The following is a 50,523-nucleotide window of genomic DNA, read 5'->3' on the forward strand; positions in this document are numbered from 1 at the left end:
ATCCAACCGGCCCAGCCACCACGAGCGCCAACCGCAACCCGGCGAACCTATGCGGTCACAGCACTAGTGCCGCAGACCTCGGGCCAATGCCCGAGGCGCGGCGGGGGCCGAACGGCTAGCGTCGCGATCATGACCGACAACACTACGGCCGCTCCCCCGGCCCGCAGCCGGGAGCAGCGCAAGCAGGACGTCATGGCACGGCTGGAAGGCGACGAGGACGTGTGGGTGGCCACCGCGTCCGGGGCGGGCGAGCCGCTCCTGGCACCGCTTTCGTTCGTGTGGCACGAGGGCGCCCTCCTGATGTGCACCCGCCGCACCAACCGCACGGCCCGCAATCTCACCCCCCGCGGGCGGGTCCGGCTGAGCCTCGGCCACACCCGCGACGTCGTGCTGCTCGACGGCGACGCGGAGGCCGTCGAGGGCCACGCCCTCGACCCCGCGGCGGCGGACGCCTTCGCGGGCAAACTGAACTGGGACCCCCGCGCCGGGAACGCGTGGCTCTACCTCCGTGTGACCATCCGTTCGGTCCGGGCTTGGCGTGAGGAGAACGAACTCGCCGACCGTCTGCTGATGCGCGAGGGCACCTGGCTGATCTGAGTCCCGGAACGGTCCGTCGCGGGGGTGGCACTGCGTGACCGGCGTCAGCCACGGCGGGCACCGCGGGCCCCGGGCGCTCCGGACCCGGTGCGGCCGCCGCCGTACGGCTCTCAGCCGTACGGCACACGGCACCCGGTCCGGGCCCCCACAAATCACAGCACCGCGCGCGCCCCGCCCGGCACGTCGCGCCCGGCACGGCCTGCCGTCGCGGGCACGGCCGGCACGCGGCCCAGCGCGGTCGGGCCGTCCCGGGACGCGGCCCGCATCCACGGACCACGACAACGGGCCCGTGCGGGTCACGGCGACCAGGCCGTCCCGGTCCGGTGCGGCCCTGGCCGTCGCCGACCCCCTGCCGCGGAGCGCGGCCCGGCCCCGGCAGCCCGACGCAGGCGGCGCCTGCGGGTCACCGCTCGCAGATCCGGGCCCGCGCCGGTCACGGCGATGGCTCCGTCCCGGTCCGTGCGCAGTACCGCGGCACCCGAGTCCTCCAGTGCGGCGAGCGTGCGGGGGGAGGGATGTCCGTACGGGTTGTCCCGGCCCGCTGACACCACGGCGAGCCGTGGCCGGACCCGGTGCAGCAGTCCGGGGTCCTGGTGGGCGGACCCGTGATGGGCGACCTTCAGGACGTCCACGGGCGGCAGATCCGGGTGAGCCCTCGTCAGGCCGCGCTGTGCCGGGGGCTCCAGGTCCCCGAGGAGCAGCAGGCTCACGCCGGACCGGGTGCGTACGAGGAGCGTGACGCTGGCGTCGTTCGGTTCGTCCGGGGCGGTGACCAGAGCGCCGGAGTCCGTCGTCCCCGCCGGATCGGGGGGCCACAGCACCTCCCAGTCGAGCGTGCCCGCCCTGCGCCGCTCCCCCGGCACCGCGCGAACCACCGGGACTTCCACCGCCGCCGCGGTCCGGTGCACGAACGCCACCCGGCCGGGCGGAGCCAGCAGCCCGGTGGTCTGGACGACCCCGACATCCCGCCCGCGCAACACCCCCGGCAACCCGGCCACATGGTCGGCGTGGAAGTGCGTGAGCAGCACCATCGGCACCCGGTGGACCCCCAGTTCGCGCAGACATCGGTCCGCCGACTCCGGGTCCGGCCCCGCGTCCACCACGACAGCCGCGCCCTCTCCGGCCGCCAGCGCCATGGCGTCGCCCTGACCCACGTCGCACAGGGCGAACACCCATCCGGGCGGCGGCCACCCGACGACGAGCCGGGTCAGCGGCACCGGCCTCACGACGGCGACCAGGAGCAGGACGGCGCAGCCCAGCAGCACCCAGGGCCGGCCGGCGAGCCGCCGTCCGGCCGCCAGGAGCACCACCGTCACAGCGGCCAGCAGCAGCCCTCCCCACCAGCCGTCGGGCCAGTCCACCCGTGCCCCGGGCAGCGCCGCCCCCGTCCGGGCGACGGCGGCCACCCAACCGGTCGGCCAGGCGGCGCACTCGGCCACGAGCCGGGCGGCCTGCATCGCCACCGGCGCCAGGGCGAGCGTGACGAACCCGAGGACCGTCGCAGGCGCCACCGCGAACTCCGCGAACAGGTTGCACGGCACCGCGACCAGGCTGACCCGCGCCGCAAACACCGCCACCACCGGCGCGCACACCGCCTGTGCGGCAGCAGCCGCGGCCAGCGCCTCCGCGACCCGAGCCGGCACCCGGCGGGCCCTCAGCGCGGCGCTCCAGCGCGGGGCGATGGCCAGCAGCGCTCCCGTCGCCAGCACCGACAGCAGGAATCCGTAACTCCGCGCCAGCCACGGCTCGTACAGCACCAGCAGGAGAACCGCCGCCGCCAGCGCCGGGATCAGTGACCTGCGACGCCCGGTTCCGATGGCCAGCAGCGTGACCAGCCCGCATGCCGCGGCCCGCAGCACGCTCGGGTCCGGGCGGCACACCAGCACGAACGCGAGCGTCAACGCGCCGCCCGCCACCGCCGTCACCCGCAGCGACAGCCCCAGCCGCGGAGCCATCCCACGCCGCTCCGCGTGCAGCGCCATCCCGGCCGGCCCGATGAGCAGGATCAGCACGATGCTCAGGTTGCTGCCGGACACGGCCGTCAGGTGCGTCAGGTCCGTCGTCTCGAAAGCGGCGCGCAGGTCCTGGGTCATCCGCGTCGTGTCCCCGACGACCAGCCCCGGGAGCAGCGCCCGCGGATCCGGCGGCAGCCCGTCGGTCGCCGTACGCAGCCCCTCGCGCAGGCTCCCCGCGGCGCGCTGCACCGCGTTCGGCGGTGTGGTGATCCTCGGCGGCCCCCCGTCGACGTACAGCGCCGCCCCGTACGGATCGCCCGGCCGTCGCGGTGGGGCCAGCCGCCCGCTCAGCCGGAGCCCGGTGGACGGCAGCAACCGCATCCATGCGGACGTCACCTCCTCGTCTGTGTCTGCTGTCCTGCGTGCCTCGGCGTTCGGCTCCCACCCGCCGCTCCCGCCCCGCTCCCCGGACGGGAGCCGGGTGATCAGCAGGACGGGTGTGCGCACCCGGGTGACCGCGCCGTCGGGTGCCGTCACCTCCGTCACCTCGGCGTTCGTGAGAACGGAGGCATCGGCGGTGCGGTTGCCGTGCACCCTGGGCGCGGAGCGGCGCGGGTCGGACGTGACCGTCACGTCCGCGACGACACGCGCGTGTTCCTCCGCGAGCCCGGGCACCGGCCCCCTTCTCAGGTCGGCGCCGTGCAGCCCCGCCGAGGCCGCGCCCGCCGCCGCGCCCAGCAGCACCCCCGCCGCGGCGACCGCGGTCCCCCGCCACCGGCCGCGCCGTCTCGGCCTCAGGAGCAGAACACCGGCCACCACCCCGCACAGCCCCACGGCCAGGGCGGTCCCGCCCCCCGGGGCGCCCAGGGTGAGCGCCGCAGCGGCCCACGCGGCCAGTGCAGGTCCCACGAGCCTCAGGTCGACGGGTCCCTCCCGGCGGGCACCGGCCACACCGCGCCGGCCCCCCGAAGCCGCCCGCACGGTCCCCCGCACCGTCTCCGTCCCGGCCATCCCCGCCCGGGCTGCCGCCGTCCCGGGCGCCCGTACGAGTCCGCCCCCTGACGGCGCCGGCCCCGGCCTCGTCGCGCCAGCCGCCGTTGCCTCTGGCGCGCCGCCCCCGGCCGCCTCGGCTCCAAGTCCCGTCACCTCAACAGGCTCCACGTCAGGCCCTGTAACCCCAGGTGCTCCTCCCGCAGGCACCCTCGCCCCGGGCGGCCCCGCCCCGGGCCCGGGTGCACCAGGCGCCGCCGCCCCGGGCGTCCAGGTGCCATGCGCCCCCGTCTCCGCCTCCGGTGCCCGCGTCCCCGGCGCCGGTGCGTCACGTGCCGCCCAGGGCCCCTCCGCCGGTGCGCCGCGCACTCCGGCCGCATGCACCCCGCCCTCCGCCGTCGTCATGGCCGGACGAGAGGGCGCAGGTCCGCGAGTCGTCGGTCACCGATGCCGCGTACCTCGCGCAGTTCGTCCACCGACCGGAAACCGCCGTGGCGTGTGCGGTGGTCGACGATATGCCGGGCCAGAACCGGACCGACACCGGGCAGTGTGTCGAGCTGTTCCACAGTCGCCGTGCTGAGGCTGACCCATCCGGACGGAACTCCCCCTGTCGGAGCGGAGACCGCGGCGGCCACGGGTCCCGGGGCCGCCCCGGGGACGCCCACCACCACGTGCTCACCGTCCAGCAGCACCCGGGCCCTGTTGAGCGCGGTCACATCGGCTCCCGGCCGGACGCCGCCCGCCGCCCGCAGCGCGTCGACCACTCGTGAGCCGGGCGGCAGACGCAGCACGCCCGGCTTCCGCACCTTGCCGCTCACATCGACCACGACCATGTCCGGCGACGCCCCGGCAGCCGGGACTGGCCGGGGAGGGCCGTCCGCCGCCGCGGGTGCTGCGGCGCTCGTCGGCGCCGCGGGCGCGGGCACGGCGTGACCGACCGTGTCCGGGGCCCGCACGGCCTCCGGGCGCCCGGCCCAGAAGTACCGCCCCGCGAGGACCACGGCCACCAGGAGGACGACGGACAGCGCGGCCAGCGTCCTGCGTTCCATGCCGCACCTGCTGCCCAGCCACACCGGCAGCCGCTCACGCGCCGCCAGCCGCCACCTCTCGCGGCGTCCCAGCGGCGCCCCCGCTTCTCCGGCCCCCGCCTCTGGTCCTCCGCTCTTCTCCGGCTCCGGGGTCCGACCCGGTGCCCGGGCCCGTTCCCACTGCCGAGCCGGTCTGGGCTCCCGCCCCGGCGGCTCACCGCCCGCCTTGGCGTCGGCCGGGCGGTCGTTGCCGGGTGGCGGCGGATCGGTCCCCGCGAGCAGCGCCTCGGCCCGGAGCCGTAATCCCGCAGGAGCCGCCGCCTGCGGGGTGGAGGCCCGTACCCGCCCCCGCGTCGGAGCACGGTGCCGACCGCGGGTACGGCCGTCGCTTCCCCGGGCCCGGCCGGGGCCGCTCGTGGCGCCTGAACGCCGGGGGCGCGCCGACGCCGAAGCATCTGAGGCCCCGCCCACCACGATTACAGAGTGTGATTCATTCGTCATGCACAGCACGGTAGGTGAAGGCGGCGGAACCCGCGGAAAGCAATGTCGAATCCGTGGAAAACCTGATGGCTGTGAATAACCCGGTCACCCACACGCATGAGATCAGTGTGGGGAGACGACCACCCCGAGGAGCCCGGGTCCTGTGTGCGCGCCGATCACGGCACCGACCTCGCTGACATGAAGGTCCGTCAGTCCGCTGACTCTCTCACGCAGTCGTGCCGCGAGGGCTTCGGCCCGCTCGGCCGCCGCCAGATGGTGCACCGCGATGTCCACGGGGGCGGCGCCCGCCCGTTCCACGGCGATCTCCTCCAGCCGGGCGATGGCCTTCGACGCGGTCCGCACCTTCTCGCACGGTTCGATACGCCCCCCCGTCAGTTCCAGCAGCGGTTTCACGGCCAGCGCGGAGCCGAGCAGGGCGCGGGCGGCTCCGATGCGTCCGCCGCGCCGCAGGAAGTCCAGGGTGTCGACATAGAAGTACGCCGAGGTTCCGGCGGCCCGCTTCTCCGCCGCCGCGACGGCCTCGTCCGGTGTGGCGCCGGCGCGGACCGCCTCGGCCGCCGCCAGGGCGCAGAAGCCCAGCGCCATCGCGACCATCCCGGTGTCCACGACCCTTACGGGCACAGGCGCCTGCCGTGCGGCCAGGAGCGCCGCCTCGTATGTGCCCGACAGTTCGCCCGACAGATGGAGCGAGACGATCCCGGTGGCACCGGACTCCGCGAGGGTCCGGTAATGGGACGCGAAGGTCTCGGGGCTCGGGCGGGAGGTGGTGACGGGGTGTCGCTTCTGCAGGGCGTCCGCGAGCGAGAGAGCGGAGATCTGGGTGCCTTCTTCGAGCGCGCGGTCACCGAGGACGACGGTCAGCGGAACCGCGGTGATACCGTGCCGCTCCATCGTCTGCGGCGGGAGATAGGCCGTGGAATCGGTGACGATAGCGACATGGCGGGACATGAGCGGGAGATTACCCGCAGGCGGCCCTCAAAGGCAGCCAGGTCCGCTCGACGCCCTCGATACCGTCTTCCGCCATGCCGCCCGGCACACGCGGACCGTCACCGCACGCGGTCGGGTGAACGCTCAGTCGGACGTCTCGCGCCGCGGCGCCTTCTCCCAGGGGTGGCCCAGGTCCAGCCGCGGATCCCGCCCGGTGATCGCGGGCCGGTCTCCCCCGCTCGCCTGCCCGTCACGGGCGGCCCCGCCGTCACGCCGGTCGGCTCCGGACTCCGTCACGGCATGGTCCGCGTCCGGTCCGGCGGGCCAGACCTGGCCGGACGCCTCGTCGGCCGGGGCCTGCGGCCACGACACACGTGTCCGGTCCCGGCCGTCCGCACCCACCGGCCCCGCCGTCCCGTCAGAGCCGACGGCGGGCTCGGACCAGTGGCGCAGCGCCCCGGCCTCCATGCCGATCTGCTCGCTGAGCGTCTCCAGGTCGTCCTGGGCGAACCTGCGGGCCCGGTCGTGGGCCGCCCAGCGCAGCGAGTCGGCGGACTCGGTGACCCTGCGGGTGCGTTCCCGCAGTTCCGGCAACTGCTGCGCGACCCGCGTCCGGTCCGGGTCCCGCTCCAGGCGGCGCAGCTCGTCGTCGAGTTCGTGACCGTGGGCGCTCAGCCGCCGGAACAGCTCCAGGGACTCCTGGAGCGAGACGTCCTCCTTGGCACCGGCCTCCAGGGCGTCCTGGGTCGACCGCATCGACGTGCGCAGGGACAGGCGCAGCTGGGCGAGCTCGCCCACGACGCCGCCCTGTCCGTAGCTCTTCGCCTTCAGGGTGGTGTCCTCGACGGCGCGCCTGGCCTGGCCGATGGTCCGGTCGACACCCCGTTTCGCGGCTCCGATCACCTTCACGCACGCATACACACCGAGTGCGACCAAGGCGAGGAACAGCAGCGCCAGGATGACGAACACGGTCTCCATGAAGTCCCCTCGGTGTTGTTGTTCCCCTCCACCGTAAACGGAACGGGCAGGCCGGCGGTTCCGTGGGAACCCCCAACCTGCCCGTAGGGGGAAACCCGGGAGCCCGGGCCGAGCGGCCCGGACGCGGGCCGCGGGTGTCAGGACCGGTTACGCCGGGACGATGTTGACCAGCTTCGGCGCCCGCACGATGACCTTGCGGATTCCGGCTCCGTCCAGCGCGGCGACGACGGCGGGCGCAGCCAGGGCCTGCGCCTCCAGGTCGGCGTCGCCGATGGACGGGGAGACCTCCAGGCGGGCCTTGACCTTGCCCTTGACCTGCACGACACAGGTCACGGTCTCGTCGACGACGTACGCCGGATCGGCCACCGGGAAGTCCTGGTGGACGACGGAGTCGGTGTGGCCCAGCTTGTGCCACAGCTCCTCCGCGGCGTGCGGCGCCAGCGGGGCGACCAGCAGCACCAGCCGCTCCGCCACGGACCGGGCAACCGGGCCGCCGGTCTTGGTCAGGTGGTTGTTCAGCTCGGTGATCTTGGCGATGGCCGTGTTGAAGCGCATCGCGGACATGTCCTGGGCGACACCGTCGATGGCCTTGTGCAGGGCCCGCAGGGTGTCCTCGTCCGGCTCGGCGTCGACCACGGTCGGCTCGCCGGTGGCCTCGTCGACGATGTTGCGCCACAGCCGCTGCAGCAGCCGGAACTGGCCCACCACCGCGCGCGTGTCCCAGGGGCGGGACACGTCCAGGGGACCCATGGCCATCTCGTACAGGCGCAGGGTGTCGGCGCCGTACTCGGCGCAGATCTCGTCCGGGGTGACGGCGTTCTTCAGGGACTTGCCCATCTTGCCCAGGACGCGGCTGACCTTCTCCCCCTGATACCAGAAGGCGCCGTCGCGCTCCTCGACCTCGGCGGCGGGGACCGCGATACCCCGGGCGTCGCGGTAGACGTACGCCTGGATCATGCCCTGGTTGAACAGCTTGTGGAACGGCTCGGCGGACGAGACGTGCCCCAGGTCGAACAGGACCTTGGACCAGAACCGGGCGTAGAGCAGGTGCAGTACCGCGTGTTCGGCACCGCCCACGTACAGGTCCACGCCGCCGTGGGGCATGCCCTCGCGGGGGCCCATCCAGTAGCGCTCGATGTCCGGGTCGACCAGCTTCTCGCTGTTGTGGGGGTCCAGGTAGCGCAGCTCGTACCAGCAGGAACCGGCCCAGTTGGGCATGGTGTTGGTCTCGCGGCGGTAGCGCCTGGGGCCGTCGCCCAGGTCCAGGGTGACGTTGACCCAGTCCTCGTTGCGGGACAGCGGCGTCTCGGGCTGGGTGTCGGCGTCGTCGGGGTCGAAGGTGCGCGGCGCGTAGTCGTCGACCTCGGGCAGCTCCAGCGGCAGCATGGACTCGGGCAGCGGGTGCGCGACGCCGTCCTCGTCGTACACGATCGGGAAGGGCTCGCCCCAGTACCGCTGGCGGCTGAACAGCCAGTCGCGCAGCCGGAAGTTGACGGTGCCCTCGCCGATGCCCCGCTCGGTCAGCCACTCGGTGATCCGGGCCTTGGCCTCGACGACACCCAGGCCGTCCAGGGACAGGGCCCCGGACCCGGACGACTGGCCGCCCGCCGAGTTGACGATCTTCGCGTCGTACGAGTCGAACGCGTCGTCCCAGGTGGCCGGGTCGGTGCCGCGGCCGTCGGTGGGCTCGACGACACAGCGCATCGGCAGGTCGAAGGCGCGCGCGAACGCGAAGTCACGGGTGTCGTGGGCGGGGACGGCCATGATGGCGCCGGTGCCGTAGCCCATCAGCACGTAGTCGGCGATGAAGACCGGCACCCGGGCACCGCTGACCGGGTTGGTCGCGTACGCGCCGGTGAAGACGCCGGTCTTCTCCTTGGCCTCGGCCTGGCGCTCGACGTCGGACTTGGCGGCGGCCTGCTTGCGGTAGGCGTCCACGGCCAGCGCCGGGGTGGCGTGCCCGCCGGTCCACAGCGGCCGGGTGCCGGCCGGCCACGCGTCCGGGACGATCTCGTCGACCAGGTCGTGCTCGGGCGCCAGGACCATGTAGGTGGCGCCGAACAGCGTGTCCGGGCGGGTGGTGAAGACGGTGATCGCGTCGGAGCCGACCGTGAAGTCGACACGGGCGCCCTCGGAGCGGCCGATCCAGTTGCGCTGCTGGAGCTTGATGGCCTCCGGCCAGTCCAGCGCGTCCAGGTCCTCCAGCAGGCGGTCGGCGTAGGCGGTGATGCGCATGTTCCACTGGCGCAGCTTCGCCTTGAAGACCGGGAAGTTGCCGCGCTCGGAGCGGCCGTCGGCGGTGACCTCCTCGTTGGCCAGGACGGTGCCCAGGCCGGGGCACCAGTTGACCGGGGCGTCGGAGGCGTACGCCAGACGGAACTCGCCCAGGACGGCGGCACGCTCGGCGGCGCTCAGCTCGCTCCACGCGCGCGTGGTGCCGGGTACGGGACGCTCGCCGCTCTCGAACAGGGCGACCAGTTCAGCGATCGGCCGGGCCCTCTTCGCGTCCGTGTCGTACCAGGAGTTGAAGATCTGCAGGAAGATCCACTGCGTCCACTTGTAGTAGTCCGGGTCGATCGTGGCGAACGACCGGCGCCTGTCGTGGCCCAGGCCCAGCCGCCGCAGCTGGACCTTCATGTTCTCCATGTTGGCCTCGGTCGACACCCGCGGGTGCGTGCCGGTCTGCACGGCGTACTGCTCGGCGGGCAGGCCGAACGCGTCGAAGCCCAGGGTGTGCAGGACGTTGTGGCCGGTCATCCGCTGGTGGCGGGCGTAGACATCGGTGGCGATGTAGCCCAGCGGGTGGCCGACGTGCAGGCCCGCACCCGAGGGGTACGGGAACATGTCCATGATGAACTTCTTCGGCTTGGCCGCATCGGCCGGGTCGCCTGCCAGGTCGCCGCTCGGGTTCGCCGCCTCGTACGTGCCGTCGACGTCCCAGAAGTCCTGCCAGCGCGCCTCGATCTCGGCCGCCATGGCCGCCGTGTAACGATGCGGGGCCGCCGTCTCGGCAGCCTGATTCGTCTCGCTCATGATCCTCTGAAGCTCCATCGATCGTCTCTGCCCACTGCCGGCCGCCGCCTGGGTCACACCGAGCACCGAGTCCAGCGGCGGCGAAATGAAAAAGCCCCTCGCACAGGAGGGGAAGCCGCGCCGATTCCGAACGGGTTTTCCTCACCCGTCGGCACTGATCAGCGCGGCTCGGTAAGCAGAAGGCGTACGGCACGCATGGCGTCAGGGTACCGCAGGCCCCTTCCCGGGCGCACCGGACATCCCAAGGGCCGGACACACGCCGTCGCGTAACCGTCGCGCTACGCGGAGCGTACCCGTTACTCGGCGTATCGACCCGTTCCCGGGCAACCTCCGAGTCAGTTGTCGGCCAGTCTCAACGGTAAACGCACAAACTCCGTACTCACCGGTATGCGTCGCCCTAGCATGCGCGAACGGGACCCCATCCGCACCACTCGGAGTCGCCCATGACCCCTCATCGCAAGATCCGATCCTCGCCCGCCGAGAAGGAGGGCCTGAGCAGGCCGGTCCAGGGCGGGCTGTACGCGGCCGCCCTGGTTCTCCTTCCTCTGCTGGCCGTCGTCGGAGGCGACGGTTTCCGCGAGTTCCTCGACTTCGGCACGGGTGTCCTGGCTCTCGTGTCCCTGACGGCGTCGGTCGCCTGGGCGATCGTCGCCACCGACCGCCTCTTCCTCACGCCCCGGCAGCGACTGCTCGCCCAGGGCATCCACCGGGGTACCGCCGTCGCGTCGCTCGGGTTCCTGCTCCTGCACGGCACCGTCAAGGTCTCCCTCGGCCATGTCGAGCTGATCGGCGCCCTCATACCCTTCGGCCTGGGCGTCACCGGTTCGGCAGGCCTCATCGGCTTCGGCTCGCTCGCCGGGCTGCTGATGGTGGTCGCCGCGTCGACCGGGGCCCTGCGCAGCACACTGGCCGGACGGGGCGCCATCGCGGCCCGCTGGCGGCCCTTGCACATGCTCGCCTACCCGGCCTGGTGCGCGGCTCTGGTCCACGGCCTGTACGCGGGCCGCCCGGCGGACGGGTGGGTGACCGGCCTGTACTGCCTCGCGCTGCTCGGGGTCGCCGTGGCCGTCTCCGTGCGGCTCCTTCCCGAGCCGCTCCGGCAGCGGCTGGCCGACCAGGTGCTCACCCTGGCCGGGAACGGCCCCGACGGCGCCCCGGCCTCGCCGCGCGCGCGTGGCCGGGGGCGTGCCCGGCGGGACCTCGCGACGGAGCCGCTGCCGGGGGCGACGGGTGTGGCCTACGCGGCGGCCGAGTCCCCGCGCCCGCACCCGTACGAGCCCGAGCCTCGCGTGTTCGACGGCGTGTCCCGCCCCCTCCAGGCCGAGGCCCGCGCCTTCGCCGCCCCCGGCGCCGAGGCCCGCACGGCGAAGGCCCCGTACGACGGCGGTTCCCGCGCCGACAGCCGTACCGTCGGCGGAGGCATCTCCGCCGGCTACCGGGCCGTGTCACGCGGCGGCGGGGCCGGACCGGACGTCCCGGCCGCCGCTCCGGCGGGCTCGGACGACCGGACGCAGCCGATCCCGTTCGCGGAGCGCGTGCCCATGACGGAAGAGCTGCCCGTCATCGACGACGAACCCTCCGTACGGCCCGGTTACTGGCCCACCCCGTCACCGCCGCCGCCGGCTCAGTCCCCTTCCGCTTCCACTCGCGCGTACACCCCGTTCGGGGACCCCGCGTCCGGGCCGACTGGTCCCGTGGCTGAACAGAGCCCCGCCTCGGCCACGTACAACATCACTGAGCCGCCCGCCGGGCCGGACTCCGGTCCCTTCCTCCGCCCGGCGACCGGTGAGCCGTGGACCGCACCCGCAGGAGACCGCCCGTGAACGCCCCGCTGCCCGACGTCCCCGAAGTCCGTGTGGTGGGCCTTCCCCAGCTCACCCAGGGATTCGACCTGGTCGAGAGACTCGACCTGCCGATGCACCTCAAGGTGCACGGCCCGCTCGAACCGATCGGCGGGGAGCGGCTCGCCAAGCTCGCCGAGGACATCTCCCTGAAGGGACGCGGTGGTGCGGGCTTCCCGTTCGCGAGGAAGCTGCGGGCGGTGGCGGAGGCCGCGATCCGCCGCGGGGTGCGGCCGGCCGTCGTGGTCAACGGCAGTGAGGGCGAACCGGCCTGCCGCAAGGACACCGTGCTGCTCAACCGTGCGCCGCATCTGATTCTCGACGGGGCGCTGCTGGCGGCCGAGGCGCTGGGCGCGCGCACCCTGGTGGTGGCGGTGACCCGTAACTCGACGGAGGTGTCCATCCGGGCGGCGCTGGCCGAACGGGGGCTCTCGGACCGACGCGGGCAGCCGCTGCGCGCGCGTGTCGTCCGTACGCCGGAGCGGATGGTGTCCGGGGAGGCGTCGGCGGTGATCCGTGCCGTGGGCGGGGGGCCCGCCCTGCCCCCGGGGCGGCGTGAGCGGGCCTCGGAGTCCGGGGTGGGCGGGGCGCCGACGCTGCTGTCGAATGCGGAGACCTTCGCCCAGCTGGCCGTGGCGGCGCGGACCGGCGCCTCCCGGTACGGCCTCGCGGGTGTGGACGGCGAGCCGGGGACGGTCCTGCTGACCCTGTCCGGCGCGGTGGCGCGGCCCATGGTGGTGGAGGTCCCGACGGGGGTACCGCTGTCGTACGTCCTCCAGCTCGCCGGGGCCCCCGCGATGCCTCAGGGAGTGCTGACGGGCGGCTACCACGGCAACTGGATCGACGCGATGGCCGTGCAGGGCGCCGTCGTGTCCAAGGCGTCGCTGGCGGCCGTGGGCGGTTCTCTGGGCGCGGGCGCGATCCTGCCGATAGGCCCGGAGACCTGCCCTCTGGGGGAGGCGCTGCGGGTGGCGAACTGGCTGGCCGCGGAGACGGCGGGGCAGTGCGGGCCGTGCCGACTGGGCCTGCCGGCGGCTGCGGGCGGGCTGTCCGATGTGCTGAACGGGGGCGGTGCCGCCGCGCTGGAGGCGCTGCGGGAGGTCGTCCAGGCCGTGAAGGGGCGGGGCGCGTGCAAGCATCCGGACGGTTCGGCCCGCTTCTTCGCGTCGACGCTGTCGGCGTTCACGGACGATCTGGCCACGCATGTGCTGAACGGGGGTTGCGGGCGGCCGACGACGGGCGTGCTGCCGCTGCCCGAGCCCGGCTACCAGGAGGCGGAGGAGTCCATTCCGAGCGGGGAGCGGCTGGCCGTGGACTGGACGCTGTGCCAGGGGCACGGGCTGTGCGCGGATCTCGCGCCCGAACTCATCCGGATGGGCGCTGACGGTTTCCCGGTGCTCGCGGACACGTCGGTGCCCACCCACCTGCAGGGAAGGGCACAGCGCGCCGTACGGCGGTGCCCGGCGCTGGCGCTGCGGCTGGAGCAGGCGTCCGGCGGCGGCGCGGCGCGCCCGGCGGAGCGGCCCGCGCTGCCCCCGGTGAGCCGCAAGGCTCTGGGCACCGGCCGGAGTTGACGACGACATGAAGGAGGCGGGCCACCCGATCCGGGTGGCCCGCCTCTTCCGCTGTGGAGCTAAGGAGAATTGAACTCCTGACCTCTTGCATGCCATGCAAGCGCTCTACCAACTGAGCTATAGCCCCTTGTTGTGTTGTCTGCCGCCCTGCTCGGCTTCCCTCTCGGTTCCCCTCGCGGCGACACAGAGAACATTACGGGGTTCCCGGGAGAATCTCCAAATCGATTGTCCGACCGCCGCCCGGCGGGCGCCCCGCCCCGTTGACCTGCGGCGGTCCGTGCCGCGCGGCGGGCGCGGTAGCGTCGCCCCACGTGACCACGACCGTGACTGTGCGGACGCGCGTGAAGGGCCTGCCCTGGGCGGCCCTGTCGGCCTGTCTGCTCTCCTTCGCCGCCTTCTGGATAGCGCAGCGCGCCTCGCACGCGAACATGCTCGACCTGTCCGTGTACCGGGCCGAGGGCGAGACCGTCCTGGCGGGCGGCGACCTGTACGCGATGCGGGTCACGTCCGCGAACCTGCCGACGACGTATCCGCCGTTCGCGGCCCTCCTCTTCACCCCGCTGACGCTGTTCGGGGTGCAGGAGATGCGGGAGCTGGCGACGCTGGGGAACCTGTTGCTGCTGGTGGCGCTGGCCCACCTGTCCGTACGGCTGGTCCGCTCCGGCCCGCTGCGGCGGGGCCGGGCGGCGGCGCTGCTGGAGCGGCCGGGGGCGGCGCTGTGGGTGGCGGCGGTCGTGGTGTGGTGCGAGCCGGTGTGGCAGACGTTCCGGTACGGGCAGATCAATCTGCTGATCGCGGTGGCCGTGCTGTGGGACCTGACACGCAGGGACCGGAGCCCCTGGGCGGGGGTCGGCATCGGCCTGGCCACGGCGGTGAAGCTGACGCCCGGGCTCTTCGTGGTGATGCTGGTCCTCACCGGGGTGGCACGCGCACGACGGGAGGGCCGGCCGGGCCGGTGGAACCCGTGGCTGCGGCGGGCGGTGCGGGCGGCAGGGGCGTTCCTGTCGGTGACGGTGGCCGCGGCGGTCGTCCTGCCGTACGACTCGCGCCGGTTCTGGACCGAGATGATCTTCGAGACGAGCCGGGTGGGCCGGACGGAGGAGACGGCCAACCAGTCGTTGAGCGGAGTGCTGGCACGGCTGGCGCACACCACGGACCCGGGGGTGTGGTGGCTGGTCGTGGCGGTTCCGGTGGCCGTACTGGGACTGGCGGTCGCGGTACGGGCGGCGCTGCGCGAGGACCGGCCGGTGGCGGTGGTGGCGTGCGCGGTGACCGGGCTGCTGGTCAGCCCGATCTCTTGGTCACACCACTGGGTGTGGTGTGTGCCGCTGCTGGTGCTGCTCGCGGTGCGGGCGAGGCCGGTGTGGACGGCGGGAGCGGCGCTGGTGTTCGCGTCGAACGCGCTGTGGTGGGTGCCGCACGCACCTGCTCCGGTGCGGCTCGAACTGCACCAGAACGCCTGGCAGATGCTGCTGTCGGGGCTCTACACACTGCTGGGGGTCGGCCTGTTGGCCGCGCTCGCCGTCCCGGTGCTTCGCGCGCGGGCCGCGGGAGGCCCGCGGGGCTCACGGGGTGTGGACGTTCAGGCCGTGGCGAAGGAGTAGAAGCGCTTGAGGGTGCAGTGCTCGTCCAGGAGCCGCCCATAGATGGGTTCGCCCTCGAGTTCCCGATATGTCTCGATCGGGTCGCCCTTTATGATCAGCGCCCGCGCGCATTCCTCACACCAGTACTGGTAGTCGGGGTTGACCGGGTCCATGTCACGGACGATCGGCGTACCGCTGCCGCACCAGTCGCACTTCCTCCTGTGTGCACCCATCACTCAGCTCCAGCTGTCGCCCCCTCCGGCCGTCCGATTCTGCCATGGCGGCGGGCCGTACCGGACGGGCGGCAAACAGAAATCCCGCCCCCTGCTGGGGACGGGATTCCGGACTGTGGAGCTAAGGAGAATTGAACTCCTGACCTCTTGCATGCCATGCAAGCGCTCTACCAACTGAGCTATAGCCCCTTGTGTTCTTCGCGCTCCGCGCTGCGAACAAGAAGAACTTTAGCCTGTCCCCCGCCCGAAAGCGAAATCCGGGCCGGGCGGTCCGTGGGGCTCAGCCGTCGTGGGCGGTCGTCCGTCGCGCCGGCGGCCGTGCGCGCAGGCCGGCCGCTCGACTCAGTCGTCGTCGCCGAGGACCGGTTCCGGCAGCGTGCCGGCGTTGTGCTCCAGCAGACGCCAGCCACGGGCGCCTTCGCCCAGGACGGACCAGCAGCAGTTGGTCAGCCCCCCGAGGCTCTCCCAGCTGTGCGGTTCCAGCGCGAGGAGGCGGCCGATGGTGGTGCGGATGGTGCCACCGTGACTGACCACGACGAGCGTGCCTTCCCCGGCGAGCTTCTCCGCGTGCCGGAGGACCACGGGCGCGGCGCGGTCGGCGACCTCGGTCTCCAGCTCGCCGCCGCCACGGCGGACCGGTTCGCCGCGCTTCCACGCCCGGTACTCGTCCCCGTACCGGGCGAGGATCTCCTCGTGGGTCAGCCCCTGCCACTCGCCCGCGTACGTCTCGCGGAGCCCGGAGTCGTGGCTGACCCGCAGTCCGGTGACCGCGGCGAGCTCCGCGGCGGTGGCCGAGGCACGTTTCAGGTCGGAGGCGATGATCGCGTCCGGCTTGAGGGCCGCGAGGAGCCGGGCGGCCCGGCGCGCCTGGGCGAGGCCGGTCTCGGTGAGCTCGATGTCCGTACTGCCCTGGAAGCGGCGCTCCAGGTTCCAGGCGGTCTGGCCGTGGCGCCAGAGGACGATACGGCGGCCTCTGCCGCCCTTGTGGCCGCTCAGCGCAGCTCACCACCGTCCGGGCCGGAACCGTCGGCACCGGTGAGGCGGGCGTGCTCGGCGGCCTTGCCGCGGGTCTTGACGGCGTCCTCGGGGAGCGGCAGCTCGGGGCAGTCCTTCCAGAGCCGCTCAAGCGCGTAGAAGACCCGCTCCTCGCTGTGCTGCACGTGAACGACGATGTCCACGTAGTCCAGCAGCACCCAGCGGGCCTCGCGGTCGCCCTCGCGGCGGACGGGCTTGGCGCCGAGCTCCTTCTGGAGCCGCTCCTCGATCTCGTCGACGATCGACTTGACCTGGCGGTCGCTGGGCGCGGAAGCCAGCAGGAAGGCGTCGGTGATCGACAGGACGTCACTGACGTCGTAGGCGATGATGTCGTGCGCGAGGCGGTCGGCGGCCGCCTGGGCGGCGGCGTTCACAAGCGCGATGGATCGGTCGGTGGCGGTCACAAGCAGGCTTTCGTCGGCGGTCAAGAACACTTCAAGGGTCTCACGTACCACCGGAGCCACCGCACACCATTACGGCGCACCACGGGTACGCGCGCGTGCCCGTGGTGCGCCGTGGCGGCTACCGGGCCTTGTAGTCGTCACCGAGGACGACGGTGACATCCGCGTTCGCCGCGCCCTCGCCCTTCTTCACCGCCCCCGCCGGCAGGCCGAGGGTCTTGGCGACCTCCTGGGCCATGGGCTTGCGCGCGTCGTCGCCGTACAGGACCTCGGAGGCGGGCGCCGATCCGCCCTTGCCGCTGTCGATGACGGCGTAGCCGCCGTTGACCAGGACGATGCGGGCGGATTCCGTGGCCTCGTCGCCGGTGGCGTCGCGGACCGCGACCCGGACGACGGAGCCCTGCTCGGGCGCGGTGACGGAGCCGCCGAGGATGTCCTTGACGACGCTGCGGCTGTCGTCCCCGCTGAGCCGCCCGTCACCCTGGACGGGCAGCAGCGCCGTCTTGTGGTCGCCCGCCTTGGCGTACTCGGCGAGTTTGGCCAGTGACGCGCCGAGGTCCTTCTCCGGCAGCGACGGGTCCAGGATCTGCGCCAGCGACTCGACGGTCATGGTCGCGTTCCTGGGGTCGTCCGACAGCTTGCGCAGCACACCGTGCACGACCTGCCCGAACCGCTGGAGCTGCCGGTTCTCGGACTCGTCGGGACCCCTGTACGTGGCGTACGCGACGGCTCCGCGCCCGTCGAGGGTCGTGTTCTCACCCTTCTCCACCAGCGGATCCTCGTCCTTCTTGGCGCCGGGCACCGCGGTGTCGGTGTCCACCTCGATGCCGCCGACCAGTTCGACGAGGTTCTCCAGGTACGGGGTGTCCAGCCGCCACGTGCCGGTGATCTCGGTGCCGAGGAGGGTGCCGATCGCCTCACGCGTGCCGGAGGAGCCGTCGTCCTCGACGGACTTGGCGAGGGTGGTGGTCGTCCCGTCGTCGTTGGCCACGGCCAGGGCGTTGGGCAGCAGGACGGTCGTACCCTGCTTGGTCGTCTCGTTGCTGACCAGGAGGGCCGTGGAGGTGGCCTCGTCCTTGGTGTTGTGCAGGTGCAGCACGATCACCGCCCGCTTCTGAGGCCCGGTGGCGGCGGTTCCGCCCGTGCGGGAGTCCTCCTCGGAGAAGCCGGGGAGGAGGCCGGCGGTCCAGAGGTAGCCGGTCCCTCCGATGAGGGCGACGGCGAGGACGACGACGAGCGCGATGACCCGGTTCCGGCCGCGGCGCTTGGCCTCCTCCCGGCGCTCCGAGCGGCTCTCGGTGAACTTCAGCCAGTCGATGACGTCTTCGGAGTCCTCGTCGGGCTCCTCGACGAAGGAGAACTGCTCGGTCCGGTAGTCGTCGGTCCCGTCCGGGCCGCCTGGCCCGGGGGCCGGGGACGTCTGGCGGGGGATGTCCGCACCGGGGGCGGGCCGGCGCTGCTCCGGAACCGCCCCGGGAACGGAGCCCGGGGCGGGCGGTGCTGCCGCGGGTGTGACGGTGGTCTGCTGGGGGCCGCCGGGCTGATGCCCGGGCGGCTCGGAGGCCTGGGGCTGGTGCGGGGCGGGCTCCTGCCACGGCCGGGCACCGTAGCCGTCGGCGTACCCGTCCTGGCCGTAGCCCGGGGTCTGGCCGTAGTCGTAGGCGTGGGGCTGGGGCTGGGGATAGGCCTGGCCCTGACCGTACGGGTCGTAGCCCTGCCCGTACGGCTGCTGGGGCGGGGGCTGCTGCGCCGCGTAGGGGTCGTAGTGCGCGGACTGCTGCGGTGGCTGCTGTGACCCCTCAGCCTGCTGGTACACCGGCTGCCCGTACTCGTCGTAGCCGATGAGCTGCGGCTGCGACGGGTGGTACGGGTCGTACGGGTTGTTCTGGTCGTTCACCGGTGCCCCTCTCCGTGGCTCACTCGCCGCGGTACAACTGGCGCTTGGCGATGTAGCGCACCACACCGTCCGGCACCAGATACCAGACGGGATCGCCGTGCGCGACCCTCGTGCGGCAATCCGACGACGAGATGGCGAGCGCGGGCACCTCGACGAGGGAGACCCCGCCCTTGGGCAGACCGTCGTCCGACAGGTCGTGGCCGGGCCGGGTGACTCCGATGAAGTGGGCCAGGGAGAACAGCTCTTCGGCGTTGCGCCAGCCCGGCATGATCTGGGAGAGCGCGTCGGCGCCGGTGATGAAGAACAGATCGGCGTCGGGATTGAGTGCGTGCAGCTCACGCAGCGTGTCGATCGTGTACGTCGGACCGGCCCGGTCGACGTCGATGCGGCTGACCGAGAACTGGGGGTTCGACGCCGTGGCGATGACCGTCATCAGATAGCGGTCCTCGGCGGGCGAAACCGTCTTGTGGGTCTTCTGCCACGGCTGCCCGGTCGGTACGAAGACGACCTCGTCGAGATGGAACAAGGCGGCCACCTCGCTGGCGGCCACCAGGTGTCCGTGGTGGATCGGGTCGAATGTCCCGCCCATGACGCCCAGTCGGCGTTTGCCGGGACTCCTCGGCACTTCCTGCTCTCCCATGCGTGCAGAGCCTAACGGCACCGCGCTCCGGCCCGTCCCGGCGCTCACCGCCTCAGCGGTCGCGGTTGAAGCGCGTGGTGATCCACAGCATCAGCAGCAGGGCGAGCAGGGCACCGCCGCCGACGACGTAGGGGTTGAGGCTCTCGTGGTTGCCGCCGTGCTCGGAGCCCTCGGCGAGCGTGACCAGGGTGGCGGCGGCGGAGTGGAGGCTGCTCATCTTCTGGGGACCTATCCATCGGGGTCGGAGCGGAGACTTCGCGCACATCGTATGCGGGCGGTGCGGGCACGCTCACGTCGACTCAGTCGTTGTCCCTCTTGATCCGGTCTTGATCCGGTCTCGGCCGGTCCGGGCCCCGGGTCGTCCACAGGCTCGTCGTCCACAGGTCCGGGCGGCCGTCGGCGCCAGCGCCTACTCTTGGGGCATCAGGGGGACGAGACACAACCGGGATACCGCTACATCTCTCGCATCTCGTATGAATCAGGGGGCATCGATGACCGCGAACGACCGCGAGAACGATCACGAGAAGGTGCCGAGCCGTCGGCGCGCACGTTTCCCCGGGATCTCCTCCCGCGCCTACGAACATCCGGCCGACCGCTCCGCGCTGGTCGCTCTGCGCAAGCTCAGCGGCTTCGACACCGTGTTCAAGGCCTTGAGCGGCCTGCTGCCCGAGCGCAGCCTGCGCCTGCTGTACCTGTCCGACTCCGTGCGGGTGAGCGACGCGCAGTTCGCCCACCTCAACGACATGCTGCGGGACGCCTGCTACATCCTGGACCTGGAGAAGGTCCCACCGATGTACGTCACGCAGGACCCGAAGCCCAACGCCATGTGTATCGGCCTGGACGAACCGATCATCGTGGTGACCACGGGGCTGGTGGAGCTGCTGGACGAGGAGGAGATGCGGGCCGTCGTCGGGCATGAGGTGGGCCACGCCCTGTCCGGCCACGCCGTGTACCGCACGGTCCTGCTGTTCCTCACCAATCTGGCGCTGAAGGTGGCGTGGATTCCGCTCGGCAACATGGCGATCATGGCGATCGTCACTGCGCTGCGCGAGTGGTTCAGGAAGTCGGAGCTGTCGGCCGACCGGGCGGGCCTGCTGGTCGGCCAGGACCTCCAGGCGTCGATGCGCGGCCTCATGAAACTGGCGGGCGGCCACCACCTGCACGAGATGAACGTGGACGCGTTCCTGGCGCAGGCCGAGGAGTACGAGGCGGGCGGCGACCTGCGGGACTCGGTCCTCAAGATCCTCAATGTGCTGCCGCGCTCGCACCCGTTCACGGCGGTGCGGGCGGCGGAACTGAAGCGGTGGTCGGAGAGCCGCGACTACCAGCGGATCATGGACGGTCACTACGCGCGGCGGTCGGAGGACAAGGACACATCCGTGTCGGGCTCCTTCAAGGAGTCCGCGAGCCACTACGCCGACACGGTACGGACCAGCAAGGATCCGCTCATGAAGCTCGTCGGCGACATAGCCGGCGGCGCGGGTGACCTCGGCGGCAAGCTGTTCGAGAAGTTCACGGGCAACGGCTCGCCCCGGCCGGGCGGCGGAAGCGCCGACGGCAAGGGTGGCACCCAGGCCGACGGCACCGGCACGGTCTGATCCCTCACGCGCTCCGGGCGGAGGCTCCGGCCGGAGCGCCGCCGGACCGCCGCGCCCGCGGGGTGCGGTGCGGGAAGCAGACCGGTCGGCTCCGCACCCGCAGGGTGAGGGGCTGCACGCTTCGGCCCGTGACGTGTGGAGCCGCGGGCCGGGTGTCCCGGGTGCCCTCCCGGGGCGCGTGTCTGCGGCTGCGCGCCCGCGGGGAGCCCTGTCCCTGAGGACCCGGCCACGGGCTGCGGGGCTGCGGTTACCCGGGCTTCGGCGGGCCTGCGGGCCGTGAGCCACTTGACTGCTGGGGTGCGGGCGGAGGGACACCCGGCTGCGGGAGTGCGGAGTTCTGGGCGCGTTGCCGCAGCAGGGATGCCGACCTCGGGACCCCCGGCCGTGACGTTGTGGACTGCGGGGCGCTCGGCTGCGGTACTGCCGGCCGGGCGCCGGTGGCCAGGGGGGCGCACAGCGGGGCCGACGCGACGGGGCCCGGGGCGTACGGGTCGGTGGACGGAGCCGTGGTAGTGGTGGCCCTCCGGCCGGCCAGGAGGGGGCGCAGGGCACCCGCCAGGTCGGCCGCGCAGTCCATGGGGCCCGCCCACAGATGGCTGGTGACAAGTTCGGCGCGGTGCAGGCGCAGGTCGTCGCGGTCGAATCGGAACCGCAGCTCCCGCCGGACGGTGAACAGTGAGGCGTCTGCGGACCCGGCTCCGGACCGGGCCTCAGCACTCGCTCCGGCATCGGTCGCCGGGCCAGGACTGGAGCCGGGACCGTGACCGGGAGCAGGGCCGGAGCCTGAACCGGGACCCCCCGAGGCGGGCTCCGAAGCGGGACCGGGACCTGCGCCCGGGGCCGCGACCGGTCCGGGAGCAGGGCTGCCGCCGGAATCAGGGCCGGAGCCCGGGACCGAAACCGTGCCGGGGCCGGCATCTGAGGCTGGGACAGAGCCCGAGTCCGTACCTGAGACCGCGATCGGGATGGAGCCGGGGCCGGGGGCCGGGGAGGAACCTGGGCCGGGAGCGGGCCCGGACTTCGGAGCGGGGGCGGGGTTGGCGGGGCGTAGGGCATAGGTGAAGGTGTGGTCGGAGGTGACCTCCAGGGCGCCGGGGGAGGTTTCGGTCACCCGGAGGGCGCCGTTCACGCGGATCGCCGGATCCGCGAGGGCGGCATGGGCCGGGTCCAGGCGGATGAGCCAGCCGCCCGTCGCGTGGCGGCCGTCGGCGGCCGGAGAGTCGGCACTCCGGTCGAACTGGGCCAGCAGATCGGGGTCCAGCAGCAGGCGTACGCGTCGGACGGTGGCGCCGCGGAGGACGTCGGGGTCCAGGGAGGACTGCACCAGGTAGTCCTTGGCGATGCTCAGGGCGGCCAGGACCTGGCTGCTGGTGAAATGAGCGGTGCGCCGGGCGGGTGGGGGGCTGATGCCGGCGGCGCCGGTGCGGTGCCGGGCGGCGGGGCTACGGGCGTACAGGTCAGCGGGGGTACCGCCGGGAACGGGCCCCAGGGGGGCGAGCGCGACGAGGGTGACCCGGGCCGGTTCGGCGCGGCGCGTCGGGGGCGGGCCGTCGGGAGCCCGGGAGGCGAGGTGGACGGTGACGGCGAAGACCATGGCGACCACGAGTACGAGGGCCAGGGCGCCGGTTCGGGATGCGTGGCGCGGTCTGTGGCGCTCGGGAGCGGGTCCGGGATCGGCTGCGCTCTGCCCGCCGGGGGTGAGACGAGGGCGGACGGGCTGGTGGGTCTGGTCGTCCAGGCGTTCCTGGGCGGAGAGTTCCCGAAGACGGGCAGCACGGATGAACGACTCGTCGAAGACGACGGACCGGTACTCGTCCTCGCCGCCGCCGGGACGTCCCTCAGGTGTGCCGTCGGGTGTCCCGTCGGGCGGGTCGACACTCCCTGCCATACCTTATGGGTAGGTCCGGGGGCTCTCCGGTAAACGCCCTGCCGGGCGTCAACCACCCAGGACGGATGAGCGGTTGGTCCATCTGCGGTAAGCAGGACGGCCGTGGCGTCAGTTGCGGGCGGGACGGTCGGGAGGGGACGGGAGGGGGCGGCCGAGAACGCCGCGCAGATGCCCGCCGAGCGTGTCGCGCGCGGTTTCGGGAGTGAGGTGGCCGATGAGCACATGGGTGGTCAGCCCGTCCGCGAGAGCCAGGAGGGCCTGGGCCTCGGACTCTGGGTCGGGGGCTCCCGCGTCGGCGAGGAGGCGGCTGAACAGGGCGTGCAACTCCCGGTAGCTGTCACGGAGAATGTCGGCCAGTGACGGCGTGACGGCGGCCTGGGCGACGAACGCGAGCCAGACGCGGGCTTCGGCACGGCGCTCCGGGGACAGGAGGGAGATCTCGGCGGCAGCCTGCTCCAGGCCGGCCCGGGGGTCCGCGGCCGGGCGGGTGCGGATCCGGGCGGTGACCGCTTCCCCGACGTGGGTGAGGGCGAAGACGAGCATCTGCTCCTTGGTGCGGAAGCAGCGCTGCACGGCTCCCATCGAGACCTCGGCACGGGCGGCCACGTCGCGCAGCGTGACGCCCTCCAGGCCGCGCTCGTCGGCCAGTCGGCAGACGGCCTCCGCGATCCGGCGACGCCGGCCGGCGTGGTCAACCTGGCGTGGCATGGACTGCTCTCCCCTACCTCTCGGCCCGAGCCCCCGACTCCGCACTCGGCCCGGCGGCCGACCGGTCCTCAGTCCGGCGACCCGCCGGTCGGCCGGTCCCGCCGTCAGCCAGGCCTTCGTCCCGTCGAATATTCCGATGCATCCGCATCGCTAAGCGTTAGCCTAGCGGCTACATAAACCGATGCAGGTGCATCGGTTAAGGATGGCGGTGACCGACGCCGGATGGAGGACGTGAGACGGATGAGCGTGACGTGGGAGGGGAAACCCCGCCCGGAGGACCGGGCCTGGTGGACCCGGACTGCCGGGGAGCAGGCGGCAGCCGTGCACGACGGGCGGGTCTCGGCGGCGGAGCTGGTGGAGAGCCACCTGGCGCGGATCACCGAGGTGAACCCCGAGGTGAACGCGGTCACGCGGCTGCTGGCCGGCGAGGCGAGGGAGGCCGCGGCCGGGCTGGACCGGCGGCGGGAGCGGGGCGAGGCGCTGCCTCCGCTCGTCGGCGTGTGCTTCACGGTCAAGGAGAGCCTCGCGATACGGGGCGTGCCCACGACCCATGGAGCGATCCGCTTCAAGGAGGCCGTGGCACCGGCGGACGCACCACCCGTGGCCAGGCTGCGGGCCGCGGGGGCCATACCGGTCGGACACAGCAACATGCCGACGCTCACGCTGGCCGGTATGCACACACGCAGTCAGCTGTCCGGGGACACGGTCAACCCGTGGGACGCAGGGCGCACGCCCGGCGGATCCAGTGGCGGCGACGGGGTGGCCGTGGCCTGCGGAATGGCTGGGCTGGGGCTCGGCAACGACGCGGGGGGCTCGGTGCGTATCCCCGCCGCGTTCTGCGGGACGGCCGCGCTCAAGCCCACATACGGGAGGTGCGCTGCGGACCACCGCATGGGCCCGGACGACCCACCGCTGGGGGCTCAGCTGTGCGTGGTGGACGGGCCGCTCGCCCGTACGGTCGCGGACCTGCGGCTCGCGTTCGACGTCCTGGCGGGCGCCGATCCGGGGGACCCGCGCGCCGTGCCGGTGCCGTTGCGTGGAGCACCCCTGAAGGGGCCGGTCCGGGTCGCCGTCGTCAGCGACCCCGGCGGGCTGGGCACACACCCCTCGGTGCGGGACGCGGTGGGACGGGCGGCGGATGTGCTGGCCGACGCCGGGTACGCGGTCGAGGAGGTCCCCGATGTGCCTCGGCTGGAGGAGGCCCTGGAGGTGTACGACCGGCTGCTGATGGCCGAGTTCGCGCAGACCTGGCCCGTTGTGCGGGAGGTGCTGGCCCCGGAGGAGCGGCGGTTCGTCGAACTGCGGCTGCCTGAGGTGGAGGCGGTGGACCTGTCCGGGTACATCGGCCTGACGGGCCGGGTGCTGGGCCTGCGGCGGAGCTGGGCGCGGTTCCTGGAGCGGTACCCGCTGGTGCTGGGCCCGGTGTTCACCGAGCCGCCCGTCGAGCCGGGCCTGGAGTCCCGCGACGGGGCGGGCAATCTGCGGGTGCGGGCGGGGATGCGGCTCTGCACGGCGAGCAGCCTCGTCGGCGTACCGGCCGTGGCCGTGCCGGCCGGCCTGGACGCGGGCCTGCCCACAGGCGTGCAGCTCATCGGGCGCGCGTACCGGGAGGACCTGTGCCTGGACGCGGCGGCCGAGGTGGAGGCGCGTCTGGGGGTGCCGACGCCTGTGGACCCGGCTGTGCGCGCCGGGTGAGGAAGGAGGGCCGCGCGGGCGGGGTGGCACGGCACACCGTCGAATACGGCTGGGACACCGGCGTGACCCCGCCCGGCCAGGCAGGCCGCCGGGGGACGACACCGTCGGCGGGGCGGCGGCGGGAAAGGGCGGGCAGAGCAGGCTCAGGAGGTGGAGCGGGGGCCGGCGGGGAGGAGCGGCGGGGCGGGGGCGGGGGTGATCTGCGGGGTCTCCCCCCGTGGCGCGTCCGTCGTCGTCGGGGCCGGGATCTGGTCCTCGCGGTCGGCGGCGGACGAGCCGCGGTACACCGCTGTGAAGGCGAGGGCGACCATACCGAGCCCCATCAGGAGCGCCACGATCCAGGCGACCGGCCGGCACCAGCGGCCGCCCGGGCGATAGGGGCGCAGGGAGCCGCCGTAGGGACCGTACGGATCGGGGGCGGGGCCGCAGGGGTCGTCGCCGTACGCGGGGCCGTGCCCGGCGGAGTGGTACGGGGCGTGGGGGCCGCCGTACGGGTCGTCCTCGTGGGCGGTGCCCCGGCCGCCTCGTCCACCCGCCGCGGAGTCCGCGTCGGCGCGGGCCTGGGCGGCGGCGACGAGTCTCTCCACGGCTGTCGGCTCGTGGAATCTCGCCGCTCGTACGAAGTCCTCGTCGAACACCACGGAGGCGAGTTCCTCGTCGGCGCCTCCGCGGTCGTCGTCGGGCTCCCGGCCGTCCGGAAACGGCCTGCCCCCCACGTCGTCCGGCACGTGTCCAGACTAGACCGGGGGCAGGGGTCACGGCAGGGGGAAGCGTGAAAGCCGCCCCCTGCCCCCGACTCGGTCCGGTTACCGGATGTGGCCGTCGCCCGTGACGATGTACTTGGTGGACGTGAGTTCCGGCAGGCCCATCGGGCCCCGGGCGTGCAGCTTCTGCGTGGAGATGCCGATCTCCGCACCGAAGCCGAACTGACCACCGTCCGTGAACCGCGTCGAGGCGTTCACGGCCACCGTCGTCGAGTCGACCAACTGGGTGAAGCGCCGGGCGGCGGCCTGGGAGGTGGTGACGATCGCCTCGGTGTGGCCGGAGGTCCACAGCCGGATGTGGGCGACGGCGGCGTCCAGCGAGTCGACGACGGCCGCGGCGATGTCGTACGACAGGTACTCGGTCTCCCAGTCCTCGGCGGTCGCCGGAACCACCATGGCCTTCGATCCTCCGGCAAGCCCCACGACCCGCTCGTCGCCGTGGACGGTGACGCCCGCCTCGGCCAGCGCGTCCAGGGCGCGCGGCAGGAACTCCTCCGCGATGTCCTGGTGGACGAGCAGGGTCTCGGCGGCGTTGCAGACGCTCACCCGCTGGGCCTTGGAGTTGACCAGGATGTCGACCGCCATGTCGAGATCGGCCTCGGCGTCCACGTACACATGGCAGTTGCCGGTGCCGGTCTCGATGACGGGGACCGTGGACTCCTCGACGACCGTGCGGATCAGGGAGGCGCCGCCGCGCGGGATCAGGACGTCGACCAGGCCGCGGGCCCGCATCAGCTCCCGCACCGAGTCGCGGGACTCGCCGGGCACCAGCTGCACGGCGTCGGCGGGAAGCCCGGCGCCGCCGACGGCGTCCCGCAGGACCCGCACCAGCGCCGTGTTGGAGGCGTACGCGGAGGACGAGCCGCGCAGCAGCACGGCGTTGCCGGCCTTCAGGCACAGCGCCGCCGCGTCGACCGTCACATTCGGCCGGGCCTCGTAGATGATGCCGACGACGCCCAGCGGGACGCGGACCTGACGCAGGTCGAGACCGTTGGGGAGGGTCGAGCCGCGGACGACCTCCCCGACCGGGTCGGGCAGCGCGGCGACATGGCGGACGTCGGCGGCGATGGCGCGGACCCGCTCGGGGGTGAGCGTCAGCCGGTCGATGACCGACTCGGGGGTGCCCGCCTCCCGGGCCTTCGCCACGTCCTCGGCGTTGGCCTGGACGATCTCGGCCGTACGGACTTCCAGGGCGTCGGCCACGGCGAGCAGGGCGTCGTCCTTGGCCGCGCGCGGCAGTGGCGCGATCTCGGCGGCGGCTGCCCGGGCCCGGTAGGCGGCCTGGGTGACCGGCGTCATGTTGTCGTACGGGTTGATCGGCGGAGAGGCGGAGTGCGAGCTCATATCCGCAGGGTAATGCGCCCGCGCCGGGCGCCCCTCATGCCTCCTGCCCCGTCCCGCCCTGCGAGACGGCAGGAGACCGGCGCAAGACGGTACGGGAGAGCCCGGTCCGGCCGGCACCCGCCCGTCGGCCTCCTCAGTAAGGGTGGACGCCCACCGGTGAGGCGGGCGGCGGGCCGTAACCCTCGGCCACGCGCTGGTGATAGGTCTCGCGGTCGATGACCTCCAGCCCGACGATCTCCCACGGCGGCAGCTTCGCGGTGTGCCGGTGCTCACCCCACAGCCGGAGCGCCACGGCCGCGGCGTCGTGCAGGTCGCGGGCCTCCTCCCAGTAGCGGATCTCGGCGTGATCGGCGGCGTACCTGCTGGTCAGCAGGAAGGGGTGGTCGTGGGCGAGCTGTTCGAGAGCCCGCCGGACCTCGTTCAGCGGGGCCTCCCGGCCCGACACGCTGAGCGTGATGTGCCACAGACGGGACACCGACCGGTCCCGCGCGGACTCACCCGCGCCGGTGGCCGAGACGGCTCCGGCGCCGCCGTCCGTACCGCCGGCACCGGCCAGCCGCCGGCCCTCGCCGAAATCGGCCCCCGCCTCGACACTCGTCAAGGCGCGTTCGGTCGTCCCGCGGGGCCCGGCCCCTGGGCGCGGTCGTCTCACCGGCGGCCTCCTGTTGATGCGTTCTCCTGCTGTCACCCCGCCTTACCCCCCAGACAAAGTTGACCAGCCCCGGACGGGGCATGGGGCCGTTTTGGGGAAGGTCTCGACGGGTTGACCGTACTTTCAGCCGTTCCAGGGGTGCAGTACGACCAGATCGTCCCTGTGTACGACTTCTCTCTCGTATGCCGGACCCAGTTCCTTCGCCAGGTCTCGGGTGGAACGTCCCAGCAGCTGCGGGAGCTCCTTCGCGTCGAAGCTGACCAGCCCCCGGGCGACGAGCCGCCCGTCGGTGTCGCGCATCTCGACCGGGTCGCCCGCCCCGAACTCGCCCTCCACCGCGGCGATTCCGGCGGGCAGCAGCGACTTCTTGCCGTGCACGACGGCGCGTACGGCTCCGTCGTCGAGCGTGAGGGTGCCGGTCGGGGCCGAGGCATGGGCGAGCCACAGCAGACGGCCCGCCGAGCGGCGCCCGGTGGGGTGGAAGTACGTGCCGGTGTCGCGCCCCGCGAGAGCGTCGGCGGCGCGGCTGGCGGAGGTGAGCACCACGGGGATCCCGGCGCCCGCGGCGATCCGGGAGGCCTCGACCTTGGTGACCATGCCGCCGGTGCCGACCCCGGCCTTTCCGACGGAGCCGATCTCCACCCCGGCGAGGTCCTCCGGGCCGCGGACCTCCTCGATCCGGGACGTGCCGGGCCTGCTGGGGTCGCCGTCGTACAGCCCGTCGACGTCGGAGAGCAGCACCAGCAGGTCGGCGCGGACGAGGTGGGCGACGAGCGCGGCGAGCCGGTCGTTGTCCCCGAACCGGATCTCGTCCGTGGCGACGGTGTCGTTCTCGTTGACGATCGGGAAGGCGCCCATGGACAGCAGCTGGTCCAGGGTGCGGTAGGCGTTGCGGTAGTGGGCGCGGCGGCTCATGTCGTCGCCGGTGAGCAGCACCTGGCCGACGCGGACGCCGTAGCGGGCGAAGGAGGCGGTGTAGCGGGCGACGAGGAGGCCCTGCCCGACGCTGGCCGCGGCCTGCTGGCCGGCGAGGTCGTGGGGGCGGCGGGTGAGGCCGAGCGGGGCGAGACCTGCAGCGATGGCGCCGGAGGAGACGAGGACTATCTCCCGGGAGGCGGCCGGGCCGCCGCCCGGGCCGGTGCCCCTGACCTTCGCCATCACGTCGACGAGCGCGTCGACGCGGTCGGCGTCGAGTCCGCCGGAGGCGGTGGTCAGCGAGGAGGATCCCACCTTGACGACGATCCTGCGGGCTTCCGTCACCTGCTGCCGGGCCACTGCCTGTGCCACTGTCTGCCTTGCCGTTGTCACGTGCTGAATCTACGCGAACCAGGGCGGCCGACGCGCCTTCGTTTCATCGGATGGACAGCTTTCCGGACAGCTTTCCGGCCCGGTTCCACAACGGAACCGGGCCGGTCTCCCCACACCGCGCCGTCCCGTGAGCCGCCGGCCGCGGCCTCAGCCCACCGGCGTCGTCTCGGCGTCACCGGCCGCGTCCTGCGCGGCCTTCACGATCTCGGCGTCGCCCTCGGGGTCCGCGCCCGCGCGGGGAGCGGATGCCGGAGCCGCCCCGGTCCCGTCCGTGTCGTCGTCCGTCGCGGAGACGGGGGCGGACGCGGCCGGCGCGCCGTCCTCGCGGTCCAGTTCCCCGAGCCGCTGCCCGGCCAGCCGCCGCGCGACGCCTTCGTTGCGGGCCTCCGCCTTGGCGGCCAGTGCGCGCACCGCCGCGTTGAACTGCTCCATGGACGTGGGTTCGTCCGGGCCCAGCAGGTAGCGCTTGAGGTCGCGCCGGTCCTGCGCCAGCCTGTCGGCGGCCGGGTCGGCCACCGCGGCCAGCAGCTCGTCCAGCCCGGCGGCGCCGTTGTCCAGGATGACGGCGGCGCGCACCGCGGTGTTCTGCTGCTTGAACTCCTCGGCGCCGACCGCCGCGGAGTCGGTCACCGCGTACGGCTTGCCGCTCGCGATGAAGTCGGAGACGACACTCGAGATGTCGGAGACCATCGCGTCGGACTCGTTGAAGCAGTCGTACAGTTTCGGCTCGGCGCCGGTGACCACCCGGTGCTCCCACCAGCCGAAGGACCGCCAGTAGGCGTCGTTCCATTCGGCGCGCAGCCGCTTGATCTCCGCGAGGCGGTGCGGGTCGGCGAGGGAGGTGCGGGAGGTCTCGGCCTCGTCGGCGCCGTCGCGGCCGGTGTGGGCGAGCGCTTCGAGGCGGGCCTCGATACGGACCAGGTCGGCGCGGGCGGCGGCCTGACCGGCCTCCGCGGCGGCGCTCTCCTTCGCCCAGCGCGGCTCGGCGGCGCGGCGGGTGTTGGCCTCCGCGATCATCGCCTTGATGCGCCTGTCGGCCGCCGCGGCCTTCTTGTCGACGATGCCGGTGAAGGGGTGCGGCTTGTAGACGACCCGGACCGGGGCGGCGGCGTCGAGCAGCCGCCGGACGATGTTCTCCCCGGCCGACATCAGTGAGGTGTTGCCCGGATTGCCGTCCCAGCCCTCCCAGGTGGGGGCGTACAGCACGGTGGGGACGGCGTTCTTCGGAGTGCCGGTCCACGACTGGATGGGAGCGAGCTGCGGGCGCCCGACCTCGACGATGTCCTCGTCCCGGACACCGACGTCCGCGAGGGCGTAGCGGTCGCGCCCCGCCCGGCCTGCGGTCCAGACCTCGTCGTACACCTTGGAGTACGGGTTGACGCTGGCGAGCTTGTCGCTGTCGCCGTGGCCGATGAAGACGTGCTTCATGTTCGGCTCGCGCAGCATGTGGATGTTCTTGCCGACGTTGGCGGCGTACAGCGCGACGCGGATCGTCGACAGGTCCATGGCCATCAGGTGCTGGGCGCCGGGGACGCACAGCACTGGCACGTTCGTGTCACCGAGCTTCTGGACGAGCTTCCGCTCACGCATGATGATGATCGGCCGCCCGTCGATCTCCTCCATGGTCTCCAGCCACATGTTGACCTGGTACGCGGAGTCGGCGGAGCCGGAGAAGTAGAGCGCGACGGTCGGCTGGTACTCGCCCAGCCAGGCGTCGACGGCCTTGAACACCGCGGCAGCCGAGGGCGCGCGCCGCTTGCGGCGCAGGTACGGGGCCAGGATCAGCGTGTTGAGGACGGCGAGGCCCAGGGTGGCGGCGACACCGGCGTACGCGAGGACGTCCTGGCCGGTGGCGACGGCGGCGATGACACCGACCACGGCGAACACGTCGAGGTGCAGCATCTTCTCGCCGGCGCGGTGCAGCAGGACGCGCGGCGGCGCGTCGGGGATGCGCACGGCGTGCAGGTCGATGTTGCGGGTGGCGATCGGCAGGGTGCGGCGCAGCTGGATCAGCTGGGTGAGGGCGCCGTGCGGAGCCTGGAGCGCGTAGAAGAGCAGGAACCCGGCAACCGCGGCGTAGAACACGGGCTGCTCGGCCAGGCCCTCACGGGCCAGGAGCAGGACGAGCAGCAGCTGGCGCAGCAGGAAGCGGATGGACACACCGGCCCGCACCCGGCCGAGGCGGTTGATCAGGTAGCTGCGCCTCTGGTGGAGGTACCAGTCCGCGAGGTAGGTCACGGCACCAGCGGCCGTGAACAGCCAGAGGTTCGGGATCAGCGCGGCGAGCATGACTGCCGGGTAGCCGACTCCCAGAAGGAGGACAGCCGCGGTCAGCTCCGCCCCACTGCCCACGCGGGCCAGGCGAATGGCGGTCGAAATCACGTAGAACCTGCTCCAGATCCAGAGGGGACGCCGATTTTGCTGACAAGGCTTCGCACAGGGATGCTCACAAAGCCTTCACAAGGTCTTTCACAAGGCGTCGGTTCCGTGAAGGTGGGGCTTCACTGACGGGGCCCCCGCACACGCCGTTCACTTCGGCGCTGAGACGGGGGCCCCGGGAATTCACGACCAGCGAGTATTACACATCGCCCTGGCGGTCAAGGACCGCGGCCAGGGCCTGCTCGAAGCCGGATGCCTCGCCCGCGGCACGCGTGGGGTCCTGCTGCCGTACGTCGATCACGTGGCCGGTCAGCTCGGACAGCAGCACGTCCAGGGAGGTGCGGGCCACCGCCTCGGAGGACAGCAGCGAACCGGCCGGCTCCTGGCCGAACGCCTTCGTCCGCATGGGAGTCGCGGTGCGCTCCGGGTTGACGCAGTTCACGCGGATGCCGTCCCCTGCCCACTCGTCGGCGAGGGCCTGGGTGAGGTTCACCATGGCGGCCTTGGTGGACGAGTAGAGGCTGTACTCGGCACGGCCCCGGGTGTAGCTGGAGGAGGTGTAGAGCAGCAGCTGGCCCTTGCTCTCCACCAGGTACTTGTAGGAGGTCCGGGCGATCTGCACGGGCGCCAGGTAGTTGACGTTCAGCGCTTCCTGGATGGTGGCGTTGTCGGTCTCCGCGAGCTTGCCGATGCGCAGGACGCCGGCGGTGTTGATGACGTAGTCGATACGGCCGGTGTCGGCGTAGGCCTTGGACAGGGCCTCGTCGATGTGCTCGGGGTTCTCGACGTGGGTGCCGGTGGTGGAGCGGCCCAGCGCGTACACGGCTGCGCCGTAGCGTTCGGCGAGGGCGGCGATGTCGGCGCCGATGCCGTACGAGCCGCCGAAGACGACGACCGTCTTACCGGTGAGCTGCTCGCGGTAGGCGTCCTCGCCGGCCTGTTCGGGGGCGGCGGTGGAGGCCAGCTGGAACAGCTTGTCCGCGATGAAGACGTCGACGGGCTGGGTGACCTTCATGTTGTACTCGTCGCCGGGCACGACGTGGATCGGCACGTCCGGCAGGTACTTGAGGACCACGGAGCAGTCGTCCGTCGCCTGGAAGTTGGGGTCGCCCGCGGCGACCTCGTACGCCCTGCGGATCGTGGAGAGCTTGAAGGCCTGCGGGGTCTGGCCGCGGCGCAGCCGGGAGCGGTCCGGGACGTCGGTGATGAACTCGCCGTCCTCACCGTGCGTACGCGTCACGATGATGGTGTCGGCGGACGGGATGGCCACGTCCACGGCCTGGTAGCGGTCCAGGGCGTCCACACAGTCCTGGATGACGCGCTGCGACAGCAGGGGGCGCACGGCGTCGTGGAAGAGGACGTTCAGGTCCTCGCCCTCGGCCAGGCCCTCACCGAGGGCGGCGATGGCGCGCTCGGTGGTCTCGTTGCGGGTGGAGCCGCCCTCGACGACCTTGGTGACCTTGGTGAGCCCGGCCTTGGCGACGATCTTCTCGACGTCCTCGACGAAGCCCGGTGCCATCAGCACGATCACGTCGTCGACACTGTCGGCCTGCTGGAAGATCGTGAGGGTGTGCTCGATGACGGCCTTGCCTGCGATCTTCAGGAGCTGCTTGGGGATCGCGAGGCCCACACGCTGACCGGTACCCCCGGCGAGCACGACTGCGGTGGTGCGGGTCTTGGCTTCATGCGGCACGGACACAGAAACGACCTACCTTGGTATGACTGGGGGAACGGGGCGATAGTCGCACTCTCCGTGACCGCCTCGCAAGGTGGACGGCAGGTGTGCACAACCTGGCCAACACCGGCTGTTCACCGGTGGGACCAGGGTCGTTGGCGGGGCTGGGGCGAGCCGGGGGCCGGGGCCGGGTGAGCTAGAGCACACGGGCCGGGCACCCTCCGGGCCGGGGCCCCGGGGGCTACTGGTCGGTCACCTGGATGTTCAGGGCGTTGCCTCCGTCGTACAGGGGCGTGATCGCCACCAGGAGCTGCTTCCGGCCACGCAGCTTACGCAGGACGCGGCGGAGGAGGAGCAGCGGCCTCGGCCGGTGCCGGAGCACGGTCCGGTAGGTGAAGACGTCACCCTTCGCGATCACGTCGTCCAGGACCCGGCCGATCCGCACCGGCTCGCGCCCGGGCGAGGCCCGCATCCACAGCTCCCAGACGTCGGGCCGCGCGCGGTCACGGCCCTCCCGCCGCTGCAGCTCGTGCAGCGGCACCACCAGCCGGAACCGGCCGTCGGGCAGCCACGCACCGGGCGCAACAGACTCCCGCCCGCCCTCCGGCCCGCCGCCCTGGAGCCGCATCAGCAGCTCGGGCCGCCCGTCGGCAGGCCCGCCCGTGCCCTGCCCGTACAGCCGCCCCGTGACGGCGACCCCGTCGTGCCCGGCGACCTGGACGTCCCCGGCCTCGGCGTGCACATCCCGCGACCAGGCGCGCAGCTCCAGCAGCCCCTCGGGCGGGCTGCGGTGGGGCACCAGGTGACGCACCGGCTCCCCCGCCCGCTGCCGCCGGGCGGCGTCCAGCGAACCGCGCTGGTCGGCCGCGCGCACGGCGAGCGCCACGCGCGAGCCGCCCTCCACCCCCTCGACGTGACACCGCCAGGTGCCCTCCGCGAACACGTCACCCGCCGGAATCGTCGCCGTGCCGTCGTTCCCGAAGGGATACGTCCGCTCCCCGGCGCCCCGCTTCTTCGCCGGCCCCGCGTGCGGTACGCACACCAGGCGCAGCCCGTCCCGCCGGGCGGCTCCCACCGGGACCAGGGTCACCGACACGGACCCGTCGCCCTCCGCGACGGCGTCCACGACGGGTGCGGCACCGCCCCGGCCCGAGCGCCCGTCCCGTACGGCACCGTGTCCGGCAGCAGCCGGGACCCCGGCCGCCGCACCTTCAGCGGCCCCGCCGGAAGCCGGCGCGCCCCCGGCCGGCTCCCCCGCACCCAGCTCGGCGAAGAGGTCGACGTACCGCCTGGCGATGGCGCTGGGGTCGAACCGGCGGGCGTTCCGTACGGCGGTCCGCCCCATGGTCTGCCGCAGGTCCTCGTCGTCGATCAGCCGGAGCAGGGCCGCCGCCACCGCGTCGACGTCACCGACCGGCACCAGCAGTCCGTCCTCGCCGTCCCGGATGATCTCACGGGGTCCGTAGTCGCAGTCGGTGCTCACCATGGGGACGCCGCAGCGCATCGCCTCGACGAGAGTCATCCCGAACGACTCGTGGCGGGAGGTGGAGGCGGCGATGGCTCCCTTGGCCCACTCGGGCTCGATGGGCGAGCGGGGGCCCATCAGGTACACGCTGTTGTTCAGCCCCAGGCGGTCGATGTGGCGGCGCAGCCGGGCCTTCTCGGGGCCCCAGCCGCAGATCCGCAGCGTCCACTCCGGCCGCACCTTCACGACCTGGGCGAACGCGCTGATCAGCACGTCGTACCGCTTCTCCTTGGAGAGCCGTCCGGCCGCGACGACGGTGGTGCCCGACCGGTCGGAGGGTACGACCATCGGCTCGGGCACGCTGTTGGGGATGCACACTATCCGCGTGCCGGACAGCCTCATCTGCTCGCGCCAGACCGCCGCGTCGCCCTCGGAGACGGTGACGAACGCGTCGATCCGCTCCAGGTGAGGGCGCATCTCCTCGCGCAGCACCGCCCGGTGGTGATGGTGCGTCATGTGCTCCTGTCCGATGAGCACGGCGCCCTCGGGGGCGAACTGCGCGGTGTAGGCCACGAGTCCGGGCCGGGTGCCGACGACGACATCGGCGTCGGACCGGGCGTAGTGGGCGCGCACCCGCTCGTCGGTCAGCCTGCTGTACTCCTGGTAGCGGGCCTCGTTGCGCGGGAAGTGCTCGGCGGACCTCAGCTGGTCGGGATGCGCCTTCTCGCAGGTGGGCGACTTGGGGCGGGTGTCGACCAGCGGGACGACGGTGATGCGCGGGTCGATGGTGAAGAGCGGGATGTCGCGGTGGCGGAACACCGAGACGATCTCGACCTCGTGCCGCGCGGCCAGCTCCTCCGCGAGGTTCAGCGTGGTACGGATGGTGCCACCGATCCCGTAGACCGTGTGGATGAGGAAAGAGATCTTCATCAGCCCTGCCATCTGAGACAACCGGGGCGCTGCACACCGCCCCCGAAGGTAGAGGGCACAAAGGGCCGAAAGGCTGTCCGGGCCATGCGAACATCTACGAATTGGCCAAAAACCGTCTGAACGGCGGAACGGCCCGCACAGGCGTGCGGGCCGTTCCCTCGACGCGGCGTCAGAAGCCGGGCGTCACTTGTTCACTTCCGGAACAGCGGACCGCCGGAACAGCCGGACCGCCGGAACAGCGGCCTGTCAGATCCGATGACCGTCAGAACAGGGAGCTGTCAGACCTGAGGACCGTCAGAACGGGTCGAACTCGTCGTACTCCCGCTCCGCCTCGTCCCGCTCGGCCTGCTTGTCCTTGCGGCGCTGCGCCGCCGGGCGCGGCGCCTCGAAGCGGTGGTCCTCGCCTCGGCGGCCGAGCATCTCGGCGCCGGCCATCATCGTCGGCTCCCAGTCGAAGACGACCGCGTCCTCCTCGGGGCCGATGGCGACGCCGTCACCGGCGTGGGCACCGGCCTTCATCAGCTGCTCCTCGACACCGAGGCGGTTCAGCCGGTCCGCGAGGTAGCCGACGGCCTCGTCGTTGTTGAAGTCGGTCTGCCGCACCCAGCGCTCCGGCTTCTCGCCGCGCACCCGGAACAGTCCCTCACCCTCGCGGGTGACGGTGAAGCCCGCGTCGTCGACCGCCTTCGGACGGATGACGATCCGGGTCGCCTCCTCCTTCGGCCTGGCGGCGCGGGCGGCGGCGACGATCTCCGCGAGGGCGTACGAGAGCTCCTTCAGGCCCTGGCGGGCGACGGCCGACACCTCGAAGACCCGGAACCCGCGTTCCTCCAGGTCGGAGCGGACCAGGTCCGCGAGGTCCTGGCCGTCCGGGATGTCGATCTTGTTGAGGACGACCACGCGGGGCCGGTCGTCCAGACCGCCGTACTGCTGCAGCTCCTCCTCGATCGCGTCGAGGTCGGACAGCGGGTCGCGGTGGGACTCCAGGGTCGCGGTGTCCAGGACGTGCACGAGCACGGAGCAGCGCTCGACGTGCCGCAGGAACTCCAGACCGAGGCCCTTGCCCTGGCTGGCACCGGGGATGAGGCCGGGGACGTCCGCGATGGTGTAGACGGTGGAGCCGGCGGTCACCACACCGAGGTTCGGCACCAGCGTGGTGAAGGGGTAGTCCGCGACCTTGGGCTTGGCGGCGGACAGCACGGAGATCAGTGAGGACTTGCCCGCGCTGGGGTAGCCGACCAGGGCCACGTCCGCGACGGTCTTCAGCTCCAGGACGATGTCCTGGACGTCCCCGGGCTCACCGAGCAGCGCGAAGCCGGGCGCCTTGCGGCGGGCCGAGGCCAGCGCCGCGTTGCCGAGGCCGCCACGGCCGCCCTGGGCGGCGACGTAACGGGTGCCGTGCCCGACCAGGTCGGCCAGCACCTCGCCGTTGCGGTCCTGGATGACGGTGCCGTCCGGCACGGGCAGGATCAGGTCCTGGCCGTCCTTGCCCGAGCGGTTGCCGCCCTCGCCGGGCTTGCCGTTGGTGGCCTTGCGGTGCGGCGAGTGGTGGTAGTCGAGCAGCGTGGTGACGGACTGGTCGACGACGAGGATGACGTCGCCGCCGCGACCGCCGTTGCCTCCGTCGGGGCCTCCGAGCGGTTTGAACTTCTCCCGGTGGACGGAGGCGCAGCCGTGGCCTCCGTTACCCGCGGCGACATGCAGCTCGACGCGGTCTACGAAGGTGGTCATGGTGGGTGCCTCCGGCGGTGGGGAAACGTACGGCTCCGTCACGGAACGTACGGGTTCGGTACGGGGTGTCCTAGCTGTAACACGCGAAGGGCGGACCCGCTTCCCGCACGGCTTGCGCCATTACGAGAAGAGAGGCCCGCCCTCGCGAAGCGTTCGGTCAGCCGACTACTCAGGCGACCGGAACGATGTTCACGACCTTGCGGCCACGGTGGGTGCCGAACTGCACCGCGCCGGCCTGCAGGGCGAACAGCGTGTCGTCGCCACCGCGACCGACACCCGCGCCCGGGTGGAAGTGGGTGCCACGCTGGCGGACCAGGATCTCACCGGCGTTGACGACCTGACCGCCGAAGCGCTTCACGCCGAGCCGCTGAGCGTTGGAGTCGCGACCGTTCCGGGTGGACGATGCGCCCTTCTTGTGTGCCATGTCTCCTCAGTCCCTTACTTCGCGGCCGACGGGATCTCGGTGACCTTCAGCGCGGTGTACTGCTGACGGTGACCCTGACGACGGCGGTAGCCGGTCTTGTTCTTGTAGCGCAGGATGTCGATCTTGGCGCCCTTGTGGTGGTCCACGACCTCGGCCTGGACCTTGATGCCGGCCAGGACCCAGGGGTCGCTGGTCACAGCGTCGCCGTCGACCAGGAGCAGGGTCGAGAGCTCGACCGTGTCGCCAACCTTGGCAGTGGAAATCTTGTCAACCTCAACGATGTCACCGACAGCAACCTTGTGCTGGCGGCCACCGCTGCGCACGATGGCGTACACGCGGATCTCTCTTTCCTCGCTCGTGGAAACCCCTGACGCCAGCCGCCCGCACGGGTGGGAGCCCGCGAGTGGACCGGATGGTCTGGAACGGCCTCTCCCGACCCGGGGCCGGGAGGGAGGTGCTCAGGAGCTGGCATGCATGCAGACACGCCGACGGTCAAGGGTACGAGCCGCCCCCCGAAGAATCAAACCGGGGCCCCGGCGCTGTGCCCTCCCCTCATCCACGTCGCGCCGCCGTGCGGACACGTATGCTCCCTGCGCCAGGACGCAGCACGGACGTGGAAGGCAAGGCGCACAGTGAACTACAGGGTCCAGCCCACCGCCCAGGTCGACGAGACCGCCGAGATCGGCGCTGGGAGCAGCGTCTGGGAGCTCGCCCAGATCCGGGAGGACGCCCGCCTCGGCGAGGGATGCGTCATCGGCCGCGGCGCGTACGTCGGCAGCGGTGTGCGGATCGGCGACAACGTGAAGCTGCAGAACTACGCCTTGGTGTACGAGCCCGCCGAGCTCGGCGACGGTGTCTTCGTCGGGCCCGCCGTGGTACTCACCAACGACCACAACCCGCGCTCCGTCGACCCGGAGGGCAAGCAGAAGCGCGGCGGCGACTGGGAGGCCGTCGGCGTCAAGGTCGCCGAGGGGGCGTCGCTGGGGGCACGTTCGGTGTGCGTGGCGCCCGTGCGGATCGGGCGGTGGGCGATGGTCGCCGCGGGCGCCGTCGTGACCAAGGACGTCCCGGACTTCGCGCTGGTCGTCGGTGTACCCGCCCGGCAGACCGGCTGGGTCGGCAAGGCCGGCGTCCGGCTGGTCGAGCGCGCGGACGAGCCGGGCACGTGGGAGTGCCCGCAGACGGGCGTGGTGTACGACGAGACGGACGGGACGCTCACCGAGCGCGCTGAGGCCTAGCCGGTGAACGTCCGGTAGCCGTGCCGCACCGGAGGGATACGGCTGCCGGTCGTCACCCGCAGGCGGGTGACGAGATTCCGGGTCGCCCGGCGCAGATACGTGTCGGCGTCCTCGGGGTCGTCGAGGGCGAGCGGCCGGTAGAAGGTCCTGGCGACGAAGACACGGGTGCCCTGGTTGTCCCGGCACAGGCTTGCGTTCCGGACCGTTCGGCCCCGCCCCCCCTTCGCATGACGGGGACACGGAAAGCAGCGCCTAATCGGCATCCTCAGGGCGCGGCAAGGTGGGGGTTGAAACCGTCGGCCTCGGCAGCGATCAGGCCTGGCATCTCGTCGCCGCCCCGCAGCCCGGCACCTGACCAGAGCCGGCGGCCGCTTTCACGGACGACAGTCGGCACGGGATCCGTTCGCACTGTGCGCGACGCGTGCCACCCGTCAAGGACTGATCATCGCATCGGGGACCGGGATCATCGACCGGGCGGAGCCCGCCGACCTCACTGCCCCAGACCCGCACGCCCGGAGCCCGCCGTACCGGTCAGCAGTCACCAGTCCCTTCCAGCCGGGCCGTCATCGACGGTTTCACGCCATTTTCTTCCCGCCGACAGCTGCAGGATCGACTGACGGTTAGCATGATCCACTGCATTGCATGGCCACTTCGGCGAGGAGCAGGAGAAAACACGTGAGTTGGAAGATGAAAGCCGCAGCCTCCGCTTCGATGCTCACCCTGACGATGAGCGGCACACTGATGGCGGCACCGACCGCCGCGGCGGCCGGGAACTGCCCGTCGGGGTATCTCTGCGTCTACGACGCGACCAAGTTTTCGGGCAACAGGATAGTCAGCGCGAGCACCAACTCTTGTTTTGACCCGCATGCGGTGGTCGCCAACTGGAACTACATACGGTCGTACACCAACAACAATTCGGTCGACGCCGCGGTCTGGCACTACAGTTATGCGGATTTCACGTACAAGAAGGTTCGCACGCTTCCAGCCGGTGGATTCAGCAGCAACATCGGAATCGACGGCCTGGGCGGCCAGTACGGGGACAAGGTGTGCATGGGCAATGCACGGCCCTGAGGCAGGCGATCACCAGCACACGGCGACGCGTACCACTCTTGAGGGCGTCAACGCGCTTCTCCGCACGCTCGTCACGCTGAAGGTCTCCCCAACCCAACCGTGAAGAGGCGTTGTCGAGGGCGGCCATCGGCTGCGGGAGAGGGGATGGAGCCCCTGTCCCGGCCACAGCCATCAAGATCACCCCCTCCCCACGCCCAGCTCGGCGCCGACCGACCACTGCTGCCTGCCAAAGCAGGACGAGCTCGTCGCCTGAACAAGTCGAAGGGCTGTTCCGGCAGACGATCGCTGACCGAACCTTGAGAACCGCTGCGTACGCCCCGGAATTCTCCTGCCGAAATCCACAGAACCGCACCGCGACCACTCTTGCACTACGCAAGATCACATCGCGGCAGCAGCGGTGAGCAGCTCAGGGTCTACACGCTTCCGACCGGCGGTTTCAGCAGTGGTATCGGGATCCGCAGCCCGGACCCGGGAGCACGCACGTTTCGGATCTGTTCGCGTGCCACAAAAATTCTCCTACTCCTGGGCATTCCTCTGGGTGGGCCGACAGAATCTCCTGCGTCTTCATGCCGACAGTCATCCGAAAGATACTCACAGCCGCTCTGACCATAATGCTGCTGCCACTCTGGTCGAGCACGGCGCAGGCCGAGAGCGCCCAGAAAGCTCGCATCACGCTCGACAGAGATGTGGAAATACTTCGTAGCACGACCTCCGAGTTGCTCAGAAAGACGCTGGCGCTGACCGCCGGCGCGAAGCGACATCTGCGCGGCCGCCTGGAGACCACCAGCTCCACCACCGGAATCATCGGTATGACCAGCCGGATCAAATGTGTGGGCCCGACCGGCACTCCCGTCGGCGTGATCGCGGCGTCAGCACGCAACCATGAGGGCCATGACACCAACACGTACGCCACACCGGGGCATCTGCCCATTTACGCGGACCTGCTCCTCACCGCCCCGGTGACAGGCGCCTACACCTGCTATCTCTACGGTTCGGCCTATTCAACCCTGACGGGCGAACACCATCTGACGGCAGTTGCGGGGAACACCTGGTTGGAAGTCAGCGACACCGACCAGGCCGGTGCATCGTGGTGGCAGAACCCTTCGTGCGAGAGCGCCGACCCCGATGGCCGGTGCACGTATGTCGGCGACGGTACGGCGGCTCAGGATGCCTGGGTCTTCTATCGCGACGGGACGCCCGTACAGAAGTGGCAGGCTCACCCGGCAGCGGCCACGGTCTCCGCCCAGGCCAATCTGGAGCTGACAACCTGTTACAAGGGCACGGCTTCCTGCGCGGACACCATGGAGGAGTATGCGCGAGGCCGGAACGCTGTCGTGGACCTGCGCTTCGAGTTCATCCAGCTCGACAGAACCGGTCATGCGTGCCGCACACACAGCACCTCCACCCGAAGGACCGTCACGGACGACGCGCATCACTACGCGGCCTACCTCAGGCTCTCCGACCTGCGTATCGAATCCGACTGCGGAACCCGCACGTTCCTCATGCGCGTTTACGTGAAACATGTGTCGGGCCAGACGATCAAGATCGACGGTACACAGAAGGGTGTCACCTCACTCACCAACGGCATCGCGTTCAATAATTTCTGAACCATGAGTGAAAGCTCTTGATGCCAGGATCCGCCCTCGGCAGGGGACTGAGGTCGGCATCTCCCATGCTCTCCCCGGCCCTCTCACAGGCTGCCGGTTTCCAGCGATCTGCCCTCCTGCCGTGGGGATATTCCAGAGGTGGAACATCCCACCGTCGCACCGGGTGAGGAGCCGGGTCAGGCGGCGGCCCGAGGCTGCCGCCCCCAAACGGGAGTTGTATCGTCGTCGCTGCAGGCGGCTGCACTCAAGGGTTCGCCGTCATGTTCTTTGCCCGTCAGCCTCGTGGCCCAGAAGAAGAGTGTCGAATGAAAGTCATCAGTATCGTCGGTGCCAGGCCGCAGCTGGTAAAGCTGGCCCCCGTGGCAGCGGCGTTCGCCGAGACGGAGCACCAGCACGTCATCGTCCACACCGGGCAGCACTACGACGCCGACCTCTCCGACGTCTTCTTCACCGGGCTCGGCATACCCGATCCGGACGTCCACCTGGGAGTCGGTTCGGGGAGCCACGGGGTCCAGACCGGAGCCGTACTCTCCGCGCTCGACCCGGTACTCGAGACAGAGCAGCCGGACTGGGTTCTGGTGTACGGCGACACGAACTCGACCATCGCCGGTGCGCTCTCCGCGGTGAAGCAGCACCTTCCGGTGGCTCATCTGGAAGCCGGGCTGCGCTCCTTCAACCGCCGCATGCCGGAAGAGCACAACCGTGTGCTGACGGACCACTGCGCCGATCTGCTGCTGGCTCCCACCGAGGAGGCCATGCGCCACCTCGCCAACGAGGGACTCGGGCACCGGGCGGAGCTGGCCGGGGACGTGATGGTCGACATCTGTCTGCGGATCCGGGACGCGGTACTCGCCGGCGAGCATCCGCTTCCGGCGCTGCCCGAAGGCATCGACCCCTCCCAGCCGTTCCTGCTCGCCACCCTGCACCGGCCGGACAATACGGATGATCCGGCTCGGTTGTCCGCGATCATCAAGTCGCTGGCCGACCTGCCGGTCCCGGTGGCCCTCCTGGCTCACCCCCGCTTGGCGGCGAGGGCTGAGCAGCACGGAATCGATCTGGCACAGGGTGCTGTCAGAGTGGGGCGTCCGCTGCCCTACGCGGGCCTCGTGGCGGCCGTGCTGGCTTCGTCGGGGGTAGTCACAGACTCCGGCGGTCTGCAGAAGGAGGCCTTCCTGCTCGACCGCGTGTGCACCACCATTCGGCCCGAGACGGAGTGGATCGAGACTCTCGAGGGCGGCTGGAACCACCTGGTGCCCAACCCTCACGAGATGGCTCCCACCGAGTGGTCGAACCTGGTCACCCGGCCCGTACCGGCGACCCCGCACGGCACCCCGTACGGCGACGGCACTGCCGCTCAGCGCGTCATCAAGCTGATGGAGCAGGCGACTTCGTCCCGCTCGTGACATGATCTGAGGCAAGGGGCTCACCCGCGCCGATCGCGCTGGTGAGCCCCTCACGCTTGGTCCGGGCACGGACTCCGGAAGTCCGCGCCCGGGATGTCAGTCGAGATGTTTCAGCAGACGCTCGTAGAGCCCGACGTACTTCTCCGCCTGCGCTTCCCAGCTCCACTCGTCCAGCATGCCGGGGCGGTCGTACGGCGCCGTGTAGCGTTCCCTGTCGCTCAGGACCGCACCCACGGCCCGCGCCAGGTCCTTGCCGTCCTCGGACCGGAACACCTCTCCGTTGCCCACACGCCTGACCTCGTCGGACATGGCCTTGACATCACTCACGACGACAGGCAGACGAGCCTGCATGAACTCGAAGAACTTGGTGCTCAGCGCGACCTCGTGGTTCACCGGGCCCTTGCGGAGGGGGTGAATGCCCACATCGGCCGTCGAGAGGAACCGCACAAGCACGTCGTACGGCACATAGGGCATGAGGTGGATCCGGTCGGCGGCCCCGATGCGGTCGGCGAGCTCCCGCAGTGATGCGACGTACTCACCGTCGAGATTGTTGATCATGAAGGCGGCATGCACGTCGGGCAGGAATTCCAGAGACTCCACGATCGTGTGCAGACAGCGCTGAGGAGCCGCGCCACCGCAGTACACCGCCAGCGGTGTGTCCGGTCCCAGGCCGCACGCTTCTCGAACGTCCCGAGCGCCTTCCGGTGTGGTCCAGTCCGACGCCCCGTCCTCACCGGGCACGAGCTTCGGCGGCGCGTTCAGGGTGACGATCGGCCGCTCACTCAGACCGTGCGACTCTTCCAGCATCTCGGCGAGGGCGGGGGATACCGTCACGACCGCGTCGACGTAGCCGATGTGCTCCCGCTCGTAGGCGACCTGCGAGGCAAGCCACTTCTTCGATCGATTGTGGTGTGCCAGACCGGGCACGAACTCGTGCGCGTCGTATATCACCCGGACGTCGCGGCCGGCCCGGCGTGCGCGCACTGCCGCACGGGCGGCCACACCGATCATGCGGAAGTCATGCGCGTGTATCAGATCGGGCTTGAGCTCCTCGATCTTGTCCCGGTAGCTGAGTTCGTAGCGCAGGGGCAGGGGGTCCAGCCGTCGCCAGGCGCGGTCGCCCATGGCCGTGCCCCAGAAGCGCCGTTCGATCTCTTCGAAGACACCGTCCCGCTCGCCCCAGAACGAAGCCGCTGCCCGGGTCTGGCGTGCCCTGGCGGTGATGGTGGTCCTGCGCAGCTTGCCTGTAACACGCTGAGCGAGCAGCGGAAGCTGCGGTGTCCTCGGCTTCCTGGCGATGCCGGTGCGCGCCGCGTCACCGGTGCTGCGCAGTTCGAGCTCGGCCCAGTTGACCTTGATCATCCGGGACTTGAGGAAGGCCTTGTCCTTGCTCTGGTAGGCCAGCGGATATCGCAGCTTGGCCGCCCGCCTCCGCAGGGTCTTGCGGGACGGCAGACGCTTCAGCGGCAGTCGGTGTATCTGCGCGTCACCGATCTCATAGGTGTCGGCGCCCGACTTCGGAGCCCGCCCTATGAGGTGGACCTCCCATCCCGCCTCCGCCATGGAGCGTGCGCTCTTCTGGACGCGTGAGTCACCATCAATGGTGTTGTCGACGAGCATCACCACTCGTCCAGGGCGATGATCTCGCATTGCTTCGGTTCCTCTGTTCATCTGTCAACCGCCGATGACGACCCGGCGGACGCCCTTCCACACATCGGGGTCAGTGGTGCGGCGACCGTCGATCAGCACGGTGACATCCGGCAGGTCCGCCGGGTTCAGCTCCCGGTACTCGGCGTGGTCGGCCTGGAGGATTGCCGCGGTGACCTTCTCACCCTTGTGCGGGGCGAGGCCGAGGGCGGCGAGCTCCTCGTCCGTGTACATCGGGTCGGAGACGTACGGGACGGCGCCGCGCGCCTTGAGGGCCTCGACGGTCGGGAAGACACCGGAGAACGCGGTCTCCTTGACGCCGCCGCGGTAGGCCGCGCCCAGCACAAGTACGTTCACGTCCTTCAGGTCGCCGTAAGCGGCGGCCAGCAGGTCGACGGCGTAGTCCGGCATCGCGGCGTTGGCCTCGCGGGCGGAGCGGACGACCGTGGCCTCCGGGTCGTTCCACAGGTACATCCGCGGGTAGATCGGGATGCAGTGGCCGCCGACGGCGATGCCGGGCTGGTGGATGTGGCTGTACGGCTGAGAGTTGCAGGCCTCGATGACCTTCTTGACGTCGATGCCGTTCTTGTCGGCGAACCGGGCGAACTGGTTGGCCAGACCGATGTTGACGTCCCGGTAGGTGGTCTCGGCGAGCTTGGCCAGCTCGGACGCCTCGGCGGTACCGAGGTCCCAGACGCCGTTGGGCTGCGGCAGGTCGTCGCGCACGTCGAAGTCGAGGACCTGCTCGTAGAACTCGACACCGCGCCGCGTCGACGCCTCGTCGATACCGCCGACCAGCTTCGGGTAGCGGCGCAGGTCGGCGAAGACGCGGCCGGTGAGCACACGCTCCGGAGAGAAGACCAGGTGGAAGTCCTTGCCCGCGGTGAGACCGGAGCCCTCCTCCAGCATGGGCGCCCAGCGGGTGCGGGTGGTACCGACGGGCAGGGTGGTCTCGTATGAGACGAGAGTGCCGGGCCTGAGTCCCTTGGCGATCGCCTTCGTGGCGGAGTCCATCCAGCCGAAGTCCGGCACGCCCTCGGCGTCCACGAACAGCGGGACGACAACCACGACGGCCTCGGACCGGGCGACGGCGGCCGCGGTGTCGGTGGTCGCGGTCAGCAGGCCGGCGTCGACGGCCTTCTTCAGCTTGACGTCGAGGTCGTGCTCACCGGGGAAGGGCTCGGTGCCGGCGTTGACCAGCTCGACGACCTTCTCGTTGACGTCCGCGCCGATGACCCGGTGGCCCTTATCGGCGAACTGCACGGCGAGGGGCAGACCGATCTTGCCGAGCGCCACTACACAGATGTTCATCGGGTTACTTCCTCTTCAACCGGGACAGCAGAGTGCGCAGTCGCGCGCCGGGAGACTGCGACGGCCCGTACAGCGGAGCCGTTGTGATTGTCAGTCGCCCCTTGGAGTTCACGTTGGCCGAGAGACGGTACGGCACCTTCTCGCCCCAGCTCCGTGCCAGTGGCAGCGGAACGCCGCGGGCCCGCAGCGGTATCTCGTACGTCGCGCCTGCCACGTCCACATAGACGCGGGCACCACGCTTGGCACTGACCGCCTGGAGGGGAACGCGGGCCGTCAGGACGCTGCCGGTCCCGTCCGCAGTGGGCTGACAGGCGAACTCCCCCACCGGCTCAGGGAGCTCGTGTCCGGCCGGGAGGCGGCGTGCGCCGGGCTTGTCGGCGCTGTTGGGCATGGCCTTGCCGGCCAGCCGAAGCACGGCGGAGCCGGTGTCCCCAGTGACGGCGAGTCGTGCCGTGAGCGCGATCAATGGGGTCTCGCCGGACTGCTCCCAGGCCACGGAGAGCAGTTCGGTCCCCTTGGCAAGACGTCCTGGCACCGCTTCGCCCACCAACTCGAAGCAGCGGTCGGGCAGGTCCACGGCCGCCTCCCGGAAGCCCGGGTAGCGGGCGAAGGCCCGGCCCCCTTCCAGGAGGAACGGCGGCGCACCCTGGGTGGACTCATCGCGGATCGCCCTGACGAGCGCGTCAACGGCTCCCCGTTGTGCCAGCGCGATCCGCACCCTGCGCTTGACATCCAGGGAATCCCGGAGCTCGTCCGTGAAGTAGTCGTCGGCGAGTTCCGCGATTCCCGCACACAGCTCGTTCTGCAGGGACCTGTCGAGCGCCAGGAAGTCCTCCTGCACGAGCTTGGCGAGCTCCCAGGTGAAGTGCCGCTTGAAGACGGCGTCACGCTTCGGTCCTGCCTCGATCAGCTCCGCCGCCTGCCGCATGATGCGTCCGGTGCAGCGCAGCCGTGCGAGATGGTCGGCCCGGTAGGTGATGTTGGACGCGTCCCCACGCTTCACCGCGTAATAGAACGTGTAGTCCGCCAGGACCGAGATCTTCTGGGCGCGGACGCACGCCTCGATGGTGAACGGCTGGTCCGAGCCCACCGGCAGGTCCTCGGGAAAGCGCAGCTTGTAGCGCTCGACCAGGTCACGGCGGAACAGCTTGGTGTTGGCCAGAGTGAACGGCAGCGCCGAGTCGTACAGGCTGACGTCGAGGTCGTTCTTCTTGTAGAGGGCCTGATGCACGTACCGGCCATTGGTGCCGACCATCTTGCCGATCACCACATCGGAGCCGTTCTCGTCGGCGCAGGCGACCAGGCGCTCCAGCGCCTCCTCGCCCAGGTAGTCGTCCGACCCGATGAAATAGACATAGCGGCCGGTGGCGGCCTCCAGAGCCCGGTTGCTGGGCGCGGCCGGGCCGCCGGAGTTGGGCTGGTGGATCACCTTGACGACGCCCGGGTACCGCTCGGCGAACCGGTCGAGTTCCGGGCCGCTGTCGTCCGTCGAGCCGTCATTGACAGCCACGATCTCCAGCCGGTCCCGGCCGATACTCTGACCGATGAGAGAGTTCAGACACTCGGTCAGATAGGGCATCGTGTTGTAGACCGCGACCACGACGGTCACGTCTGGCCTGCTCAAGGTAATACCCCTTACACCCTCACAGAGCCGTCGAGTCGTCTCGTGTCACCCGTGGCGGCCGACTCCAGCACGGCAGCGGCGACCTCTACCGTCCGCAGCCCCTGCCGCAGGGTGCAGATGTCGTCCGACGTGCCCAGGACGGCGTCGCGGAAAAGTTCGTGTTCGACCAGCAGCGGCTCCCGCTTGGGGATCGCATAGCGGATCATGTCGCCCTCCGCGACCCCGCGGAACGCGCTCAGCGCCTCCCACTCGGTGGCGACCGCGGCGTTGGAGTGGAACGTCAGGTCGGCGGTCAGCGTGTCCGCGATGAAGCAGCCCTTCTCGCCCGTCACGGACGTGAACCGTTCCTTCAGCGGGCTCAGCCAGTTCACCAGGTGGCTGACCATCGTGCCGTCCGACAGCTTGCCGATCGCCGACACCATGTCCTCGTGCGGGCGGCCCGACTTCGACACCGTGTGCGCGGCGATCGACGTGTACGTCTGGCCCGTCACCCACCCGGTGAGGTCGATGTCATGCGTGGCCAGGTCCTTCACCACGCCCACGTCCGCGATCCGGTGCGGGAAGGGACCCTGACGGCGGGTCACCACCTGGTACACGTCACCCAGCTCACCCGCCTCCAGACGGGCCCGCAGCGAACGCAGCGCCGGATTGCACCGCTCGATGTGGCCGACGCCCGCGACCAGACCCCGCGACTCGAACGCCTCCACCAGGCGGACGGCGCCCTCCACCGTGTCCGCGACCGGCTTCTCGATCAGCGCGCACACACCGGCCTCGGCCAGCTTCAGCCCGACCTCCTCATGAAGCGCGGTCGGACACGCCACCACGGCGTAATCGACACCGAGCGCCAGCAGCTCCTCCACCGTGGACAGCACGGGCACACCCTGAGCCCAGCCGTTCTTGTCACCCATCGGATCGACGACCCCGACGAAGTCCACACCGTCGAGACCGGCGAGAACACGGGCATGATGGCGGCCCATCGAACCGAGCCCGACAAGCCCGGCACGCAGCGGCGTGATGGTCACTGGCTCTCCCCCAGGGTGTTCACGGCGGCGACGATCCGCTCCAGGTCGTTCTGCGTCAGGGACGGGTGGACCGGCAGCGAGACGACCTCGGCGGCGGCCTTCTCCGTCTCCGGCAGGTCCCAGGTGCGGCCGGCCTTCTGGTCCGGCTCCCAGTACGGCTTCAGCCGGTGGATCGGCGTCGGGTAGTACACGGCATTGCCGATGCCCGCCTCGGTGAGCTTCGCCATCGCGGCGTCGCGGTCACCGCGCACCCGGATCGTGTACTGGTGGAAGACATGGCGGGCGCCCTCCGCCACGACCGGCGTCACCACGTTCGACGCGGTGATGTTCCCGGAGAGGTACGCGGCGTTCGCGATGCGCTGCTCGGTCCAGCCGGGCAGCTTGGCGAGTTGAGCCCGGCCGATGGCGGCGGCCACGTCGGTCATACGCATGTTGGCGCCGACGATCTCGTTGGCGTACCGCTGCTCCATGCCCTGATTACGCAACAGGCGCAGGGTGCGGGCGACCTCGGCGTCCCGGACCGAGATCATGCCGCCCTCAAGCGAGTGCATGTTCTTCGTCGGGTAGAAGCTGAACGTGCCGCCGGCACCGAAGGCACCGACCGGCGTGCCGTGCAGCGCCGCCGCATGGGCCTGACAGGCATCCTCGACGACCGCCAGCTTGTGCCGGTCCGCGATGCCCATGATCCGGTCCATCGCCGCGGGATGCCCGTACAGATGCACCGGCATGATCGCCGCCGTGCGCGGAGTGACGGCGGCCTCCACCGCGGCCGGATCCACACAGAAACTGTCCGGCTCGATATCCACGAAAACGGCCTCGGCACCCACCAGACGGATCGCGTTGGCAGAAGCCGCGAAGGAGAAGGACGGCACGACGACCTCGTCGCCCGGTCCGATCCCCAGCGCCATCAGAAGGAGATGCAGAGCGGACGTACCAGAGTTGACAGCAACACAGTGCCGCCCACCGACCAGCGCGGAGAACCCCTCCTCGAACGCCGCGACCTCGGGCCCCTGCACCACCCGGCCACTGCGCAGAACGCGGACCGCGGCCTCAATCTCCTCTTCGCCAATCACCGGGCGAGCAGCGGAAACGGGCTGCTCGTTGACGCTCGGCATGGACGTCCTCCTTGGAACACCGGCGGAATGCGGGCGTCACGTTAGCAGGAATGAAGACGTCGATTTCCGAAGGATTAACAACCGGGTCCTTCAGCTACGTAAACATTCGACACCCATTCGAAAAGACCCGAATAAAAATACGAATCCCGCCCCGTGGATCTCCACGGGGCGGGATTCGTTCAGATGTGCGAGGCTGCCGGACCTCAGTCCTCGGCAGCCGCCGTCACGGTCGGGGCGGACGCCTGTTCGGCCGCGGCGGTCTTCTTCGCCGTGGTCTTCTTGGCGGCCGTCTTCTTGGCCGTCGCCTTCTTGGCGGTGGTGGCCTTCTTGGCGGTGGTCGTCTTCTTGGCCGCCGCCTTCTTCGTGGTGGCTGCCTTCTTGGCCGTCGTCGCCGTCTTCTTGGCCGCGGTCTTCTTCGCCGTGGTCTTCTTGGCGGCGGTCTTCCTGGCAGCCGCCTTCTTGGCGGGGACCTCGGTCTCCTCGACGGTTTCCGCTGCCTTTTCCGCGGCCTCGGGCGATTCCCCGGCCACCAGGGCCTCGGTGGCCTCGGCTGCGGGCTTCTCCTCGGCCGGTGCCGGGGCGTGGGCGACCACGACGACCGCGGCCTCGTCGGCGCCCGACGGGGAGCCGGCCGGGGCGGTCACCTTGCGCACCGCGCGGCGGCGGGGGCGGGCCGGGGCGGCCTCGGCCGCCGGGGCCTCGGCTGCGGCC

At 71.4% G+C, this 50,523-nt stretch carries 39 protein-coding genes, 2 tRNA genes and 1 pseudogene; 10 read left to right on the plus strand and 32 right to left on the minus strand.

Annotation, left to right across the window (positions count from 1 at the left end):
• Positions 1-129 precede the first annotated feature (129 nt).
• Complete coding sequence (locus I3F58_RS20860; RefSeq protein WP_240110187.1) at positions 130-597, plus strand: pyridoxamine 5'-phosphate oxidase family protein; 468 nt, start codon at positions 130-132, stop codon at positions 595-597.
• A gap of 296 nt (positions 598-893) precedes the next feature.
• On the opposite strand, the gene I3F58_RS20865 is transcribed toward I3F58_RS20860, so the two are convergent.
• The 5 genes from I3F58_RS20865 to leuS all read right to left on the minus strand — a co-directional run bounded on the left by I3F58_RS20865 (position 894) and on the right by leuS (position 10,009).
• Positions 894-3,563: a ComEC/Rec2 family competence protein gene (locus tag I3F58_RS20865; protein ID WP_240110188.1), complete on the minus strand. Its 2,670-nt coding sequence runs from the start codon at positions 3,561-3,563 to the stop codon at positions 894-896.
• Positions 3,564-3,943: 380 nt separating this feature from the next.
• Complete coding sequence (locus tag I3F58_RS29860; protein ID WP_374208013.1) at positions 3,944-4,591, minus strand: helix-hairpin-helix domain-containing protein; 648 nt, start codon at positions 4,589-4,591, stop codon at positions 3,944-3,946.
• Positions 4,592-5,173: 582 nt separating this feature from the next.
• Positions 5,174-6,019 carry a DegV family protein gene (locus I3F58_RS20875; RefSeq protein ID WP_240110190.1) on the minus strand — a complete coding sequence of 282 codons (846 nt, stop codon included), beginning with the start codon at positions 6,017-6,019 and terminating at the stop codon, positions 5,174-5,176.
• 123 nt (positions 6,020-6,142) lie between these two features.
• Positions 6,143-6,976 (minus strand): hypothetical protein, encoded by an 834-nt coding sequence (locus I3F58_RS20880; RefSeq protein WP_240110191.1) that lies wholly within the window; start codon positions 6,974-6,976, stop codon positions 6,143-6,145.
• A 147-nt stretch (positions 6,977-7,123) separates the two neighbouring features.
• Positions 7,124-10,009, minus strand: a complete 2,886-nt coding sequence (leuS, locus tag I3F58_RS20885) for a leucine--tRNA ligase (protein ID WP_240110192.1) — start codon at positions 10,007-10,009, stop codon at positions 7,124-7,126.
• 443 nt (positions 10,010-10,452) lie between these two features.
• On the opposite strand from leuS, the gene I3F58_RS20890 reads away from it, so the two are divergent.
• Together I3F58_RS20890 and I3F58_RS20895 are read left to right on the plus strand one after the other, a co-directional pair.
• Positions 10,453-11,832: a ferric reductase-like transmembrane domain-containing protein gene (locus tag I3F58_RS20890; RefSeq protein WP_240110193.1), complete on the plus strand. Its 1,380-nt coding sequence runs from the start codon at positions 10,453-10,455 to the stop codon at positions 11,830-11,832.
• Positions 11,829-13,424 (plus strand): NADH-quinone oxidoreductase subunit NuoF family protein, encoded by a 1,596-nt coding sequence (locus I3F58_RS20895; RefSeq protein WP_240110194.1) that lies wholly within the window; start codon positions 11,829-11,831, stop codon positions 13,422-13,424. The genes I3F58_RS20890 and I3F58_RS20895 overlap by 4 nt, the downstream gene beginning before the upstream one ends.
• Positions 13,425-13,478: 54 nt before the next feature.
• Here I3F58_RS20895 and I3F58_RS20900 read toward each other — a convergent pair.
• A tRNA-Ala gene (locus I3F58_RS20900) sits at positions 13,479-13,551 on the minus strand.
• 184 nt (positions 13,552-13,735) lie between these two features.
• Here I3F58_RS20900 and I3F58_RS20905 point away from each other — a divergent pair.
• Positions 13,736-15,028 carry a glycosyltransferase 87 family protein gene (locus I3F58_RS20905; protein ID WP_240110195.1) on the plus strand — a complete coding sequence of 431 codons (1,293 nt, stop codon included), beginning with the start codon at positions 13,736-13,738 and terminating at the stop codon, positions 15,026-15,028.
• Here the strand turns inward: I3F58_RS20905 and I3F58_RS20910 are convergent.
• The 7 genes from I3F58_RS20910 to I3F58_RS20940 form a co-directional block, all read right to left on the minus strand.
• The gene (locus tag I3F58_RS20910) at positions 15,007-15,240 is read right to left on the minus strand and encodes a hypothetical protein (RefSeq protein WP_030494108.1); all 234 of its coding nucleotides are present in this window, start codon (positions 15,238-15,240) and stop codon (positions 15,007-15,009) included. The two genes, I3F58_RS20905 and I3F58_RS20910, sit on opposite strands and share 22 nt — an antisense overlap.
• Positions 15,241-15,356: 116 nt before the next feature.
• Positions 15,357-15,429 (minus strand) — tRNA-Ala (locus tag I3F58_RS20915).
• A gap of 153 nt (positions 15,430-15,582) precedes the next feature.
• Positions 15,583-16,236 carry a histidine phosphatase family protein gene (locus tag I3F58_RS20920; protein WP_240110221.1) on the minus strand — a complete coding sequence of 218 codons (654 nt, stop codon included), beginning with the start codon at positions 16,234-16,236 and terminating at the stop codon, positions 15,583-15,585.
• Positions 16,233-16,679, minus strand: a complete 447-nt coding sequence (gene rsfS, locus I3F58_RS20925; protein WP_240110222.1) for a ribosome silencing factor — start codon at positions 16,677-16,679, stop codon at positions 16,233-16,235. Before rsfS ends, I3F58_RS20920 begins: the two co-directional genes overlap by 4 nt.
• Positions 16,680-16,797: 118 nt before the next feature.
• A complete protein-coding gene (locus I3F58_RS20930) occupies positions 16,798-18,573 on the minus strand; it encodes an LCP family protein (RefSeq protein ID WP_240110196.1) in 1,776 nt (591 codons plus the stop codon).
• 19 nt (positions 18,574-18,592) lie between these two features.
• On the minus strand, positions 18,593-19,213 hold the full coding sequence (gene nadD, locus I3F58_RS20935; protein WP_240110197.1) for a nicotinate-nucleotide adenylyltransferase: 621 nt from the start codon (positions 19,211-19,213) through the stop codon (positions 18,593-18,595).
• A 52-nt stretch (positions 19,214-19,265) separates the two neighbouring features.
• Positions 19,266-19,430, minus strand: coding sequence for a hypothetical protein (locus I3F58_RS20940; protein ID WP_240110198.1), 165 nt, complete (start codon positions 19,428-19,430; stop codon positions 19,266-19,268).
• Between the two features lie 274 nt (positions 19,431-19,704).
• On the opposite strand from I3F58_RS20940, the gene I3F58_RS20945 reads away from it, so the two are divergent.
• Positions 19,705-20,811, plus strand: coding sequence for a M48 family metallopeptidase (locus I3F58_RS20945; protein ID WP_240110199.1), 1,107 nt, complete (start codon positions 19,705-19,707; stop codon positions 20,809-20,811).
• Positions 20,812-21,058: 247 nt separating this feature from the next.
• On the opposite strand, the gene I3F58_RS20950 is transcribed toward I3F58_RS20945, so the two are convergent.
• Entirely contained in the window at positions 21,059-22,699 is a 1,641-nt protein-coding gene (locus I3F58_RS20950) for a hypothetical protein (protein ID WP_240110200.1), read from the minus strand.
• Between the two features lie 108 nt (positions 22,700-22,807).
• Positions 22,808-23,407, minus strand: a complete 600-nt coding sequence (locus I3F58_RS20955) for a TetR/AcrR family transcriptional regulator (protein WP_240110201.1) — start codon at positions 23,405-23,407, stop codon at positions 22,808-22,810.
• Positions 23,408-23,647: 240 nt separating this feature from the next.
• Here I3F58_RS20955 and I3F58_RS20960 point away from each other — a divergent pair, with 240 nt between their 5' ends.
• Positions 23,648-25,102, plus strand: coding sequence for an amidase (locus I3F58_RS20960; protein WP_240110202.1), 1,455 nt, complete (start codon positions 23,648-23,650; stop codon positions 25,100-25,102).
• 143 nt (positions 25,103-25,245) lie between these two features.
• Here the strand turns inward: I3F58_RS20960 and I3F58_RS20965 are convergent, their stop codons facing one another.
• From I3F58_RS20965 to rplU, 10 genes are all read right to left on the minus strand, one after another.
• Complete coding sequence (locus I3F58_RS20965; RefSeq protein ID WP_240110203.1) at positions 25,246-25,830, minus strand: hypothetical protein; 585 nt, start codon at positions 25,828-25,830, stop codon at positions 25,246-25,248.
• Positions 25,831-25,908: 78 nt separating this feature from the next.
• The gene (locus tag I3F58_RS20970) at positions 25,909-27,210 is read right to left on the minus strand and encodes a glutamate-5-semialdehyde dehydrogenase (RefSeq protein WP_240110204.1); all 1,302 of its coding nucleotides are present in this window, start codon (positions 27,208-27,210) and stop codon (positions 25,909-25,911) included.
• A gap of 133 nt (positions 27,211-27,343) precedes the next feature.
• Positions 27,344-27,862, minus strand: coding sequence for a hypothetical protein (locus tag I3F58_RS20975; RefSeq protein ID WP_240110205.1), 519 nt, complete (start codon positions 27,860-27,862; stop codon positions 27,344-27,346).
• Between the two features lie 123 nt (positions 27,863-27,985).
• The gene (proB, locus tag I3F58_RS20980) at positions 27,986-29,122 is read right to left on the minus strand and encodes a glutamate 5-kinase (RefSeq protein WP_240110223.1); all 1,137 of its coding nucleotides are present in this window, start codon (positions 29,120-29,122) and stop codon (positions 27,986-27,988) included.
• A 195-nt stretch (positions 29,123-29,317) separates the two neighbouring features.
• Positions 29,318-31,552, minus strand: coding sequence for a hypothetical protein (locus I3F58_RS20985; RefSeq protein ID WP_240110206.1), 2,235 nt, complete (start codon positions 31,550-31,552; stop codon positions 29,318-29,320).
• A gap of 196 nt (positions 31,553-31,748) precedes the next feature.
• Positions 31,749-33,248, minus strand: coding sequence for a bifunctional cytidylyltransferase/SDR family oxidoreductase (locus I3F58_RS20990; protein WP_240110207.1), 1,500 nt, complete (start codon positions 33,246-33,248; stop codon positions 31,749-31,751).
• Between the two features lie 217 nt (positions 33,249-33,465).
• Positions 33,466-35,619 (minus strand): glycosyltransferase family 4 protein, encoded by a 2,154-nt coding sequence (locus tag I3F58_RS20995; RefSeq protein WP_240110208.1) that lies wholly within the window; start codon positions 35,617-35,619, stop codon positions 33,466-33,468.
• 294 nt (positions 35,620-35,913) lie between these two features.
• Positions 35,914-37,350, minus strand: coding sequence for a GTPase ObgE (obgE, locus tag I3F58_RS21000; RefSeq protein WP_240110209.1), 1,437 nt, complete (start codon positions 37,348-37,350; stop codon positions 35,914-35,916).
• Between the two features lie 169 nt (positions 37,351-37,519).
• Positions 37,520-37,774: a 50S ribosomal protein L27 gene (rpmA, locus tag I3F58_RS21005; protein ID WP_110628143.1), complete on the minus strand. Its 255-nt coding sequence runs from the start codon at positions 37,772-37,774 to the stop codon at positions 37,520-37,522.
• A 14-nt stretch (positions 37,775-37,788) separates the two neighbouring features.
• Positions 37,789-38,109, minus strand: a complete 321-nt coding sequence (rplU, locus tag I3F58_RS21010; protein WP_240110210.1) for a 50S ribosomal protein L21 — start codon at positions 38,107-38,109, stop codon at positions 37,789-37,791.
• Between the two features lie 297 nt (positions 38,110-38,406).
• On the opposite strand from rplU, the gene I3F58_RS21015 reads away from it, so the two are divergent.
• A complete protein-coding gene (locus I3F58_RS21015; protein ID WP_240110211.1) occupies positions 38,407-39,012 on the plus strand; it encodes an acyltransferase in 606 nt (201 codons plus the stop codon).
• Here the strand turns inward: I3F58_RS21015 and I3F58_RS21020 are convergent.
• Positions 39,009-39,275: a hypothetical protein gene (locus I3F58_RS21020; protein WP_240110212.1), complete on the minus strand. Its 267-nt coding sequence runs from the start codon at positions 39,273-39,275 to the stop codon at positions 39,009-39,011. The genes I3F58_RS21015 and I3F58_RS21020 overlap by 4 nt on opposite strands.
• 412 nt (positions 39,276-39,687) lie before the next feature.
• On the opposite strand from I3F58_RS21020, the gene I3F58_RS21025 reads away from it, so the two are divergent.
• The 3 genes from I3F58_RS21025 (at position 39,688) to wecB (ending at position 43,093) form a co-directional block, all read left to right on the plus strand.
• Positions 39,688-40,083, plus strand: a complete 396-nt coding sequence (locus I3F58_RS21025) for a peptidase inhibitor family I36 protein (RefSeq protein ID WP_240110213.1) — start codon at positions 39,688-39,690, stop codon at positions 40,081-40,083.
• 611 nt (positions 40,084-40,694) lie between these two features.
• On the plus strand, positions 40,695-41,690 hold the full coding sequence (locus I3F58_RS21030) for a hypothetical protein (RefSeq protein WP_240110214.1): 996 nt from the start codon (positions 40,695-40,697) through the stop codon (positions 41,688-41,690).
• 305 nt (positions 41,691-41,995) lie between these two features.
• Positions 41,996-43,093, plus strand: coding sequence for a non-hydrolyzing UDP-N-acetylglucosamine 2-epimerase (wecB, locus tag I3F58_RS21035; RefSeq protein WP_240110215.1), 1,098 nt, complete (start codon positions 41,996-41,998; stop codon positions 43,091-43,093).
• A 96-nt stretch (positions 43,094-43,189) separates the two neighbouring features.
• Here wecB and I3F58_RS21040 read toward each other — a convergent pair whose 3' ends face one another.
• From I3F58_RS21040 to I3F58_RS21065, 6 genes and pseudogenes are all read right to left on the minus strand, one after another.
• Positions 43,190-44,743, minus strand: a complete 1,554-nt coding sequence (locus tag I3F58_RS21040; protein WP_240110216.1) for a glycosyltransferase — start codon at positions 44,741-44,743, stop codon at positions 43,190-43,192.
• A 24-nt stretch (positions 44,744-44,767) separates the two neighbouring features.
• The gene (locus tag I3F58_RS21045; protein WP_240110217.1) at positions 44,768-46,051 is read right to left on the minus strand and encodes a nucleotide sugar dehydrogenase; all 1,284 of its coding nucleotides are present in this window, start codon (positions 46,049-46,051) and stop codon (positions 44,768-44,770) included.
• A gap of 4 nt (positions 46,052-46,055) precedes the next feature.
• Positions 46,056-47,675: a glycosyltransferase gene (locus I3F58_RS21050; RefSeq protein ID WP_240110218.1), complete on the minus strand. Its 1,620-nt coding sequence runs from the start codon at positions 47,673-47,675 to the stop codon at positions 46,056-46,058.
• 11 nt (positions 47,676-47,686) lie between these two features.
• A complete protein-coding gene (locus I3F58_RS21055) occupies positions 47,687-48,697 on the minus strand; it encodes a Gfo/Idh/MocA family protein (protein WP_240110219.1) in 1,011 nt (336 codons plus the stop codon).
• Positions 48,694-49,812 carry a DegT/DnrJ/EryC1/StrS aminotransferase family protein gene (locus tag I3F58_RS21060; RefSeq protein ID WP_240110220.1) on the minus strand — a complete coding sequence of 373 codons (1,119 nt, stop codon included), beginning with the start codon at positions 49,810-49,812 and terminating at the stop codon, positions 48,694-48,696. Before I3F58_RS21060 ends, I3F58_RS21055 begins: the two co-directional genes overlap by 4 nt.
• A gap of 203 nt (positions 49,813-50,015) precedes the next feature.
• Positions 50,016-50,523: pseudogene (locus I3F58_RS21065) on the minus strand (ribonuclease E/G); the annotation flags it as partial.

It is taken from the genome of Streptomyces sp. MUM 203J (genome assembly GCF_022414595.1).
Taxonomy (GTDB): domain Bacteria; phylum Actinomycetota; class Actinomycetes; order Streptomycetales; family Streptomycetaceae; genus Streptomyces.

Coding starts and splice junctions, on each gene's coding strand:
- I3F58_RS20860 (WP_240110187.1), top strand. CDS start 130: ATGACCGACAACACTACGGCCGCTCCCCCGGCCCGCAGCCGGGAGCAG.
- I3F58_RS20865 (WP_240110188.1), bottom strand. CDS start 3,563: ATGGCCGGGACGGAGACGGTGCGGGGGACCGTGCGGGCGGCTTCGGGG.
- I3F58_RS29860 (WP_374208013.1), bottom strand. CDS start 4,591: ATGGAACGCAGGACGCTGGCCGCGCTGTCCGTCGTCCTCCTGGTGGCC.
- I3F58_RS20875 (WP_240110190.1), bottom strand. CDS start 6,019: ATGTCCCGCCATGTCGCTATCGTCACCGATTCCACGGCCTATCTCCCG.
- I3F58_RS20880 (WP_240110191.1), bottom strand. CDS start 6,976: ATGGAGACCGTGTTCGTCATCCTGGCGCTGCTGTTCCTCGCCTTGGTC.
- leuS (WP_240110192.1), bottom strand. CDS start 10,009: ATGAGCGAGACGAATCAGGCTGCCGAGACGGCGGCCCCGCATCGTTAC.
- I3F58_RS20890 (WP_240110193.1), top strand. CDS start 10,453: ATGACCCCTCATCGCAAGATCCGATCCTCGCCCGCCGAGAAGGAGGGC.
- I3F58_RS20910 (WP_030494108.1), bottom strand. CDS start 15,240: ATGGGTGCACACAGGAGGAAGTGCGACTGGTGCGGCAGCGGTACGCCG.
- nadD (WP_240110197.1), bottom strand. CDS start 19,213: ATGGGAGAGCAGGAAGTGCCGAGGAGTCCCGGCAAACGCCGACTGGGC.
- I3F58_RS20940 (WP_240110198.1), bottom strand. CDS start 19,430: ATGAGCAGCCTCCACTCCGCCGCCGCCACCCTGGTCACGCTCGCCGAG.
- I3F58_RS20945 (WP_240110199.1), top strand. CDS start 19,705: ATGACCGCGAACGACCGCGAGAACGATCACGAGAAGGTGCCGAGCCGT.
- I3F58_RS20950 (WP_240110200.1), bottom strand. CDS start 22,699: ATGGCAGGGAGTGTCGACCCGCCCGACGGGACACCCGACGGCACACCT.
- I3F58_RS20955 (WP_240110201.1), bottom strand. CDS start 23,407: ATGCCACGCCAGGTTGACCACGCCGGCCGGCGTCGCCGGATCGCGGAG.
- I3F58_RS20960 (WP_240110202.1), top strand. CDS start 23,648: ATGAGCGTGACGTGGGAGGGGAAACCCCGCCCGGAGGACCGGGCCTGG.
- I3F58_RS20970 (WP_240110204.1), bottom strand. CDS start 27,210: ATGAGCTCGCACTCCGCCTCTCCGCCGATCAACCCGTACGACAACATG.
- I3F58_RS20995 (WP_240110208.1), bottom strand. CDS start 35,619: ATGAAGATCTCTTTCCTCATCCACACGGTCTACGGGATCGGTGGCACC.
- obgE (WP_240110209.1), bottom strand. CDS start 37,350: ATGACCACCTTCGTAGACCGCGTCGAGCTGCATGTCGCCGCGGGTAAC.
- rpmA (WP_110628143.1), bottom strand. CDS start 37,774: ATGGCACACAAGAAGGGCGCATCGTCCACCCGGAACGGTCGCGACTCC.
- I3F58_RS21020 (WP_240110212.1), bottom strand. CDS start 39,275: ATGCCGATTAGGCGCTGCTTTCCGTGTCCCCGTCATGCGAAGGGGGGG.
- I3F58_RS21030 (WP_240110214.1), top strand. CDS start 40,695: ATGCTGCTGCCACTCTGGTCGAGCACGGCGCAGGCCGAGAGCGCCCAG.
- wecB (WP_240110215.1), top strand. CDS start 41,996: ATGAAAGTCATCAGTATCGTCGGTGCCAGGCCGCAGCTGGTAAAGCTG.
- I3F58_RS21040 (WP_240110216.1), bottom strand. CDS start 44,743: ATGCGAGATCATCGCCCTGGACGAGTGGTGATGCTCGTCGACAACACC.
- I3F58_RS21045 (WP_240110217.1), bottom strand. CDS start 46,051: ATGAACATCTGTGTAGTGGCGCTCGGCAAGATCGGTCTGCCCCTCGCC.
- I3F58_RS21060 (WP_240110220.1), bottom strand. CDS start 49,812: ATGCCGAGCGTCAACGAGCAGCCCGTTTCCGCTGCTCGCCCGGTGATT.